The organism is Pseudomonas sp. Root329 (genome assembly GCF_001424925.1).
Taxonomy (GTDB): Bacteria; Pseudomonadota; Gammaproteobacteria; order Pseudomonadales; family Pseudomonadaceae; genus Aquipseudomonas; species Aquipseudomonas arabinosi.
Map to the genome: position 1 here is coordinate 1 of NZ_LMCV01000020.1, position 57,671 is coordinate 57,671.

Sequence of the window (57,671 nt, forward strand, 5' to 3'; positions counted from 1 at the left end):
GTGTATCAAGCTGAAGCTGAACGGACTGAGCCCTGTCGAATACAGGACTCAATTCGTTCAGGCCTAGATCGACAATCGTCCAACTTTTTGGGGTCAGTCCACTCTGCGTGGGAACGATCAGCGCCGATCAGCGTGCGAGGACGATGTAGTTCTCACCCACCTTCTTCGCATACCCGTCCAGCACCTGCTGACATAACGAAACAATCTCCTCGACCCACTCCACGCCAACCCGCCACGACACCACCACCTGCAAATTCGGTGGCCGTTGATCGATGGCCAGCAAGGTCAATTCCCCCCGCGCCAGTTCCTCGGCTACCAGCACCGGCGGCAGCGCGCCAATACCAAAACCGTCCCGCAGCAACCGGGTGATTGCCGACACCGAGTTCACGCAGTTCAGGCGTGGCGTCATGATGCCGTTGGCCTGCATCAGGGCGAGAATCTCCTGATGCGGATGGGAGTTTTTCGAATAGGTAATGATCCGTTCCCGCGCCAGGTCGGCAATGCCTGAATACTCGCGGTTATAGATCGAGTTTGTCGCCACAATCCAGCCCATCGGGTGACTGGCCAGTTCAAGGCTGCGCACGCTTTCCTGACGCAACAGGTCGGTTTGCAGGATCAGATCGAGAAAGCCTTTTTGCAGCTGATCGCAGAGGTTGAGCGCGGTATCGGCCACCAACTCGATTTCCACCAGCGGATAGTGATCCATCATTTGCGCCACCAACGGGCTCAACCAGGTATGGATGACCGTGTCCATCACGCCGATGCGAACCCGTCCGACCTTGCTCGAACGGGTTTCGATCGACTGCTTGAGGGATTGCATGGTGTCCATCATTTGCTCGGCGTACTCGAGCACTTTCAAGCCTTCGGGCGTCAGGCTCACACCACGTGAATCGCGCAGGAACAGCTTCACCCCGAGCTCGCCTTCGAGCACGGCAATGCGGCTGGATATCGACGCCTGGGTGGTGAAGAGCTTGTCTGCCGTCAGGCGAAAACTCTTGAGTCGGGCGACCCAGACAAAGGTCTCGAGAAACTTCAGGTTCATGGGGTCAGCTCTTGCGACAAAGTTTTCTTATGTCTAGGGCGGGTTTTTATTAGTTGGACGCAGCAGGGCAAGGAGCCCAAAAATCAGGCCATCCGGTTCCCACGATAGGCGTCGTCGGGGCTCAGAACAATACCAATAAAAATTAGCGCGGAGATTTGCCATGAGTGCGCCCGACACGCTCAACATCCCAAAAGCCACGGTTCGCCCGGGACCTTTCGACTGGTACCGCAACATCAACAAGCAGGAACGCCGCACCTTCTGGAGCTGCAAGATCGGCTATGGCCTGGACGGCATGGACACTCAGATGCTCAGCTTCGTGGTGCCGACCCTGATTGCGATGTGGGGCATCACCACCGGCGAGGCCGGGCTCATTCACACCAGCACCCTGATCGCCTCGGCCATCGGCGGTTGGGTGGCGGGAATTCTCTCCGACCGCATCGGTCGCGTACGCACCTTGCAACTCACCGTGCTGTGGTTCGCCTTTTTCACCTTCCTCTGCGGTTTCGCCCAGAACTACGAGCAACTGTTGATCAGCCGCACGCTGATGGGCTTCGGTTTCGGCGGCGAATGGACCGCCGGCGCGGTGCTGATGGGTGAAGTGATTCGCGCCAAGGACCGCGGCAAGGCGGTGGGCATGGTGCAATCCGGCTGGGCATTGGGTTGGGGACTAACGGCGATTTTGTATGCGCTGCTGTTCTCGGTGCTGCCACCGGAAGACGCCTGGCGCGCACTGTTCATCCTTGGCATCGTGCCGGCGATTTTTGTGATCTTCGTCCGTCGGCTGGTCAAGGACCCGGAAATCTATCGCGAAGCCAAGGCTAAGCAAGAACCCAGCAACCCGGCAAAGTTCTACGAGATCTTCGCTCCCGGCATCCTTTTCACCACGATTCGCGCCTCGGTGCTGACCACCGGTGCCCTGGGCGGTTACTACGCGATCACCTCCTGGTTGCCGACCTTTCTGAAGAACGAACGCGGTTTGAGCGTACTTGGTACGGGCGGTTATCTGGCGATGGTGATCGTCGGTTCCTACGTCGGTTATGTCATCAGCGCGTACTTGACTGACATCCTCGGGCGTAAAAAGAACTTCATTCTGTTCGCGGTCGGCTCGTTCACCATTGTTCTGCTCTACACCCAATTGCCGGTCAGCAATGGCGTGATGCTCTGGCTGGGCTTTCCTCTTGGCTTCTTCGCCTCGGGGATCTTCAGCGGCATGGGCGCGTTTTTGACCGAGCTGTTTCCAACGCGGATTCGCGGTTCGGGTCAGGGCTTTTGCTACAACATCGGCCGGGCGCTGGCGGCGTTGTTCCCACTGTTGATCGGCTTGATGAGCCAGAAGGTGCCATTGAGCGTGGGAATCGGTGCTTTTGCGGCGGTGTCCTACGGGGTGGTGATCCTTGCGGCCCTGAGCCTGCCGGAAACCCGTGGCAAGCAACTCGAAGCCGAGTAACTGATAATCTGCGGGCCTGCCGTTACAAAAACTGTCCCGCAGTTAAAAAGAATAAAGCTGAAAGGAGTGTTCACCGTGAGCCGCCTGCTATTGAACTGCGACATCGGCGAGAGTTTCGGCAACTGGACCATGGGTCTGGACGCCGAGGTCATGCCCTTCATCGATTGCGCCAACATCGCCTGCGGCTTCCATGCCGGCGACCCGAGCATCATGCGCAAGACGGTCAGCCTGGCCCTGAGCAACGGGGTGCAGATCGGCGCACATCCGGCGTATCAGGATCTGGTCGGTTTCGGCCGCCGTTCCATGGCCTACACCGCCCAGGAACTTCAGGACATTGTGCATTACCAGATCGGTGCCCTCGACGGCATTTGCCGGGCTCAGGGCGGGCGGGTGAGTTACGTCAAACCGCACGGCGCGATGTACAACGACATGATGGCCAACCCGGCGCAATTGCGCGCCGTGCTTCAGGCCGTGGCGTCCTATGATCGCCAGTTACCGCTGATGTTGATGGCCACTCGCGACAACAGCGCCGCCCAGCAGTTGGGCGATGAATACGGCGTGACCCTGTGGTTCGAAGCCTTCGCCGATCGCGCTTACGACAGCGCAGGAATGCTGGTCTCGCGGCAACTGCCGGGCGCAGTGCATCACGATCCCGAAACAATCATCGAACAGGCGCTGACCATTGCCCGCGGCGGCAACCTCACGGCCAGCGATGGCAGTGACTTGCACTTGCAAGCCAACACCCTCTGCGTACACGGCGACAATGCCAGTTCGGTAGCCGCCGTACGACGTATTCGCGAAGCACTTGATCAGCAGAGCGCGCCATGAAACTGCGGGTAGAAGTGGTGGCGCTGGATTGCCTGATGGTTCGCCTGTTCGATGAGATCAGCGAGGCCAACATGCCGTGGATGCTCGCCGCCAGTGAAAGTCTGCGTGCTGCGTTCGCCGGGCATCTGATCGATCTGGTGCCGTCCTATACGACGTTGATGGTGCATTACGATCTGACTGCGTTGAGTCCGGCCCAGGCTCGGGAACTGATCGCTGAGGCCTTGATCGATCTGTCGCCCAACGCCTGCACCCGTGGTAAATGTCATGTGTTGCCGGTCTGGTATGACTTGAGCGTTGGCCCGGAGTTGAGCCTGTTGTCCCAGCGCAGCGGATTGGCCGTGGATGAAGTGATCCGTCGCCACAGCGAGCGCGAATATCAGGTGTTCGCCTTGGGTTTTGCGCCGGGTTTCGCCTTCATGGGGCTGGTGGAAGAAGCGCTGGCCGCGCCGCGTCTGAACACTCCGCGTAAAAAAGTGGCTGCGGGAAGCGTCGGCATCGCCGAACGCCAAACCGCCGCTTACCCGGTGGTGTCCCCCGGTGGCTGGAATCTGATCGGCCGCACCCCGGCCAAATTGTTCGATCGTGAACGCGACGGCTACAGCCTGATGCAACCAGGCGACACGGTGCGCTTCGAAGCCGTCAGCCATGCCGAATTCATCAATCTGGGCGGTGATGACACGCCATTGGAGGCGCAGGCATGAGCCGTCTATCAATAGAAGCGAGTACACCGTTGTGCCTGTTGCAGGACGCTGGCCGTTTTGGCATGCGGCATCTGGGCGTGACCCAGGGCGGGGCGGCGGATTGGCGGTCGATGTCGTGGGCTAATTGGTTACTGGGTAATGGCCTGGATGCACCGGTGATTGAAATCACCCTCGGCGGGTTTACTGTCGTTGCCGAAGAGGATTGCGTGCTGGCGTTGGCCGGGGCGGATCTGGGGGCACAGGTGGATGGCGAGGCGTTGGCGCCGTGGCGCAGTTTCAGGCTGAACAAAGGTCAGCAATTGCAATTCACTCAGCCGCTGCTTGGCGCTCGGGCTTATTTGGCGGCTCCGGGCGGATTTGATGCGCCAAAGGTGTTGGGCAGTAGCGCAACCGTGGTCCGTGAGGAACTCGGCGGGCTGGATGGCATGGGCCGGGCGTTGGCCAAAGATGCGCAGTTGAGCTACTCGGGCAGCTCGCTGCTCCTGCTGCGGGAGTTGGCGCGCGAACAGGTGCCGGATTTCAAACTCAACGCGCCGCTGGACCTGGTGCTCGGTGCCCAGATCGGCGAGTTCAGTGGACAGAGTCTGTTTGAAGCGTTCAACAGCGTCTGGACCCTCGACAGCCGTGCCGACCGGATGGGCATCCGCTTGCTGGGAACGGCGTTGCAGTATCAGGGGAAGCCGATGATTTCCGAAGGCATCCCGCTGGGTGCGGTTCAGGTGCCGCCGGACGGGCAGCCGATTGTGCTGCTCAATGATCGGCAGACCATTGGCGGCTATCCGCGATTGGGGGCGTTGACGCCGCTGGCCCTGGCGCGACTGGCGCAGTGCCTGCCGGGGACGCAGGTACGGTTGAAACCGGTGGTGCAGGATGTCGCGCACCGGGAACAAGTCGAATATCTACGCCGGTTTTCAGACCGCTAAAAGCTTCGCGAGCAAGTCGAATCGTCGCACCGCCGCTCCCACACTGGACCTGTGTCGTACACAAAACCAATGTGGGAGCGGGCTTGCTCGCGAAGGGGGCATCACAGACAACAACAATCTTTATTTGGAGAGAAACCGCATCCCTTCTTCCAACCCCCGCAACGTCAACGGGTACATCTGGTCGTTAATCAAGTCCCGCACGATGTTGGTCGACGACGTATAGCCCCAGGTATCTTTCGGATACGGGTTGATCCAGATGACCTTCTTGTACTTCTCCATGAACCGCTGCATCCACACATAACCCGCTTCTTCGTTCCAGTGCTCGACGCTGCCGCCGGCCTGGGTGATTTCGTACGGCGCCATGGCGGCGTCGCCGATGAAGATCACTTTGTAGTCGGCGCCGTATTTGTGCAGCAGGTCCTGGGTCGACGTGCGCTCGGAGGTGCGGCGCATGTTGTTCTTCCACACCGATTCATAAATGAAGTTGTGGAAGTAGAAGTACTCCAAATGTTTGAACTCGGTCTTGCAGGCCGAGAACAGCTCTTCGCAGATTTTCACGTGGGCGTCCATCGAGCCGCCGATGTCGAACAGCAGCAACAATTTCACGGTGTTGCGCCGTTCGGGCCGCATCTGGATGTTCAGCAGCCCGGCATCGCGCGCGGTGTGGTCGATGGTGCCATCGATGTCCAGCTCTTCCGCCGCGCCCTGGCGTGCGAATTTGCGCAGCCGCCGCAGGGCGACCTTGATGTTGCGCGTGCCCAGCTCCACCGAATCGTCGAGGTTCTTGTACTCGCGCTGATCCCAGACCTTGACCGCTTTGCCCTGACGCTTGCCTGCATCGCCGACACGAATGCCTTCCGGGTTGAAGCCGCCGGAGCCAAACGGACTGGTACCGCCTGTGCCGATCCACTTGTTACCGCCGGCATGACGTTCTTTCTGTTCTTCGAGGCGTTTCTTGAACTCCTCGATCAGCTTGTCCAGGCCGCCGAGGGACTGGATCGCCGCCCGCTCTTCGTCGGTCAGCGAACGCTCGAATTCCTTGCGCAACCAGTCTTCCGGGATCAATGCCTGAAGGTGATCGTCGAGTTTTTCCAGGCCGTTGAAGTAGGCACCAAACGCCCGGTCGAATTTGTCGAAATGCTTTTCGTCCTTCACCAGAATCGCCCGGGACAGGTAATAAAACTCGTCCATGTCGGCGAAGGTCACGCGCTGCTTCAGCGCGTTGATCAGGTCCAGCAGCTCCCGTACCGAGACCGGTACTTTGGCTGCGCGCATTTCATTGAACAGGTTAAGCAGCATGGCTATCGCCCTCTATCTTGTTAAACAGAGGGATCAGCGAGTGCCGCGACGGCTCATGAACGCCAGACGTTCAAGCAACTGCACGTCCTGTTCGTTCTTCACCAAAGCGCCGGCCAGCGGCGGAATGGCCTTGGTCGGATCGCGCTCGCGCAGTACCGCTTCGCCGATGTTGTCGGCCATCAGCAGCTTCAGCCAGTCCACCAGTTCGGAGGTCGATGGCTTTTTCTTCAGGCCCGGCACCTTGCGCACGTCGAAGAACACGTCCAGCGCTTCGCTGACCAGGTCCTTCTTGATGTTCGGGTAGTGCACGTCGACGATTCTCTGCATCGTGATGCGATCCGGGAACGCGATGTAGTGGAAGAAGCAGCGGCGCAGGAAGGCGTCCGGCAGCTCTTTCTCGTTGTTGGAGGTAATGATGATGATCGGACGCTTCTTGGCCTTGATGGTCTCGTCGATCTCGTAAACGTAGAACTCCATCTTGTCGAGTTCTTGCAGCAAGTCGTTCGGGAACTCGATGTCGGCCTTGTCGATTTCGTCGATCAGCAGGATCACCCGCTCTTCGGACTCGAAGGCTTCCCAGAGCTTGCCCTTTTTCAGGTAATTGCGAACGTCGTGAACCTTTTCCGTGCCCAGTTGCGAGTCACGCAGACGGCTGACCGCGTCGTACTCGTACAGGCCTTGATGCGCCTTGGTGGTGGACTTGATGTGCCAGGTGATCAATTTGGCGCCGAAGGACTCGGCCAGTTGCTCGGCGAGCATGGTTTTACCGGTGCCCGGCTCGCCCTTGACCAGCAGCGGACGCTCCAGGGTGATGGCGGCGTTGACCGCCAGCTTCAGGTCATCGGTGGCGACGTAAGCCTGGGTGCCTTCGAACTTCATCTGCTAATCCTCGAACGGTAACGCCGACCTGAACGAAGCAGGGCGGGGCGCAATAATTGTAGTACCCGACTATAACGCGGTGCCCGGTCGACTGTGAACGCAGACGGCTTATTCAGTCTCTGAATGGGGCGTCACATCTTGACTCAGTCTCGGCCGCTAGCCAGTATTGAGCTATCGCCATTTTGGCGATAGCTTGCTGGGCATGTCTACTAAATATCGGTTTCGCGATACGTACCGCATTCAGTTGCGCGAGAAGGATCATCCGCCGCCCCATGTCCACCTGACCGGTGGCGGGCTGGACGTCATGCTCAGCCTGGAAACCGTCGAAGTGATGGTGGGCAAGGCGCCGCCGCTGATTATCAAGGAAGCGCTGAAGTGGGTCAGGGCCCATCAGGTGCAATTGCTGGAGGATTGGAAACGATGTTACCCATGAAGCGACCACGGCTGTCGGCCGTGCAGGCGTTGCCGGATCACCGCCTTGTGCTGACCTTTATCGACGGTCAGCAACTGAACCTCGATTTGAGTCGGGACCTGCGCGCCTATCCAGGGTTGCAGCCATTGCTGGAGGCTGGCGCTTTCGACGGTGCAACCCTGGGTGATGAAGGCTGGAGCGTTGAGTGGCCCGAACTGGACATCCAGATCGGCGCCGACACTCTGTATCTGGATGCGCTCGCGCAAAACGCATCGGACGAAAACACCCGGATCTTCATCGACTGGCGCGCTCGTACCGGGCTGCCGCTCAATCAGGCGGCCGAAGCGTTGGGGGTCAGTGCCCGCAGCATTACGCGTTACAGCAGTGGTCGTGAAGCCGTACCGCGATCGCTGGCACTGGCCTGCCTGGGCTGGGACTTCTTGCAGCAGCAATCGAGCCCGGCGCGGGCGGCCGAAGAAACCGGTCGCTATACCGTCACACGCAAGCCTTAACCGGCGTCCGGCTTGGGTCGTTCGTATTGGGCATTGAACGCCTGGATGAAGCCGTTGCGTAAAATCTGCAAAAAAGCCTCGAATGCGCTGATATCTCGCTGATGCACGCTGCCCCTGAGTTGGACGCGAGTGGCAAACTGATTCTTGCCCTGATTTTTCAGCACCGTTTCGGAGCCCCCGACGAGGGCCTCCCAAATAGAACGGAAAATCCCTTTGTCCTTGTTCTCGACATCCTGCTGCCAATTGAACACGTCGACGTCCTTCAGCAGCGGTTTGATGTAACCCGTCAATTGAGCTTTTTTAGCCTCGGCTTCAATGACCACATCACCGTGACCGGCATTGAAGTCGAACTTGCCATAGGCCGAGGCGAAGTCGTTCATGCGTTTGAGTTCGATGTCTTTGGCCCGCAGGCGGAACTCGAAATCTTCAAAGTTGCTAAAAGGGTCGAAGGTGGCGGTGGTTTCCAGTGGGGCGTGCCCGAGCAGCAGCGCCTTGCCTTCGAAGCGAGCGTCGCGTTTGCCTTTGGTGTCGACCACGTTGGTCAGGTTGTAAATGCTGGCGTTGACCTGAGTGGCGTTCATGTTCACGGGGGGCTTGGAGTTGAAGTTGCGGAAACTGATCTTGCCATCGTTGATCTGCACTTCGTTCAAGGTGATGGGGACCAGTTTGCTCAACTGCGCACGCCAGTCGGTGCCCTGACCGGTCTGGGAGTTTTGCTTGTTGGCGCCGCCGTCGACGAAGTTCACCTCGGGTTTGAAGAACTGCACCTCGGCCACGACGGCGTGGTCGTACCAGAGCGAGTGCCAGCTGACGGAAAGGTCGATCAGCGGCGCGTTGACGAAAGGCACCGGGACCTTGCCCTCGACCTTGACGATTTTCAACCCGTTGATTTTGTACGCACCGCGCCACAGGGCCAGGTCCACATCGGTGATCTGGCCACGGTAGTCGCCCATGTTCGCCAGCTTTTCATTCAGGTAGTCGCGCACCATGTAGGGCAGGGCGATGTGCAGGGCAATCAGCAGCACAACGAAGCCGGCGAGGGTCCACAGGGGCCAACTGTATCTGCGTTTCATGATGGCAAATCTCTGGCGTTGTAAAGCCATTGACTGCTGCGGTTGCGGGACGTTCGACTGACTGGACGACCAAGGGCAACAGGCATACCTTGGAGAGCTTATTTAACGCTGTATAAGGACCCAGCCATGAGCCGTATCTACGCTGACAACGCCCATTCCATCGGCAATACGCCGCTGGTGCAGATCAACCGTATCGCCCCGCGCGGCGTGACCATCCTGGCCAAGATCGAAGGGCGTAACCCCGGTTACTCGGTCAAGTGCCGGATCGGTGCAAGCATGATTTGGGACGCCGAAAGCACCGGCAAACTCAAGCCTGGCATGACCATCGTCGAACCGACCTCGGGTAATACCGGTATCGGCCTGGCATTCGTTGCTGCGGCCCGCGGTTACAAGCTGATGCTGACCATGCCGGCGTCCATGAGTATCGAACGACGCAAAGTGCTCAAGGCACTGGGGGCCGAACTGGTACTGACCGAACCGGCCAAGGGCATGAAAGGAGCGATCGAGAAGGCTGCTGAAATTGTCGCCAGCGACCCGGCTGCCTACTTCATGCCGTCGCAGTTTGAGAACCCGGCCAACCCCGCCATCCACGAAAAAACGACCGGTCCGGAAATCTGGAACGACACCGACGGTGCAGTCGACGTACTGGTGGCAGGCGTCGGAACGGGTGGAACCATTACCGGGGTTTCGCGGTATATCAAGAATACTCAGGGCAAACCGATTATTTCGGTGGCGGTGGAGCCAGTAGTGTCGCCAGTCATCACCCAGGCAATGGCTGGTGAAGAAATCAAGCCGAGCCCTCACAAGATCCAGGGTATTGGTGCCGGTTTTGTGCCAAAGAATCTTGATCTGTCGATGGTCGATCGGGTTGAGTTGGTCAGCGATGAAGAATCCAAGGCCATGGCCTTGCGCCTGATGCAGGAAGAAGGGATTTTGAGCGGCATTTCCTGCGGCGCCGCCATGGCGGTGGCCGTCCGCCTGGCGGAAACCCCGGAAATGCAGGGCAAGACCATTGTGGTGATCCTGCCGGACTCCGGTGAACGCTACCTGTCGAGCATGCTGTTCAGTGATCTGTTTACCGAGCAGGAGAATCAACAATAGACGTTGCGATTTTTTGATCCAGTGGGAGGGGGGTGATTCAGGTCAGCCCCCGTTCAGGAACCTTATGTTAAGAAGTGCTTTATTGCGTAATCCTTAACACTGAATGTTGGGATACACGGGTGTTTCCCGAGGCCGGTAGTGTTTATCATGGCCTGCTGCCACGTTGGGTAAATGGCGTTGTGCAGAGTTGTCTACTATCAAGGAGTTGTTGATGACCTTTTCCCTTGCCGCGAAAGCGTCGCTGTTGCTGCTGTTCCTCGGCAGCACTCTCTATGTGCATTTGCGCGGCAAGGCACGATTGCCGGTCCTGCGTCAGTTCGTCAACCATTCAGCTTTGTTCGCGCCCTATAACGCCTTGATGTACCTGTTCTCCGGTGTGCCGTCCAAACCCTATCTGGACCGCAGCAAGTTCCCGGAACTGGACGTGCTCAAGGACAACTGGGAAGTCATTCGCGACGAAGCGATGCACCTGTTCGACGAGGGTTACATTCGCGCCGCTGAAAAGAACAACGATGCCGGTTTCGGTTCGTTCTTCAAGAAAGGCTGGAAGCGTTTCTACCTCAAGTGGTACGACAAACCGCTTCCCTCAGCTGAAGCCTTGTGCCCGAAAACCGTGGCCTTGGTCAGCAGCATTCCCAACGTCAAAGGCGCCATGTTCGCGTTGCTGCCAGGCGGCAGCCACCTCAACCCGCATCGCGATCCGTTCGCCGGTTCCCTGCGTTATCACCTGGGGTTGTCGACGCCGAACTCCGACGATTGCCGGATCTTCGTCGACGGTCAGGTCTACGCCTGGCGTGATGGCGAAGACGTGATGTTCGACGAAACCTACGTGCATTGGGTCAAAAATGAAACCGACAAGACTCGGGTCATCCTGTTCTGCGACATCGAACGACCGCTGAGCAACCGCTTGATGACCCGCATCAACCGCTGGATCAGTGGCTTTTTGGGTCGCGCCACTGCACCGCAGAATCTTGATGATGAACGGGTTGGCGGGATCAATCAGGTCTATGCCTGGAGCAAGAACTCCAGTGACAAGTTCAGCGGTGTGGTCAAGCGGTGGAAGCGTCGTAATCCCAAGGCCTACCGTGTGCTGCGACCGGTGTTGGCGGTGGTGGTGCTGACATTGTTGGGGTATTGGTTGTTTGGTTGAGGCCGGTTCACATAAGAAAAAAACCGCTCTTTAAGAGCGGTTTTTTTTGAGTTGGAGAAAGCTAGGGACGTCCCGCGAGCAGGTCTGGTTCGTCGATGTGGGTACCCGTCAAGGCTACTTTGAGAAAGCGAAGCTGATTGTTGGAAAGCTTTGTCGGCATGGGTTTTGTTTCTGCCTTGGGCGATTCACCTTGGGCGGAAGACTTTTTAACGCGAGCTCGCATATTGCCTCCAGCGTTGATCTTAAATTGAACAGTTCTCACGATACTAGTCGCTCCCTATGGCCATCACAAGACGGTCTTCATTGTCGAACTCGAAACCGAGTTTTTGATAAATAGGGACCGCACCTTCTGCCGGTTCCTGAATTTCTATCAGCATACTGCCGATTATTCGTGCGTAATGTTCGACGGCGATCAACGCCAGTGGGGCTATACGGTTTTTGAGGAGACGAGGCCTGCCTGGTTTGCCTTCCAACCGGACAATCCTGATTCGAAGTCGGCTGTTGTTGGGATTGGCAAAGCACAGCCCACATAATTCGAGGCCAAACCAGATAGCCAGATCCAGTGCAATGGGCTCTTTCGCCTTCCAGGTAATGACCTCGTCCCATGAAAAGTGTGGTTCATCCCAGAGGCTGAAAGCAGTCAAAGCATCTGCATTGATCGCTTCGAATCGCACGCTCGCTAATACATTGTTTCGGGTGCTATTTGGCTCTAGCTCGTTGGTCGGCTGAGCTATAGAGAAATTGGCCAGTTGTCGAGCCCTTGACCTATACAACTGATACCGAAGATACGTCCGTTCCCTTGGCATTCGATCTCTTGCATTCCATGTCTCCCAAAGCGGGCGATTTCATTTCATCCAGAGTAAGCAGCGCTTCTTTTGCTATCTTTAGTGGCCCTTTGTCCAAGTCATTGCAATCCATGTCAGTCGCTGGTTATAGTCGGCGCTCGGTGGTTTTCTACCCACCGTCCAATCCATCAAAAAAGATCAGCCCATGCCAGCTTCCCTCATCAACGCGGTAGTCGATTCAGCGGTCAACGCTGGCGTCGTGCCGTGCGGGAATCAGCAGCCTGCGCAGATCAGTCATTACCCCCCACCTGTCAGTAGCACGCCGGTGTGCGCAGTCGTATCACCGCCAGGCGTTGGCTTCTCGGGCTGATCAGCTTCTTTTTGCTGTTTCCATGCCCGTCTGAAAAGTGCCCGCTTGAAAAAAACTACTGAATTTCAGCTTCGGCTGAGTTGGCTTTTAGCCTGACTACAGGTGGTATTCATGTTTGTCCTTTCGAAACAATCCGCGCTCGCGGCGGCGTCCACGAGCCTGTTCGTTCTGCTGTGGAGCAGCGGGGCGATCTTCTCCAAATGGGGCCTGGCCCACGCGTCACCCTTTGCCTTTCTGCTGTTTCGCTTCGCTATCGCAATCTGCGGATTGGTGCTGCTGGTGCCGTTGCTCAAGCTGAAGCTGCCCAAGGGCGGCAAGCCGATGGTGTATGCGATGGCCACGGGTGTGGTGTTGCTGGGGGCTTATCAGATTTTCTATCTGCTGGCCCTGGACCTGAAAGTCACTCCGGGCGTCATGGCAACGATCATGGGCGTGCAGCCGATTCTCACGGTGGTGATCATGGAGCGTCAGCGATCAGCCAGCAGAATGTTTGGTCTGACGCTGGGTTTGGCCGGGTTGATCATGGTGGTCTATCAGGGCATTGGTCTGGCCGGTATGTCATTGGCCGGTATGCTCTTCGGATTGCTGGCACTGGCGAGCATGACGTTCGGCTCGATCATGCAGAAGCGCATCACCGACAATCCACTCGGCACGCTGCCAGTGCAGTACCTGGCCGGGCTGTTGCTCTGCGGAGTCTTCGTGCCGTTCCAACCCTTTCATTTCGAACACAGCACCGGTTTTATCGTACCGGTGTTATGGATGGGATTGGTGGTGTCGGTGCTGGCGACCTTGCTGCTGTATCGGCTGATTGCACGGGGCAATCTGGTGAATGTCACCAGTCTGTTTTACCTGGTGCCGGCGGTGACGGCGGTGATGGACTACCTGATTTTCGGCAACCGGCTGGCGGCGTTGAGCATGCTCGGCATGTTGCTGATCATCATCGGTCTGGTGTTCGTATTCCGTAAAAACGCTTGAAACAAAACAAGGCCTGGGGCATGAGTTCCAGGCCTTTTTTATTTGGCTAGTGCTTGCTCGGCAGCACCACAAAACTACCTGGCAACCACCTCTTTCGACTTCACCACCGCCGACTTCAACACCAACCACAACGCCGCCGCAATCAACACCCCGCCATAGATGTGCGCCATCGACAACGGCTCATCCAGCAACAACGCCCCCCACAACACCCCGAACGGCGGGATCAGGAAGGTCGTGGTCATCGACTTCACCGGCCCGACCGAGCTGAGCAACCGGAAGTAAATAATGTACGCAAGCGCCGTACACACCAGCCCCAATCCCAGCAACGACAACCAGACACTCCAGCCGCCCCAGCTTTCCGGTGGCTGGCTGATCACGCTGTAACCGAACAGCGGCAACAGAAACAACGTCGCGCCCAGCATGCTGCCCACCGCCGATAGACGACTGTCGAGACCACCTGCCTGATCAAGCCAGCGTCGCGCGAGGAACCCGGCGAAACCGTAGCAGGTCGTGGCGAGCAGGCAGGCGAGGGCGCCCATCAGCAGTTCCATGTCGAACGCCACCGGACCGGCTCGGGTCAGGATGCCCACGCCCAACAGCCCGAGGAACACGCCGCCAAGTTTGGCGGCGGTGAGTTTTTCATGGAAGAACAGACCGCCGATCAGCACGCCCATCAGTGGCGTGGTGGCGTTGAAAATGGCCGAGTAACCGGCCGGCAGCACCTGGGCGGCTACCGAGTACAGGGTTGCCGGAATCCCGGAGTTGATCACTCCGAGCAGCATCACGGTTTTGAGCTTGCCTTTGAAATCCCAGCTGATGCGCATCAGCCCGAGAATCACCAACAGGCCGACCGCGGCAATCGACACGCGGAAAAAAGCAGTGGGGATTGTGCCAATCACCGGGGCGATGATGCGCATGAACAGAAAGCTCGCGCCCCAAATGGCGGCAAGCGACAACAAACGCAGAGTATCGACGGGGTTCACAGCGCTTTCCTTCCTTGATTGGCGCGCAAGTGTCGCGCCAGTCAGGGCGCAAGGCAATGGTTGCGTTGCGTAACAAAGGGCCACTAAGCTCAGGCCCCACGATAAGCATCAGCCGCCGAGGTTTTACCTATGCCGCAGCAATGGCCAGCCGCCGACATCGCCCGAATGATCCTCGATGGCTTTGACGATTATCGCGAGCATTTCCGCCAGATCACCGACGGCGCCCGGGCTCGCTTCGAGCAGGCCAAGTGGCAGGAGACGCAATCGGCGTCGGCCGCGCGGATCAATCTCTACGAAGAAAAAGTCAGCGAAACGGTGGCACGACTGCGCATCGCGTTTGACGCTGACACGCTGGACGTCAGTTGCTGGCCGCTGGTCAAAAGCGCTTACATCACGCTGATCGACCTGCGCTTCGACGATGAATTGTCCGAAACCTGGTACAACTCGATTTTCTGCGGGCTGTTCAGCCACGACCTGATCAGCGACGGCTGCATGTTCATCCACACCACCCGGCCGAGCCTGCGCCGGGCCCGCGCCGCGCAAACCCGCACGTACAAACCTCAGGGCCAGCTGTCCGGCATGCTCGCGAGCATTTTTGCCGACTACCGCTTCAGCGAGGATTACGCCAACCTGGCGGGCGATCTGAGTCGTCTCGAAGGACAATTGCGCGAGAACCTGCCGGACTGGGTCTGCAAGGACCCGGAGCTGAGCGTCGAGCTGTTTTCCTCGGTGCTTTACCGCAACAAAGGCGCGTACCTGGTCGGGCGCATCTATACCCAGGACGAACAGTGGCCGCTGGTGATTCCGCTGCTGCACCGCGAAGGTCGCGGGATTCAGATCGATGCGCTGATCACCGATGAAGCGGACGTGTCGATCATCTTCTCGTTCACCCGTTCGTATTTCATGGTCGACGTGCCGGTGCCGGCGGAGTTCATCGGTTTCCTCAAACGTATTTTGCCGGGCAAGCACATCGCCGAGCTGTACACCTCGATCGGCTTCTACAAACACGGCAAGTCCGAGTTCTACCGGGCGTTGATCAATCACCTGGCCAACACCGACGACCAGTTCATCATGGCCCCGGGCGTGCGTGGCATGGTGATGAGCGTGTTTACCCTGCCGGGTTTCAACACCGTATTCAAAATCATCAAGGACCGTTTCTCGCCGTCAAAGAACGTCGACCGCGCCACGGTGATCGAGAAGTACCGTCTGGTGAAAAGCGTCGACCGGGTCGGGCGCCTGGCCGACACCCAGGAATTCGCCGACTTCCGTTTCCCGTTGAGCAAGTTCGAACCGGCCTGTCTGCAAGAATTGCTCGAAGTGGCAGCGTCCACCGTGTCGGTAGAGGACGACACCGTGCTGATCCGCCACTGCTGGACCGAACGGCGGATGACGCCGTTGAACCTGTATCTGGAGAACGCCAACGACGCTCAGGTCCGCGAGGCGCTGGAAGATTACGGCCTGGCGATCAAGCAACTGGCGGCGGCGAACATCTTTCCCGGCGACATGCTGCTGAAGAATTTTGGCGTCACGCGTCACGGGCGGGTGGTGTTTTATGACTATGACGAGATCTGCTTCCTGACTGAAGCCAACTTCCGCCACATCCCGCAACCGCGCACGCCGGAAGATGAGATGGCGTCGGAGCCTTGGTATTCGATCGGACCGCTGGATGTGTTTCCTGAAGAGTTTCCGCCGTTTTTGTTTGCTGATTCGGGGCAAAGGAAGTTGTTTGATCAGTTGCATGGTGAGCTTTACAACGCCGATTACTGGAAAAGCCTTCAGGACGCCATCCGTGCCGGGAAGGTCATCGACGTGTTCCCATATCGCCGCAAATGTCTGGATAACGAATAACCCCCCGGTACAGATCGTTCCCACGCTCCGCGTGGGAACGCAGCCCGGGACGCTCCGCGTCCCAAAGCGGACGCAGAGCGCCCATTGAGGCATTCCCACGCAGAGCGTGGGAACGATCACATGGCGGCGCAAATCTGCGACAATCCGCCCCCTGCGCCACTAGACGACTTATTGCGTACCTGATGACTGACGAATCGCCTTCCATCGACAAACTGCTGAAAAACCTCGATCACGCCATGCTCGCCGACCGCCACCGGCTGCGGCGGCAGTTGCTTGAGCTGCGTAAAAAACCTGACGAGGCCAAACTTGCCCAGTGGGTAACGCGCACGCAGGCGTCCTGTGATCAGGTGCTGGCGCGGCGGGCCAGCCTGCCGGTGATTCGTTACGACGACAGCCTGCCGATCGCCGCCAAGCGCGACGAAATCAAGGCAGCGCTGCTCAAGCATCAGGTGCTGATCATTGCCGGTGAAACCGGTTCGGGTAAAACCACCCAGTTGCCGAAGATCTGCCTGGAAATCGGTCGCGGTCAGCATGGCCTGATCGGCCACACCCAGCCGCGTCGAATCGCCGCCCGCAGCGTGGCGAGCCGGGTTGCCGAAGAACTGGCGACGCCGTTGGGTGCGCTGGTTGGCTATCAGGTGCGGTTCGAGGATCAGAGCGATTCCAACACCCTGATCAAACTGATGACCGACGGCATCCTGCTGGCGGAAACCCAGAACGACCGCTACCTCGAACGCTACGACACGATCATCGTCGACGAAGCCCACGAACGCAGCCTCAACATCGACTTCCTGCTCGGTTACCTGAAAACCCTGCTGCCGCGTCGCCCGGACCTGAAAGTCATCATCACTTCGGCGACCATCGATCTGGAGCGTTTCTCCAAGCATTTCGACGATGCGCCGATTGTCGAAGTCTCTGGCCGCACCTTCCCCGTGGAAACCTGGTATCGCCCGCTGACCCTGGAGCAAGACGAAGAGGGCAACCGCGTCGAGGATGACTTGACCGTGGATCAGGCGATCCTCGCCACCCTCGACGAAATCGCCGCGTTCGAACGCAGCGAGCGCAAAAGCCCCGGCGACGTGCTGGTGTTCCTGCCCGGCGAGCGCGAGATTCGCGACGCGGCGGACATGTTGCGCAAGGCTCAGCTCAAGCACACCGAGATTCTGCCGCTCTACGCACGACTGTCGCCGGCCGAACAGCAGCGGATTTTCCAGTCGCACCCAGGCCGTCGCGTGGTCCTGGCGACCAACGTCGCGGAAACCTCGCTGACCGTGCCGGGCATTCGTTACGTGATCGACAGCGGTACCGCGCGCATCAGCCGTTACAGCTACCGCGCCAAGGTCCAGCGCCTGCCCATCGAAGCGATTTCCCAGGCCAGCGCCAACCAGCGTAAAGGTCGCTGCGGACGGGTCGAACCGGGCATTTGCATCCGTCTCTACGGCGAAGACGATTTCATCGGTCGCCCGGAATTTACCGACCCGGAAATCCTTCGGACCAACCTCGCGGCGGTGATTTTGCAGATGCTGCATCTGCGCCTCGGCGAGATCACCGATTTCCCGTTTATCGAGCCGCCGGATGGCAAAGCCATCAGCGACGGTTTCAACCTGCTGCAAGAACTCTCGGCGGTCGACCGCAACAGCCAGCTGACACCGCTCGGTCGTCAATTGGCGCGGTTGCCGGTGGACCCGCGAATGGGCCGCATGTTGCTGGAAGCGGCAAAACTCGGCAGCTTGCAGGAAGTGCTGATTGTCGCCAGCGCCATGTCGATTCAGGACCCGCGCGAGCGTCCGCCGGAACGTCAGCAAGCGGCGGATCAGGCGCACGCGCAATGGAAAGACGTGGACTCGGACTTCGCCGGGTTGGTCAATTTGTGGCGTGGTTTCGAAGAACAGCGCCAGGCGTTGACCGCCAGCCCGCTGCGCAATTGGTGCCGCAAGAATTTCCTGAATTACCTGCGTCTGCGCGAATGGCGCGACTCCCATCGGCAGCTGAGTCTGATCTGCCGCGACATGCAGTTGAGCCTCAATAAAGAGCCGGCGGATTACCCGAAACTGCACAAAGCCGTGCTCTCGGGGCTGCTCAGCCAGATTGGCCAGAAAACCGAAGACGGCGACTACCTCGGCGCCCGTCAGCGGCGCTTCTGGATTCACCCGTCATCGGGTCTCGGCAAGAAGCGCCCGCAATGGCTGATGGCCGCTGAACTGGTGGAAACCACCAAGCTCTACGCGCGCATGGTCGCCAAGATCGACGCCGACTGGATCGAGCCACTGGCCGGGCACCTGATCAAGAAAAACCACTTCGAACCCCATTGGGAGAAGAAGCGCGGTCAAGTTGTGGCGTTCGAGCAGATCACTTTGTTCGGGCTGATCGTGGTCGGTCGCCGGCCGGTTCATTACGGGCCGATCGACCCAGTGGTGTCTCGTGAGTTCTTCATTCGTGAAGGTCTGGTACGCGGCGAGATTCAATCCAAAGCCAAGTGCCTGACGGCCAATGCGCAACTGCTGGAACAGCTCGACGAACTGGAAGCCAAGGCTCGCCGCCGCGATATCCTGGCCGACGAAGAAACCCTGTTCGCCTTCTACGATGCGCGACTGCCGGCGGAGATCCACCAGACCGCGACCTTCGACAGCTGGTACCGGGTCAACAGTCAGAAAGACCCACAGCTGCTGATCATGCGCGAAGAAGACGTGCTGGCCCGGGAGGCGAGTGAAGTCACCGCGCTGCATTACCCGGACACCTTGCACATCGGTGATCTGGAGTTGGCGCTGAGTTACCACTTCGAACCGAACCATCCGCGTGACGGCGTAACCCTGCGTGTGCCGGCGCCGCTGTTGCCGATGCTGCCACCGGAACGCCTGGAGTGGTTGGTGCCGGGCGTCATCGAGGCCAAGTGCATCGCGCTGGTGCGCAACCTGCCCAAAGCCCTGCGCAAGAATTTCGTGCCGGTGCCGGACTTCGTCAAAGCGGCGTTGCAGCGCATGACCTTCGCCGAGGGCTCGTTGCCGCAGGCCTTGGGCCGTGAACTGCTGCGCATGACCGGTGCGCGGGTCAGCGATGAAGCCTGGGCCGAAGCGTCGCAGCAGGTCGACAGCCATTTGCGGATGAACCTGGAAATCGTTGACGGCCAGGGCAAGTTCCTTGGCGAAGGACGTGATCTGGCGGAACTGACCGCACGCTTTGCCGAAGCCAGTCAGGCCGCGTTGGCCGTGCCGCAAACTGCGAAAAACCAGCAACCGGTGGAGCCGAAAGTGTTTGCCGCCGTCGCCGAGAAAACCCAGCAGAAGATCGCCGGGCTATCGATGACGGTGTATCCGGCGCTGGTGGAAGAGAGTGGCACGGTCAAGGAAGGACGTTTCTCGACGCCGGCCGAAGCCGAGTTCCAGCATCGTCGGGCCTTGCAGCGTTTGCTGATGCAGCAACTGGCCGAACCGGCGAAGTTCCTGCGCAGCAAGTTGCCGGGGCTGACCGAATTGGGTCTGATGTACCGCGACATGGGGCGCATCGACAGTCTGGTCGAAGACATCCTGCTGGCCAGCCTCGACAGCTGCATTCTCGATGGCGAAGATCCGTTGCCTCGCGATGGCGCCGGGTTGGCCTCACTGGCCGAACGCAAGCGCGGCGGCTGGACCGAGCACGCCGAGCGCCTGGCCAAGCTGACGCTGGAAATCCTCAAGCTCTGGCACGGCCTGCAAAAACGCTTCAAGGGCAAGATCGACCTGGCGCAAGCCGTGGCCCTGAACGACATCAAGCAGCAGCTCAGTCATCTGGTGTATCCGGGGTTTGTCCGGGAAACCCCGATGCAGTGGCTCAAGGAGTTGCCGCGTTATCTGAAAGCGGTCGAGCAGCGCTTCGAGAAAATCGGCGCTCAGGTGCAGAGGGATCGGGTCTGGAGCGGTGAATTGTCTGGCCTGTGGACGCAATATCAAACCCGCGCCAACAAACATGCCCAGGAAGGCAAACGCGATCCGCAGCTGGAACTCTATCGCTGGTGGCTGGAGGAATACCGGGTTTCCCTGTTCGCCCAACAATTGGGGACCAAGGTGCCGATCTCCGACAAGCGCCTGAACAAGCTATGGACCCAAGTCGAGCCGTAGGCCCGAGGCTTGTGCAATACCTGTGGGTGGGAGTCATCCAGCCAATAGGCGCCAAAACCCAATGTTTATGGCAAACTTCGCGCCTATAAACGCCGGCCCCGCGGTTTTGAGCCTTCAAAGGTCTGGGCGGATCGGAATAAAGCGATGCCAGGTTTGCTCCCCCTGACGGGAGCAGATCCTTTGTGTGTTGGTACGTCGGTGCCAACACTTTCTGCCTGAACAGATTAGAGAAACGACCATGCATAACGTCGTCATCAGCGGCACCGGCCTGTACACCCCGGCCAACAGCATCTCCAACGAAGAGCTGGTGCAGTCTTTCAACGCTTACGTCGCGCTATTCAATGCCGACAATGCCGACGCCATCGCGCGCGGTGAAATCGAAGCGTTGACCGAGTCCAGCGCGGCGTTTATCGAAAAGGCCTCTGGCATCAAAAGCCGTTTTGTCATGGACAAGGACGGCATCCTCGACCCGCAACGCATGGCGCCACACCTGCCGGAACGCTCGAATGACGAGTGGTCGGTGCTTTGCCAAATGGCCATCGGCGCCGCCGAGCAAGCCTTGCAGCGTGCCGGCAAAACTGCCGCGGACATCGACGGCGTGATCGTCGCCTGTTCCAACCTGCAACGGGCCTACCCGGCGATCGCCATCGAAGTCCAGGAGGCCTTGGGCATCCAGGGTTTCGGTTACGACATGAACGTCGCCTGCTCCTCGGCGACCTTCGGCATTCAGGCGGCGACCAACAGCGTGCAATTGGGCCAGGCCCGGGCGATTTTGATGGTCAACCCGGAAGTCTGCACCGGTCACCTGAACTTCCGTGACCGTGACAGCCACTTCATCTTCGGCGACGCCGCTACCGCGGTGATCATCGAACGTGCTGACCTGGCGACGTCCAAGTACCAGTTCGACATCGTCAGCACCAAGCTGCTGACCAAGTTCTCCAACAACATCCGCAACAACTTCGGCTTCCTCAACCGCGCGGCGGAAGAGGGTATCGGTACCAAGGACAAACTGTTCGTGCAGGAAGGCCGCAAGGTGTTCCGCGATGTCTGCCCGATGGTCGCCGAGCTGATCGCTACGCACCTGGAAGAGAACACGCTCAACATCAGCGACGTGAAACGCTTCTGGCTGCATCAGGCCAACCTCAGCATGAACCACCTGATCGTCAAGAAGCTGCTGGGCCGCGAAGCCACCGAAGAAGAAGCCCCGGTGATTCTCGACACCTACGCCAACACCAGCTCCGCCGGTTCCGTGATCGCGTTTCACAAGAACCAGGACGATCTGGCCGCCGGTTCGCTGGCAGTGCTCAGCTCGTTCGGCGCCGGTTACTCGATTGGCAGCGTGATTCTGCGCAAGCGCTGAGTTCGCTTTAAAGAATCGTCCGATCGCAGGCTCTCGCCTGCGGTCGGACGATTTTTTTTGCACAAAAAAACTCGCGCTGCAGAATCGGACGGATGATGGGGACCGATACCACAACGCGAGTTTGTAAAAGCGCCTCGAGCTTCCTTGCCCGAGTCGTGTAGCGGGGAATCAGAACTTCGCTTCGGCATCCAGTTGCAGGGTGTTGATGTCGGAGTCTTTCTTGTTGAGGCTGGCGTTGGTTTGGTCAGAAGTAGCCATGAAGTACGTCGCGCCGAGGTTGAAGTTCTTGTCCAACTCGTAGCTCACTTTCAACTTGCTGCCGCGCGAACCGGTGTAACCGTTGGCAAAGTCGGAGTCGGTGAAGGCGCCGACCACCGCGTTACGCTGTACATCGCGGTAGTTGTAGTCCACTGCGAAGCCGTAGATCTTGGACTTCACACCGGCCAACCAACCAGTGTCCTGATCGTTGCTCGCGTCTTTGTTGTTGACGTACTGACCGTACAACGAGAGCGGTACTGGCAGGTTGCTGAAGTCGAGCTGACCAAAGCCTTCGTACAGTTTGAAGGTTTCGTTCGGGCTGTTGCCGTTGACGGCCAGGGCGCATGGCGCGGTGACGGTGCCGGTGGTAGGGCAGGCGCTGTTCTTGTCGTTGTCGTACGAGTAGATACTGCCGCCCAAGGTCATTTTCATGCTGTCGGTGATGGCGAAGCGCGCACCCAACTGGCCAGCGTACAGACGCAGGTCGTGTTTGAACTGCACACCCTCGCCATCGACGTTGTCCTTGAGGGTGTAGTGGCCGGCGCTACCGAACAGCTCGGTGCTGCCGCCCAGCGGGTACTTGTAAGTCGCCGCCAGGCCTTCCGGGTTGATGTCACTATCCCAGATGATGTCGCCCATGCTTACCCATGGCTGAGACATCTTGCCGCCAATGAGGTGCAGGTTCTTGATCGCGTCAGGGTGGTAGTCGACGTAGCCCTGGTCCAGCCAGATCGACTTCTTGTCGAAGTAGTTGTTCAGGTCCTGGTTGGTGGAGCGGGCGTCGTCGTTGCTGCCGGTGGCGATACGGATACCGGTGTCGACTTGCGGGTTGATTTCGCTGTAGGCACCCAGACGGGCACGAATGCGCTGACGATCCTGGTCTTTGTTGTTCGGTACGCCATCGTTGTGGACCGTTTCCTCACGGAAACGCACGTCACCCTTGAATTGGGTCTTGGCAGCCCACGCCAGTTTCTGGTCGAAGGTACTCAGTTCATTGGTTTTCTTCGCGGTCGCTGCGATCTGCTCGTTGGTCTCTTGTTGAGCCTGGCGGGCGATTTGCTGGTCTTTTTGATCCCTGGCCAGCTCGGATTGCAGTTCGGTGTACTGCGCAGGCGAAATCGAACCGTTAGCCTTGAGCATGTCGAGCAGTTTGGCGTCGACTGCGGCACTGGCCGGAACACTCATGGCCAGCAACAGCCCGCCACACAGGGCCGCCGCAGTTTTCGTGGAAGCAAGACGCATATCAATCTCCGAAGATGTAATGGGATGACTGAGCCATCCAGGACACAACCGACCGTTGACGGACGGAAAACAGTGGCCGGGTATAGAATCCGGCGCTCTAAAAACAGGCGCCAGTATCGCGATGGTTTATGACAGAGCAGTGGCAATGTGATGGCGTCTCGATGACGATACAAAGTCGTCGAGAACTATTGAGCTAGAGCGCTGTCGTCGAATTGCTCGTGTGGATTTTTTGGCGATGGGCGATACTCGCCGGGCTTTCACGCAAAGAAGTAGGGAAGAACTGATGCCGCTGCAACGTCTGGAAAGTCTGTCCGAAATCGCGTCGCAGACGTGGGATGCCCTGGTGCCCGAGAATCAGCCTTTTCTGCGCCACGCCTTTCTCAGCGCGCTGGAAGACAGCGGCAGCGTCGGCCCGCATTCCGGCTGGCAACCCGAGCATTTGTTGCACATCGAAGGCGATCGCCTGATTGCCGCGCTGCCCAGTTATCGCAAATGGCATTCCTACGGCGAGTACGTGTTCGATCACGCCTGGGCTGATGCCTGTGAGCGTGCCGGTATCGATTACTACCCCAAATTGCTGACGGCTGTGCCGTTCAGTCCGGTCAGTGGCCCGCGTTTGCTGGCGGCCACGCTCGAGGACGGTTTCGAACTGTTGAAAAGCCTGCCGGGCTACCTTGAAATCGAACAACTCTCCAGTGCCCACATCAACTTCACCGACCCGTTCACCGACGCGGCCCTGGCAGAGCAGCCAGGCTGGTTGCAGCGTATCGGCTGTCAGTACCACTGGCAGAATCGCGGCTATCGGGACTTTCAGGACTTCCTCGATGTCCTCAGTTCGCGCAAGCGCAAGCAGATGCGCAAGGAACGCGAACAAGTGGCGGGGCAGGGCATTGATTTCGAATGGCTTGAAGGCAGGCAACTCGATCAGGTGCAGTGGGATTTTGTCTATGCCTGCTACGCCAACACCTACGCAGTGCGTCGGCAAGCGCCCTATCTGACGCGGGAGTTTTTCAGTTTGCTGGCCGAGCGCATGCCAGAGTCGATCCGCGTGGTGTTGGCCAAGCAAGGCTCACGGCCGGTGGCCATGGCCTTCAGTCTGGTGGGGGGCGACAGTTTTTACGGTCGTTACTGGGGCTGTCTGGCGGAGTTTGATCGTCTGCACTTCGAGACCTGTTTCTACCAGGGCATGGACTACGCGATTGCCAACGGCTTCCAGCGTTTCGATGCTGGTGCCCAGGGCGAGCACAAGTTGATTCGCGGGTTCGAACCCGTGATCACTCATTCATGGCACTACTTGCGCCATCCCGGCCTGAAAGCCGCCGTCAAAGACTTCCTGCAGCAAGAGCGCGTTGGCGTGCTGGCGTATGCCGAGGAAGCGAGGACGGCCTTGCCTTACCGGCAAGACTGATGGGAACTATCAGGGAAGAAGGTTCAATCGATCCCGACAAATCCACCCGTCTGGTGCTGCCACAACCGCGCATACAACCCGCCATGGGCCAGCAGTTCGGCGTGGCTGCCGGTTTCGGCGATCTTGCCTTTTTCCAGCACCACCAGCCGGTCCATGCGGGCGATGGTCGAGAGCCGGTGAGCGATGGCGATTACGGTTTTGCCCTGCATCAGGGTTTCCAGGCTTTCCTGGATCGCCGCTTCGACTTCCGAGTCGAGCGCTGAGGTGGCCTCGTCCATGATCAGGATCGGCGCGTCCTTGAGCAGCACGCGAGCAATCGCAATGCGCTGACGCTGGCCGCCGGAGAGTTTCACCCCGCGTTCACCGACATGGGCATCGAAACCGGTGCGGCCTTCGGAGTCCGACAACAACGGGATGAACTCGTCGGCGCGGGCCTTGTGCACCGCTTCCCAGAGTTCGGCGTCGGTGGCGTCGGGTTTGCCGTACAGCAAATTGTCGCGGATCGAGCGATGCAGCAAGGACGTGTCCTGGGTGATCATGCCGATGCGCTCGCGCAGGCTTTCCTGGCCGACTTCGGCGATGTTCTGGCCGTCGATGAGGATGCGTCCGCCCTCCACGTCATAGAGGCGCAGCAGCAGGTTGACCAGGGTTGACTTGCCGGCACCGGACGGGCCGATCAGGCCGATTTTCTCGCCGGGCTTGATGGTCAGGTTGAGGTCGCCGATGATCCCGCTCTTCTTGCCATAGTGGAAATCCACGTGCTCGAAACGCACTTCGCCACGGGTGACCAGCAACGGTTTGGCCTGCTCGCGATCGGTGACGCTGACCGGTTGAGAAATGGTCTGCAAACCGTCCTGAACCATGCCGATGTTTTCGAAAATGCCGGTGACCACCCACATGATCCAGCCGGACATGTTGACGATGCGGATCACCAGACCGGTGGCCAGGGCAATCGCGCCTACGGTGATCAACGACTGCGTCCACAGCCACAGGGCCAGGCCGGTGGTGCCGACGATCAGCAAGCCGTTCATGCTGGTGATGACCACGTCCATGCTGGTGACCACCCGGCCGGCCAGTTGGGCTTTTTCGGTTTGTTCCTTGATCGCTTCGCGAGCGTATTGCTGCTCGAAGTTGGTGTGGGCGAACAGCTTCAGGGTGGTGATGTTGGTGTAGCCGTCGACGATCCGCCCCATGAGTTTGGAGCGCGCATCGGAGGACACCACCGAGCGTTCCTTCACCCGTGGCACGAAGTAGTAAAGGGCACTGATGAAAGCGACGATCCAGGTCAGCAGCGGGATCATCAGGTGCCAGTCGGCTTCGGCGAACAGCACCAGCGAACTGATCGCGTAGATCAACACGTGCCACAGCGCGTCCACCGCTTGCACGGCCGAATCGCGTAGCGAGTTGCCGGTTTGCATGATGCGTTGAGCGATGCGCCCGGCGAAGTCGTTCTGGAAGAAATTCAGGCTCTGTTTGAGCACATAACTGTGGTTCTGCCAGCGAATCAGGCTGGTCATGCTGGGGCTCAGGGTCTGGTGCACCAGCAGGTCATGCAGGCCAACAAAAATCGGCCGAAAAACCAGGGCTACCACCGCCATCCAGGCCAGCTCGATGCCGTGTTCCTTGAAGAAATCGACGTTAGGCGTGCCTTGGGTCAGGTCGATGATGCGACTCAGGTAACTGAACAGCGCCACTTCGATCAGCGCACCGATCAGACCGACGAACAGCAGAACAGCAAAACTCGGCCAGACCTGCTTCAAGTAATAGGTATAAAAAGGCAGAACCCGATCCGGCGGAGCGGCCGTCGGGGCATCGCGGAAAATGTCGATCAGTTTCTCGAAACGGCGATAAAGCATCAGTTCTCCGCCCGCGCACGGGCTCTCCTTTGAACAGTGTGAGCGGCGCACTCCGGCAGCCGCTCAATACTTCCTGTGTAGCTTAGTCGATGACTTTGGCCGACTTGATGAACACAGGGTCGGCTGGCACATCTTTCATGCCGCCACGGGTGGTGGTTTGCGAGTTGACGATGACGTCCACCACGTCCATGCCTTTCACGACTTTACCGAAGACCGCATAGCCGTCACCGCTGTCGAGGAAGTCGTTGTCCTTGACGTTGACGAAGAACTGGCTAGTGGCCGAATCAGGATTAGAGGTGCGGGCCATGGACAGCGTGCCACGGACGTTATGCAGACCGTTTTTCGACTCGTTCTTGATCGGTGCCTTGGTTTCTTTCTGCTGCATTTGTTGAGTGAAACCGCCGCCCTGGACCATGAACCCTGGAATCACACGGTGAAAAATCGTGTTGTTGTAGAAGCCGCTGTTGACGTAATCAAGGAAGTTCTTGGTACTGATCGGCGCTTTGACCGGGTCCAGTTCGATCTCGATCTGGCCGTTAGTGGTTTCCAGCAGCACGTGCGGCGCCTTGGCGGGCGTTGCGGCCATCAGGTTGGCGGCAAACAGAACGGAGCCAGCGACGAGGGCGATTTTTTTCAGCATGGGTCAGTGATCCTGAGTGAGGTGGTGTCGACTGCGGTGAGAAACTCGAGCAGCGTTTGGTTGAACATTTCGGGTTGATCCAGCGGGGTGGCGTGGCGCGAATCGGCGATCACCACCAGCCGCGCATCGGGCAGCAGTTTTACATAGGTTTCTTTCAGCGAGACCGGTGTGTAGTCACGGTCGGCGCTGACGATGAGGGTTGGACAGGAGACCCTTGAAAGTCGTTCCTGAACCCCCCAGCCAACGATCGCATCGAAGCTGGCGAGATAAGCATGTTTGTCGTTTTTTGCCCAGCGCTCGGCCATTTTTTGTCGCAGGTCACCCTGTTCGGGTTTGGGAAATAGCTTGCCGCCCAGGGCCGTGCCGATGGCGCCCAGACTGAGAACGCGCATCAGGCTCCAGCGCTTGAACCACTGCCAGTAATCGTCGCGGCTGCGCAGTTTGACCTCGGGCGCGCTGTTGACGATGCACAGGCTTTTGAGCAATTGCGGCTGATCCACGGCCAGTTGAAAACCGATCATGCCGCCCATGGACAGGCCCACGTAATGAGTGGGGCCGAGGTTCAGGTGTTCAATGAGGGCGATCAGGTCGGCGCTGAACCCGGCGATGCTGTAGCGCTCGCGGGGTTTGTCGGAGCGACCGTGGCCGCGTACATCCGGGACGATCACCCGGTAGCGGGCCGACAGCGCCGGGATCTGCTTTTCCCAGTCCAGGGTGCTGGAGCCCAGCCCGTGGACCAGCAGCAACGGCGTGCCGTGGCCATATTCCTCATAGTGCAGGTTGCAACCTTCGTGTTCGAAATAGGCCATGCGTACACTCCGTGTCAGGCTTGTTCAGGGGCGGCGAAAGGTGCATCCAGCGGTGCAGTGTCGAAAGTGCGCAGCAGTTCGATGAGAATCTGCGTGGCCGGACCCAAGGGTTTGTCCTTGTTCGAGTACAGGTAGAAGCTCGGGTTGCGGCTGCCACCCTGGTCCAACGGTAGCAGCTTGAGCAGACCTTCCTTAAGTTCCCGTTCGATCATGTGCCGAGGCAACCAGGCGAAACCCAGGCCGCTGCTGACAAAAGTTGCCGCGGTGGCCAGGCTGCCGACGGTCCAGCGCTGTTCCGCGCCGAGCCAGCCGACGTCCCGTGGCTGCTGGCGACCGGAGTCGCGAATCACCACTTGCATCTGGGATTCCAGATCCTGGAAGTTCAGTTCGCGGTTCAGACGATGCAGCGGGTGTTCAGGGTGAGCGACAGCCACAAACTCGACGTCGCTCAATTCCGCGCCCAGATACCCGGGAATGCTGAAGCCAGTAATGGCCAGATCGGCCACTCCTTCGAGCAAGACTTCCTCTACGCCGGATAGAACCTCCTCGCGCAGACGCACCCGGCAGCCACGGCTCTGCGGCATGAACGCGGTCAAGGCGCGGACGAGGCGGGCGCTCGGGTAGGCGGCGTCGACCACCAGCCGTACTTCCGCTTCCCAGCCTTGTTCCATGTGATGGGCCAGGTCTTCCAGCTGACTGGCCTGTTTCACCAGTTGCCGCGAACGGCGCAGCAGCACGCCGCCGGCTTCGGTCAGCACCGCTTTGCGGCCGTCGATGCGCAACAGCGGCACGCCGAGCTGGTCCTGCATGCGCGCCACGGTGTAGCTCACCGATGATTGCGAGCGGTGCAGCGCTTCGGCGGCCTGGGCGAAACCGCCGTGGTCGACCACGGCCTGTAACGTTCGCCATTGATCAAGGGTCACGCGGGGCGCTTTCATGAATAGCTCCTCTTGTCCTAAGCTGGCAGTCCATTTTGGAGACTGCTGAATGAAAAAGCTTTGTTGTGTGGTATCGGGTTGTGTGTTGCTGGCGATGCTGCCGCTGACGGCGTTTGCCTATCCGATCGACGTTGAAAAACAGCTGAACGGCTTGAGCATCGACTACAACGCGTATGACACGGATAGCGACATTGCCTCCATTCAGGTGAACAACTACGGCACCACCGATGCGGCCTGTAAGGTCGTTTTCAACAATGGCCCGGAAGCACCACGTACCCGCAATATCGAAGTGGCCGCGGGTAAACACAAAAATGCCACCGCCAAGTTCAACCGGAGCATCATCAAGATGCGTATCAAGCTGACCTGCACCCCGAAATAGCATCAAGCTACTGTGGGAGCGAGCCTGCTCGCTCCCACAAGGCATGCTCCGCTTATAAACGAATTTATTGATGGTTTATAGCAGTTATTTGCGCTTTTTCATCGATTTAACTCTGTTTAACCTTCACTCCATCGACTTACAACATTCTCAGATGGAGGCTACATCCCATGTCCCGCGTTCTGATCATCGAAAGCAGCGCTCGTCAGCAAGACTCGGTTTCGCGTCAACTGACCCAGACCTTCATCAGCCAGTGGCAAACCGCACACCCGAACGACCAGATCACCGTTCGTGACCTGGCCGTCAACCCGGTGCCGCATCTGGATATCAACCTGCTGGGCGGCTGGATGAAACCTGCCGAGCAGCGCAACGACATCGAACAGGTTTCCCTGGAACGCTCCAATCAGTTGACCGACGAACTGCTGGCCGCCGACGTACTGGTCATGGCCGCGCCGATGTACAACTTCGCCATCCCGAGCACCCTCAAAGCCTGGCTCGACCACGTGCTGCGTGCCGGCGTGACGTTCAAGTACACCGACACCGGCCCGCAAGGCTTGCTCAGCGGCAAGCGTGCCTACGTGCTGACCGCCCGCGGCGGGATCTACGCCGGCAGCACCGCGGATCACCAGGAACCGTACCTGCGTCAGGTCATGGGCTTCATCGGGATTCACGACGTAACGTTCATTCACGCCGAAGGCATGAACCTGGGCGGTGACTTCCAGGAGAAAGGCCTGAGCCAGGCCAACGCCAAGCTTTCCCTCGTCGCCTGAAGCTTTAATCGCCAGATAATCCCTTGATGTTCAAGTGGCCTGGCGCAACCCCTTCATGGCTTTACGCGTATCGAACCTCCCTTTGCACTTGTTGCTCCTGAGTGCTGTAGCCCGATTGAACGCTTTAGCGAGATCGGGCTTTTTTTTGCCTGCGATTTGATGGGCGGGCATAAAACCCTGTGGGACCTGACGGTTCGCGATAACAGGCAAAAACCGCTATCGTCGCCGCCATTCGAAATGAGGCGAACATGGGCTATCTACTTTTTGTCACGCTGATTCAGGCGTTTTCCTTCAGCTTGATCGGCGAATACCTGGCCGGTCATGTCGACAGTTACTTCGCGGTGCTGGTGCGAGTGGTACTGGCGGGGCTGGTGTTCATTCCGTTGACCCGCTGGCGTTCGGTTGAACCGGCGTTCATGCGCGGCATGCTGTTGATCGGCGCGTTGCAGTTCGGTGTGACCTACGTCTGCCTGTACCTGAGCTTTCGAGTTTTGACGGTGCCGGAGGTGTTGCTGTTCACCATCCTCACCCCGCTGCACGTGACCTTGATCGAAGACGCGCTGAGTCGGCGCTTCAATCCGTGGGCATTGATCGCGGCACTGGTGGCGGTGATGGGCGCGGCGGTGATTCGCTACGACCGGATCAACCCCGACTTCTTCATGGGCTTCCTGCTGCTGCAACTGGCCAACTTCACCTACGCCGCCGGGCAGGTGCTCTATAAGCATCTGGTGGCCCGCCATCCGAGTGATTTGCCGCATTACCGGCGCTTTGGCTACTTCTACCTGGGGGCATTGGCGGTGGCGTTGCCGGCGTTTCTGTTGTTTGGCAAACAGAACTTCCTGCCCGAAGCACCGCTGCAATGGGGCGTGCTGGTGTTCCTCGGCCTGGTCTCGACTGCGCTCGGGTTGTACTGGTGGAACAAGGGCGCGTGCCTGGTGAACGGCGGGACGCTGGCGGTGATGAACAACCTGCATGTGCCGGTGGGGTTGCTGATCAACTTGCTGATCTGGAATCAGCATGAAGCGCTGGGGCGGTTGTTCCTCGGTGGATCGGTGATTTTGATGGCAGTGTGGATCAGCCGGTTGGGTGTCAGGCGAGAAGTGCTGCCGTTGCGGGAGCGGCCATGACGGACCTGATCGCCGCCATCGAGCAGATCTACAAGCCCGCAGGTATGACGTTAACGGATGAAGCTCGGCGCGAGGAGGAGAGTGCCGAATACGGCGCCTGCCGCTTCGGCCTCGATGGCCAGGTGATTGTCTTCCGAGTGGCGAAAACCACGCCGACCAAGATTGGTCAGTTCGTCACGCTGTGGAAGCGGCCAACGCCGACCAGCGAGATTGCCCCGCTCGATAGCGGCGATGACGTCGCCTTTGTGGTGGTGAGCGTTGCTGATGAACCCCATCGCGGGCAGTTTGTGTTTGACCAGAAGATACTAGCCGCCAAAGGGGTCATGTCGATTGATGGTGAAGGTGGCAAGCGGGCGTTTCGTGTCTATCCGCCGTGGTCCAGGCCCGTCGCCAAACAAGCTGTGAAAACGCAGCAATGGCAGCTCAAATACTTCATTGCGCTTGACCAAAGGGGTAACGCCGATCCCGTTCAGGTGCGCCGGCTCTTTGGAAAATAGCCCTTAAACCCCTGCGGGAGCGAGGTGTTACATGACGTGTTTTTCATTCTCGGGAATATGGCTTGCGCCCAACACCACGCCAGTTCTTGAATGACTCGGACATCAGGCGCCAGGTCGGAATCGAAACGATGGTCTTGTCGACCCCATCAGCCCTTTGACTGGCGGGGCATACAGGCTGTGCTAGGGTTTCGGAACCAATTCTTCACCTCTGGGCCCCAGCCATGGACGAGACTATCGTTAACGTTACCACCGCGAAGTTCAACGCGTTAATCGCGCTGGTGCAACAGTATGGTGCCGCTTTCGCGGTGAAGATCCTCTCCGCCATCGCCTTCTGGATCGTCGGCCGCTGGCTGATAGGTTTTGCTGTCGGCATGGTGCAGCGGGCTCTGGGCAAACAGAAGGTCGACCCGACCGTGCTGCGCTATGTTGGCTCAGCCATTACCGTGACGCTGAACATCATTCTGGTGATCGGTATCCTCGGCTACCTGGGCATGCAGACGACCACCTTCGCCGCGCTGCTCGCTGCGGTCGGTCTTGCGATCGGTCTGGCCTGGTCGGGGTTGCTGGCCAATCTGGCGGCGGGCGCGTTTATTATTGTCCTGCGCCCATTCAAGGTCGGCGACTTCATCTGCGCGGGTGGGGTGACGGGTACGGTCACCGAGATCGGTCTGTTCGCTACCGCGATCAACACCCCGGATAACGTGCTGACGCTGGTCGGTAATAACAAGATTTTCAGCGACAACATCCAGAACTTCACCCACAACCCGTTCCGCCGTGTCGAACTGAAAGCACAGCTATCGGGCGCGGCCGACTGGAAAGCGGCGGCGGCCTTGCTGAAACAACACATTGCCACGATCCCCAATGTGCTTGCCGAGCCGGCAGTGGAGGTGGAGATTTTAGAGTTCAATCTGGTCGGTCCGGTGTTGGCGGTGCGTCCTTACTGCCACAACGAGCACTATTGGCAGGTTTATTTCGACACCAACCGCACCATCAAAGATTCCCTCGGTGAAGCCGGTTTCCCGGCCCCGATGCCGGCGCAGACGGTGATCATCCAACAGCATGCCGGGTGAGCCGAGGTGGTTACATGATGTGTTTTTCTGGCCCAGGGATGTGGCTTGCGCCCAGTATCGCCGGGAGCAGCCCGGCTCTTAAGTCACCTCCACTCGGCTGCTGATACAGGCTCAAGCCGAACTCCGGCAACACCGCCAGCAGGTAATCGAAAATATCCCCCTGAATCCGCTCGTAATCCGCCCACACGGTGGTGCGGGTGAAGCAGTAGATTTCCAACGGAATCCCCTGCGCAGTGGTTTGCATCTGGCGAACCATGCAGGTCATGTTCGGCTGAATTTCCGGGTGACTCTTCAAATACGCCAGTGCATAGGCGCGGAAGGTCCCGATATTGGTCATCCGCCGACGGTTGGCCGACATCGCCGCCACATTACCCTGGGCTTCGTTCCAGGCCTTGAGTTCAGCCTGCTTGCGACTGATGTAGTCGGTCAGCAGATGCACCTGGGAAAGCTTCTGCTCTTCGTCATCGCGGATGAACCGCACGCCACTGGCGTCGATGAACAGGCTGCGCTTGATCCGTCGCCCACCGGATTGCTGCATGCCACGCCAGTTCTTGAACGACTCGGACATCAGGCGCCAGGTCGGAATCGACACGATGGTCTTGTCGAAATTCTGCACCTTGACCGTGTGCAGCGTGATGTCGACCACATCACCGTCGGCACCGACTTGCGGCATCTCGATCCAGTCGCCGACCCGCAGCATGTCATTGCTGGTCAGCTGCACGCTGGCGACGAACGACAGCAGGGTGTCCTTGTAGACCAACAGAATCACCGCCGACATGGCGCCCAGCCCCGACAGCAGCAACAGCGGCGAACGGTCGATCAGCGTGGCGACGATGATGATCGCGCCAAAGACGTACAAGACCATTTTCGCCAGTTGTACGTAGCCTTTGATCGAGCGGGTACGGGCATGTTCGGTGCGCGCGTAGATGTCGAGCAGGGCGCTGAGCAGGGCACTGACCGCCAATAGCAAAAACAGAATGGTAAATGCCAGCGCGACGTTACCAAGGAAGATCAGACTGGTTTTGCCCAGCTCCGGCACCAGATACAGGCCGAACTGGATCACCAGCGACGGGGTCATCTGTGCCAGGCGATGAAACACTTTGTTGTGCCGCAAGTCGTTGACCCAATGCAACGCCGGCTGGCGACCGAGCATTTTGGTCGCATGCAGAATGAGGTAGCGCGCCACTCGTCCGAGGACCAGCGCAACCACCAGCAATACCACTAATGCCAGGCTGGAATGCAGGAGAGGGTGCTGATCAAGGGCACCCCAAAGATCTTGGACGTTGAGCCAGAGCTGTTTGATATCCATGGGCAAAAACGGTTCTTCTGTAGGACGCGACAGGGCGATTAGAGCATTTAAGACGCTTTGGATGACGTTTGAGGACAAAAGGCGCAACAAAAAAACCACTGTTTAGCGCCGTTTGTATAAAGAAACTCGGCCTGAGCGCTCGAAACCGTTACCCTATGCAGCTGTTTTTTTGTATTTCTTCGAGGTAGCACCCGTGTTTTCCCAATTCGCCCTGCACGAACGCCTGCTCAAAGCCGTGGCCGAGCTTAAATTTGTCGAGCCAACGCCAGTGCAAGCAGCGGCTATTCCGCTGGCGCTCCAAGGGCGTGACCTGCGGGTGACAGCGCAAACCGGTAGCGGCAAAACCGCTGCATTCGTTTTGCCGATCCTCAACCGTCTGATCGGCCCGGCTAAAGTCCGCGTCAGCATCAAGACCCTGATCCTGCTGCCGACCCGCGAGCTGGCCCAGCAGACCATCAAGGAAGTTGAGCGTTTCGCTCAGTTCACCTTCATCAAGTCCGGTCTGATCACCGGCGGTGAAGACTTCAAGGTCCAGGCCGCCATGCTGCGCAAGGTGCCGGACATCCTGATCGGTACGCCGGGCCGGATGATCGAGCAACTGAACGCCGGCAACCTCGACCTCAAGGAAGTCGAAGTACTGGTCCTCGACGAAGCCGACCGCATGCTCGACATGGGCTTTGCCGAAGACGTCCAGCGTCTGGTGGAAGAGTGCACCAACCGCCAGCAGACCATGCTGTTCTCCGCCACCACCGGTGGTTCGGGCCTGCGCGAGATGGTCGCCAAGGTGTTGAACAACCCTGAGCACCTGCAGCTGAACAACGTCAGCGATCTGAATGCGACCACCCGTCAGCAGATCATCACCGCTGACCACAACCAGCACAAAGAACAGATCGTGAACTGGCTGCTGGCCAACGAGACCTACCAGAAGGCCATCGTGTTCACCAACACCCGGGCCATGGCCGACCGTATCTACGGCCGCCTGGTAGCGCAGGAATACAAAGCGTTCGTCCTGCACGGTGACAAAGACCAGAAGGATCGCAAGCTGGCCATCGACCGTCTGAAGCAGGGCGGCGTGAAAATCCTCGTCGCCACTGACGTTGCCGCTCGCGGCCTCGACGTGGAAGGCCTGGACCTGGTGATCAACTTCGACATGCCGCGCAGCGGCGACGAATACGTTCACCGCATCGGTCGCACCGGTCGCGCCGGCAACGATGGCCTGGCCATCTCGCTGATCTGCCACGGCGACTGGAACCTGATGTCGAGCGTCGAGCGCTACCTCAAGCAGAGCTTCGAGCGCCGCACCATCAAGGAAGTCAAAGGCACCTACGGCGGACCGAAAAAGGTCAAGGCCTCAGGCAAAGCCGTTGGCGTGAAGAAGAAAAAAGTCGACGCCAAAGGCGACAAGAAGAAAACCGGCGCCAAGGCCCCGACCAAACGCAAAATCGCCAACCGCCCGAAGACCGACGCCCTGTCGCTGGTCAGCAAGGACGGCATGGCGCCGTTGAAGCGCCGCAAGCCGGAAGCGCCGGCTGCTGAATAAAGCGCGGTAGCGATCCAATAAAAAACCGGACATGTGTCCGGTTTTTTTATGCCTGAAATTCCTGAGTTTGATTAACTCTCGGTTTTCTTCTCTGCTGCCCCCAGCTCCTTCAATCGCTGATCAATCAACTGGCACTTGTCCGGCAGATCCTTGCTGGCCGTTCCCAAATCCATCTTCTGCAACTCGGCGTTGATCTCCTTGGCCTTGGCTGGGTTTTGTTCGGTGAGCTTGGCGACTTCCTTGGCCAGTTGTTCGCGCTTAATGGTGGCTTCTTCGGGCGTGCAGGCCCAGACGGGGAGGGCGCAGGCGAGGGTGGCGGCGAGGGTGAGTTTGAGCAGGGTTTTCATAGGTCAGGCCTCGGTTCCGTGTCGGGCGGTTAATCGGTTGAGGCCACGTGATTGTGAAAGTTCACTCATCATCCTTTAGCAGAACTGACATTACCGTTCGTCGGCTTTCTCGCTCCTTCTGATCTGTTATTTGACGTCAGAATGATGGCTCTTTAGTATCGCGCCACTATTGTGCTATCAGTCTCCATTTCGAGGGATCGAACATGTACCCACCCGCCCTCGTGGCGAGGTTGTGCCTGGCTTTGCTGTGCCTTTCTCCGCTAAATCTTGCTCACGCAGCCCCGACTCCAGGGGAAACCGACCTCATCCGCGAACGCCAGGATCGCCTGCTTGAAGAGCAACGTCGGCGTCTCGAAGAGCTTAAGGAATTACCCGGCAAGGAAGTCAAGCCGGCAGCACCGGCGGCGCCCGCTGATACCCGTTGTTTTCCGATCAAAGACATCGAACTCAAAGGCGCCGACAGTCTCTCCGAGAGCGAAAAAAGTCGTCTGCTCAAGCCGTACATCGGTCAGTGCCTGGGTGTCACCCAGCTCAACGAACTGCTGAAAGTCATCACCGACCACTACATCGAAAAAGGTCTGGTCACCAGTCGTGCCTACTTGCCGCAGCAGGATTTGTCCGGCGGGCATCTGAAGGTGCTGGTGGTCGAGGGCAAGCTCGAAGGCTTGAAAGGCGCGGAGGGCAGCAAGCTGTCGGACCGCGAGTTGGGCATGGCTTTTCCCGGCAAGACTGGCGAGTTGGTCAACCTGCGGGAAATCGAGCAACTGGTCGATCAGCTCAACCGCTTGCCATCGAATCAGGCGCAGATGGAGTTGGCGCCGGGCAAGAACGTCGGCGGCAGTGAAGTGCTGGTCAAGAACACCCCGCAAAAGCCGTGGCGTGCCGGGTTGTCCCGCAGTAATGACGGCCAGCGCAGCACCGGCGAGCAGCAGTGGGGCACGACATTTGATTGGGACAGCCCGCTGGGTTTGGCGGATCAGTTGATGTTGCGTGGCGGTCACGATGCGATGACCGATCACCAGCACACCTCCAACAACGCGATGCTCAATTACAACCTGCCGTGGGGCTGGTGGAACTTCAACTACACCTACAGCCAGAGTGAGTACCGCTCGCAGGCTCAAGCCAATGGCTTCAATTTCAAGCAAACCGGCGACAGCGAAAACCATCAGTTGCGCGCCGAGCGGGTGATCCATCGTGATGCCGTGAGCAAGACCTCCCTCAGCACCGGTCTCTCTTACCTGCGCACCAACAACTTCATCGAAGACAGCAAGCTCAAGCTGAGCAGCAACCGCATCAGCGAAGCGCAGTTCGGCATCAACCACGGTCGGCGAGTCGGCAGTGCGTTCGTCAACATTGACCTCGGTATGCAGCAAGGTATCGGCGCGTTTGATGCGCAGGGCAACGGTCACCCGGGCCCTGGCGAACCGAACGCGCGCTACCGCAAATACACCGCGACCGCGAGCTACCTGCAGCCGTTCAAGGTGTGGGGCGAGTCGTTCAGTTTCAGCAGCCTGATGACCGGCCAGCGCAGTGAAGACGTGCTGTTCAGCCCGCAACGCACCAGCCTTGGCGGGCAATCGTCGATTCGCGGTTACAAGGACCAATCCTTGTCCGGCGACAGCGGCGGCTACTGGCGCAATGACCTGCGCTGGACCCGTCCGGTGACCCTGGAATGGATGCGCCCGGTGTTCGCCGAATACGGCACCAGCCTCGGTTACGACCAGGGCGTGATTCGTGGCGATCGCTACAACGGTGACCAGCACGGACGCATGTCCAGCAACTCGGTGGAGTTGTTTGCCCGTGGTCAGCACCTGGCCGCCAGCGTGACTTTTGCCCATTCCCTCGAACGTCCGGACACCCTGGCCGAGCGCGAAGCGCCGATCTATTTCCGCGTGGATTTCTTTCTCTAATTTCGCCTCATCGAGACTTTTGACATGGACGCCCGCCAAATCGCCTTCCTGAGCCGTCAGCCCTCTGCTGCTGTGAAAACCCACGAGCACTTCTGGGGCATGCCCAAGCGCGGACTGGCGTTCCTTTTGGCCAACGTCATGTTCTGGCAACCGATGTGGGCGCAGGCCGAGGGGATCGTTGTGGCCACGCCGGGCACCAGTCTCGGTCAGGCGGGCAACGGGGTGCCGATCGTCAATATCGCCACGCCGAATGGCACCGGGCTGTCGCATAACCAGTTCCACGATTACAACGTCGGCACCCAGGGTGTGATCCTCAACAACGTCGCCGCGCAGACCGGCGCGACACAACTGGGCGGCATCATCGTCGGCAACCCCAACCTCACCAACCGGGTCGCCGCGCAGACCATCCTCAATGAAGTGATCGGCGGCAGCCCGAGCCAGTTGCGCGGTTACACCGAAGTGGCGGGGCAGTCAGCCCGCGTGATCGTCGCCAACCCTTACGGCATCAGCTGCAACGGTTGCGGCTTCATCAACACGCCGCGCGTGACCCTGACCACCGGCAAACCGGTGCTGGACAACGGTCGACTGGATCGCTTTCAGGTGGATCAGGGCAGCGTCTCCATCGACGGTGCCGGGTTGAATGCCAACAACGTCGACAGCTTCGAAATCATCACCCGCAGCGCGAAGATCAATGCCGAGATTCAGGCGAAGAACCTGACGATTGTCGCCGGTCGTAACGACGTCAATGCACAGAGCCTCAATGCCACCGCTCGCGCCGATGACGGCAGTGCCAAACCGCAATTGGCCATCGACTCTTCGGCCCTGGGCGGCATGTACGCCGGGGCGATCAAACTGGTGGGCACCGAGGCAGGTGTCGGGGTGAAACTTGACGGCAAACTGATCGCCAGTGGTGGCGATATTCAGCTCGATGCCAACGGCCACTTGAGCCTGGTCGACACCTCGGCGACTAACGGCGCGGTCAATGTCAAAGCCGCCAGTCTCGATGCTCGCGGTCCGGTCTACGCGGGCACGGCGCTAAACGTACAAACCCAAGGCAACCTGAGCAACCAGCAAACCCTCGCCGCCCGCGACAGCATCGTGCTGAGCGCCGGCGGTCAGTTGACCAACAGCGGCGTCATCGAGGCCGGGGTCAACGCCGACGGTAACCGCAACGCCAATGGCGATGTGAGCCTCAGTGCGCAGAATATCAACAACACCGGCAAAAGCCTGGTCGCCAGCCGAACTCTCACCATCAACACCGCACAGACCTTGAACAACCAGGGCGGCACGCTGAGCGGGCAAAGCACCCACATCACCGCCGCAACCCTGGACAATCAAAACAACGGGCGAGTGCTGAGCAACAGCACGTTGAACCTCAATGCCAATCAGGTGCTGAACTCGAAAGGCGTGATCAACAGCACCGGCAATCTCACTGGCAACGTCGGCCGATTGAGCAACAGCAGCGGCGAGCTGAGCAGCCTGGCTGATGTTGTCCTGAACGTAACCTCGCTGGATAACGTCGCCGGCCTTGTGACAGCCGGGCGCCTGCTGGACATCACCGCCAGTGGTGGCATTAACAACGTCAGCGGCACCCTGGGGGCGAAACAAGCGCTGACAGTCCGCGCACAAAACCTCGATAACAGCCAACACGGAAAGCTGAGTAGCGAAGGCCAACTGACCACCCGAGTCAGCGGTCTCCTGAACAACCAGAGCAAAGGGTTGATACAGGCCAACGGCGCGATGGATGTGCAGGCCACGCGCCTGGACAACCGTGAAGGCAAGATTTCCGGGATCAACACACTGACGGTCAGTAGCAACAACGCAGACAACCGCAACGGCGTGATTCGTGCCGATCAGGCGGTGAAGCTGCTGATCACTGACTTGGACAACCGTGACAAAGGCCGGCTCGAAAGCAAGGCTGCACTGAGCCTGGACGGCAATAAACTGGACAACCGCAACGGTGGCCTGCTGACGGCCAGCGGCCCGCTCACCCTCAAAGCCAAAGAAGTCGCCAACGATGGCGGCCGAATCTCCGGCAAGGGTGACATCGAAGCCAATATCGATACCTTGAGCCAGCAGGCTGGCGAATTGGTTGCCGAAGGCAATCTGAAGTTGACCGGCAAGACGCTGGACAACCGTAAAGAAGGTCTGGTCGCGTCGCTCAAATCGCTGACGGTCAACGTCGATCAGATCGACAACCGTGGCGGTTCACTGTCCAGCCAGGCCGACCTGCACATCAACGGTGCGAGCCTGAACAACAGCGACAGCGGCAAAGTGCTCTCTGACACGACGCTGGCACTCAAGGTCGATCAGATCATCAACCAGACCTCCGGGCTGATTTTCAGCAAAGGCGCGAACACGCTCAGTGGCGTCGGGCTCGACAACTCGGGCGGCAAGATCGTCAGCCAGAACAACCTCGCGTTGACGTTCGACGGCATCAAGAACAACCAGCAAGGTCTGATCAGCAGCGAAGGCACACTGGTGCTCAACGGCGGCAGCTTGGACAACGGACTGGGCAAACTCTCGAGCCTCGAAGCCATGTCGCTCAACTTAGCGGCAGCCCTGCAAAACCAGGGTGGTTTGATCGCTTCGCAAAAAGGTCTGACGCTGGCCAGCGCCAGTCTCGATAACAGCGATAAAGGCATCATCAGCGCCAAGGCGGCATCGACTGTCACTACGGGTGAATTCAACAACAGCAAGGGCGGCAGTCTGGCGACTGACGGCACTCTCGACCTGACCGCCAAACACCTGGATAACTCGGCCGGGCAAATAGGCAGTCAGCAGCAGTTGAACGTCTCAGTCACGAGCCTGGATCAAGATGGCGGTGAGCTGTTCAGCAACAGCGACCTGACCCTCGACCTGAACAACGGCCTGCTGAACAACCAGCGTGGCAACCTCCATACACCGGGCCTGTTGCTGTTGAAAAACCTCAAGGAGGTGAACAACAGCGGCGGCGAAATCTCCGGTGCCAAAGCCTACAGCCTCACTGCGCAAAGCCTGAACAACGACGGCGGCAAGCTGCTGAGCAACGAGAAACTCACCCTCGCCATCGACCGTGCACTGAGCAACGTCAAAGGGCTGATCGCCTCCGCCGGCCTCGACAGTCGCAGTGCCAGCCTGAACAACGCCAGTGGTGAAATCCGTGGCCGCGGCGAAGTGGATCTGACGGTTACCGACGCCTTCGATAACCAGGCCGGTGTGGTCATTGCCGATGACGGGCTGACTGTAAAAGCCGCCAGCCTCGATAACCGCCAGGAGGGTTTGGTAGGGGCCACAAAAGCGCTGAAACTGACCGTCGATGACATCGATAACCGTAACGGCGAACTGTCGAGCAAGGCTGATGTGACACTGATCGGCCAACTACTCGACAACAGCGACGCCGGTTACATCCTGGCCGGCGGCAACCTTGCACTGACCGTAGACAAGGTCATCAACCGCAATAAAGGGCTGCTGTCCGGAGATACCGGGCTGACGCTGACCGGGCAGATGCTGGAAAACAGCGGTCGACTGACCACGCTGAACAACCTCACGGTGAACCTCACTTCGGATCTGGACAACAGTCAGGGCAGCCTCGTCAGCGAAGGTAAATCGGCGATCAATGCCCAGAGCCTGAGCAACAACGGTGGCACGATTTCCAGCGCCAAGGCGCTCACAATCGATAGCAAAGGCGCGGTCAGCAACCAAGGCGGCAAACTGCTGACCGACACCACCCTGACCCTCACCAGCACCCGCCTGGATAACCAGCAAAAAGGTGCGATCAGCAGCAAAGGTGGAATGAGCATTACCACCGGCGCACTCAATAACAGCCAGGCCAGTATTTACGCGGGCGACCGCCTGGAACTGAGCGCCGGCCAGATCACCAACACCGGCGGCAGCATCGGCGCGGCCACCGCGCTGGTTGCCAACGTCAGTGCCCTGGATCAGCAAGGCGGCAAGCTCTTCAGCAAGGGCACCTTGAGCCTTGACCTGAACGGCGGGGCCTTGAACAACCAGGACGGCTTCATTAGCGCGCCCGGTCAACTGCTGCTGAAAAACCTCGCCGTTGTGAACAACCGCAATGGTGAAATCTCTAGCGAAGAGGCCTTCGAACTGGTCGCCAAACAGCTGAATAACAGCGATGGCCAGGTGCTCAGCAACCAAAAACTCACGCTGCGTATTGAGCAAGCGCTGACCTCGGTCAAAGGCAAAATTGCCGCCGCAGCATTGCAAGTTCACGCCGCCAGTCTGGATAACAGCGCCGGCACAATGCTCAGCGATGGCGATCTGCAAGTGACCGTCGACGGCCTACTGGTCAACCAGAACAAAGGCCTGATCAAAGCGGCCGGACAGCTCACCCTCAACAGCAACGGTCTGGATAATCAGGGCGGTACGTTGCTGGGCGGCACTGGCCTGAGCATCGATCTGGGTGCAGCACCTGCCGACCTGAATAACCAGAACGGCCTGATCAACACCAAGGGCGTGTTGAGCATTGCGCACCTGCGTGACCTGAGTAACCAGAAAGGCGAAATCTCCAGCGTCCACAGCTTCAGCCTGACCGGCAACACGCTGGATAACCGTGGCGGCAACCTGATCAGCAATGATCAATTGACCCTCAACGCCACCCGACTGAATAACCAGGGCGGCCTGGTTTCCGGCTGGAACAAACTCGCCGTTGCCGGCGGCAGCCTCGACAACAGCCAGGAAGGTACGCTCTCCAGCCTGCTCGGCAATCTGAACATCGACCTCAGCGGTGCGCTGATCAACAACGCGAAGGGCGGCCTGGCGGGCTTAGGCGACGTGACCATCACTGCCGCCAGCCTCGACAACAGCAACGGCATCTTCACCAGTGGCGGCAAGCAGACGCTGACAATGACTCAAGGTGCAATCAACAACGCATCGGGTGGCCTGATCGAAAGCGGCGGCACACTGGATATCAACGCGACCTCCTTGAACAACGCGTCGGGGAACATCACCGCGAACAAAGCGCTGACCTTCACCGGTACGAGCCTGGACAACAGCAACGGCAGCCTGGTGGGTGAAGACAGCGTCACCCTCGATCTGCTCGGTATGCTGACCAACACCAAAGGCGCGCTGGGCAGTACGGGGCCGCTGGTGATCAAGCGTTCCAGCAGCATCGATAACCAGGGCGGCCAACTGCTCAGTCAAGGTTTGTTGAGCCTGTTGACTGGAAACCTGAATAACAGCCAGGAGGGCACCGTGGCTGCCAATGGGCAGCTCGACCTCACCGCCACCGGCAGTGTTCGCAACGACGCCGGCGGCCTGATCTCCAGTCGCGATGCAGGCCTCAATGTCAAAGCCGCTTCCCTCAACAATGCCGGCGGCGCGCTGCAAAGCCAGGGCGCATTGACCCTGGACGTGAAGGGCGGCGCCATCGACAACCAGGGCGGCAAGGTCATCGCCCAGAACGGTGAGCTGAACATCACCGCCGCCAGTCTCGACAGCCGCGCCGGTGTGCTGTCGAGCCTCAAAGGTTTGCTGCAGACCCGCCTGACGGGCGTATTGCGCAACGGCCAGGGCGGCAAGATCGAAGGCAATCGCCTCGACCTTCAGGCCTTGGGCGGAATCTACAGCGACGGCGGACGCATCGCCGCCAATACCGGCAACATTCTGCTTAACGCTGGCAATGCTGTTATCGATAACAGCAATGGCGGGATTTACGCCAAAGGCCAGGTCAAGGTTATTGGGGGCACACTGAACAACAACGCCGGCAAGATCAGCGGCGATGGTATCGACGTCGTTCTCGATAGCAATCTCACCAACCGCGGCGGCCTGATTGAAAGCGCGGGCACCCTCGCAGTGCGTGCCGCCAGCCTCGATAACCAGACGGGCAAACTGCGTGCGCTGGGTATCAGCGGGAAAACCAACTTTCAGATCGGCAGCCTGTTCGATAACCGCAATGGCCTGGTGGAAACCGCCAACACCGACCTGACCCTCGCGACGCCGAGCTTCTTGAATGCGGGCGGTACCGTGACTCATGTGGGTGTGGGTGAGTTCGACATTTCGACAGCCAACGTCATGAATGCTGGCGGTTCGCTGGTGACGCGTGGTGGGCTGACGTTGAACGCGGATAGCTGGACTAACAGCAGTGTGATTCAGGCGGGGCGGTTGCGAGTTAACGTCAATAACTTGATACAAACCGCAGGCGGTGAGTTGCTGGGCGCCGACAGTTTCATCGGCAGCGGGGTTAATTGGTCCAACGAAGGCCTGCTGGCCAGTAACGGCACCTTCAGTCTCGACTTGAGCGGAGCGTACGGCGGAAACGGACGGGTCAGCAGTGTCGGGAATCTGGGGCTTACGGCCTCTCAGATTGACTTGACCGCTGCGGCCAGTATCACCGGCGCTTCGGCTTCCACGGTTACCAGTCGTGGCAGTCTGAACAACTTTGGTCGAATCACTTCGGCTGACAGCCTGACTGTCAATGCCGCCTCGCTGACTAACAACGGCACCCTCGGTGGTGCCGGCAAATTGCGCATCAGCAGCAACTCATTGCTCAACCAGAATGGACTGATTTTCAGTGGTGGAGACATGGCCCTGCGGGTGGGGACTCTCACCAACCGCTACGCGGACATCTATGGCTTGGGCAACATCAGCATCGCCCGGGATGACAGCAATGGCTGGAGTTCATCGATTAACAACATCTCGGCGACCATCGAAAGTGTCGGCGATATGACCCTGGCGGCCGATCACATCGAGAACCGCAAGGATGTGTTTCAGGTAACCGGTGGCGGGCTGGTTTCGGGTGCAATTGGGCTGCAGTGCTACTCATGTTCAACGTTTGATGTCTTTCAACCTCATTTTCCTGGATATCTGGTTTGGGTGGAAAACTACCAATCTCAGATCATTCAGGATTCGGCATCTGCCAGTTTGACAGCAGGTCGAAACTTTACGGGTAACGGTCGGGAGCTACTGAATAACGCCTCCACTATCAGTGCAGGAAACGACTTGTCGTTAAATCTGCAGAACTTCACTAACCAGGGGGCGGCGGTTGGCGATTACAGCATAAGACGCTCGCTTGGTGGGGCGAAGGATTCCTTGCATCAGTGGCGGGCGATCATGGATTACAACGCTGCCAATGACCCGTCTTATGATCCGGGTCCCTCCGGGTATAGGGATGGACTTTTGATCAGTCCAAACTTGCGTGTATGGAACAGCGAAGGCGTTGAGTCTCTCGAGCGCATAGGGGGGCGTTCCAGTGGTGGTGAGGCGATTCGTTACATTAGGTTTGGGTCAATATGGGTGGAATATGAAGGGCGCTACGAGTTTACACGTCCACATTACGGTGATGGAGTCAGGAGCGAAGCTCCTGACTTTGTCAAAAACGCCGCCTTCTCTGAAAACACCATTACTTACAACGGCCCGTCGAGCTACGCCAATGCTGTCGTCCAGGCCGGTGGCAAGGTTTACATCAACGCCACTCAGAACCTGACCAACAGTGTGGTTCGTGACGGTGTAGCCGCGGGTGCCGGCGTCTCTCGTCTGGGGTCTACGCAACTTGCCGGTCAAGTTACCCCGACCGTCATCAGCATCAATTCTCAGCTGCCACCGGATCTGGCCCAACAACAAGTCAACCCGCTGACGTTGCCTGGCTTCACCCTGCCAACGGGAGACAACGGCCTGTTCCGCCTTAGCGGTAAAGGCGGCACCGAGCAAACGATCGTACCCGGGCAGAGCTGGACTATTGGTTCCGTTACGGCCGGTACCACGCAGCGTTCGGACGGCATGCCTGTCAGGCAAGCCACCGAGTTCCAGTTCGACAAGAACGACCCGGTCTCGGTCAAAAATCGCGAGCTGGCCCTGGCCAGTCGCCCGTCGGTGAATCTCAACAACAAGGCCGCGCTGATCAACGTCAATGCCGCCGCCGGTGACGGTCCGGTCGGTGTGCTGTTGCCCAATCGCGGGAACATTTCTTTCAACGTGCCGCGTGTACAGGGACTGCCTGACACCAGCGTGCGTTCCAATCCGCACAAATATCTGATCGAAACCAACCCGGTACTGACCAACCTCAAGCAATTCATGAGTTCGGACTACCTGTTGGCGAACCTCGGCTACGATCCGGACACCAGCGCCAAACGCCTGGGCGATGGTTTGTTTGAGCAACGCCTGGTCCAACAATCGATCGTCGCACGCACCGGCCAGCGCTTCCTCGACGGTCAGACCTCCGACGAAGCGATGTTCAAGTACCTGATGAACAACGCCATCGCCAGCAAGGACCAACTGAACTTGTCCATGGGCGTAACCCTCACCGCACAGCAAGTTGCCGCGCTGACCCACGATATCGTCTGGCTCGAAGAGCACGTAGTGAACGGTGAAAAAGTCTTGGTACCGGTGCTTTACCTGGCCCAGGCGAACAATCGTCTGGCACCCAATGGCGCATTGATCCAGGGCGGCGACGTCAAGCTGATCGCCGGGCAGGACCTGAACAACGCCGGCACCCTGCGCGCCACCAACAACCTTTCGGCCGAGGCCGGCAACGACCTCACCAACACCGGCTTGATCGAGGCGGGTGATCGCCTGACGCTGAAGGCGGGCAATAACATCGTCAACAAATCGGGCGGGATCATTTCCGGTCGCGACGTCAGTCTGACGGCAACCAATGGCGATGTGATCAACCAGCGTGACGTGACCGGTGTTGATGTCCGTCGGGGTGGAAGCCTGCAGCATCGCGATTATCTCGATAACGCGGCACGGATCGAGGCGGCTAACGATCTGAGTATCAATGCGGGGCGTGACATCAACAACATTGGTGGCGTTTTGCAAAGCGGGCGTGATCTTGAGCTCACTGCCGATCGTGACGTCAACATCACCTCAGTCCAGGATCGCAGCACCAATGCGCGTGGCAGCCATTTCCTCAACCAGACCATTACCCAGCATGCTGCTGAGGTGACGTCTGGTCGGGATCTTACGATCAGTGCAGATCGAAACATCACTGCAGTCGCCAGTCGACTTGATGCCAAGCGTGATATTGACCTGGATGCCGGCAACGATATTTTGCTGACGTCCGCAGCGGATCAAAGCGACTACGTCGCCCGGGGCAAGAAAAGCGCTCAGGAGAGTCACAGCACCTCGCAGCAGGCCACTGTTCTGAATGCCGGACGTGATGTCGCAATCAGTGCCGGCAACGACCTGGGCATCATCGCAAGCCGGATCAAGGCCCAGGAAGACGTTAGCCTGGATGCGGTGCAGGACATCACCGTGGCCTCGGCAAAAGACGAGAGTTCCTCTTACTACTACAAGAAGAAAAACGGCTCGTTCGGGCGCAGCACCACCACTCAGAAGGAGAGCTACGAGAGTACTAACGTAGCCTCCGTTATTGAGGCCGGACACGACCTGACCGTCAACACCTCAAAGGACCAGTACGGAGGTGTCAGCCTCAATGGCGGGCAAAACGTCACCATTATCGGCAGCCAGTTCAAGGCTGGTAATGATTTGGTTGTGGGTGCCAAAAACGATGTCGCGGTGCTATCTGCTACCGAGGAAGCAGGCGACTACAGCAAGAAGACCAAAACCGGTCTGTTCGGTATGTCGAGTAGCGGCAAAAGCCAGCTCCAGACGACCGTCACTCAGGTCGGTAGTGAGTTGAGTGCGGGCCACGACACCGTGGTGCTCGCTGGACGCGATGTGCGATTGAACGCGAGTGCAATCAATGCCGGCAACGATGCCGAATTGCATGCTGGACTGGTGGATAAAACGGGGGATATCACGCTTTCATCCGCCGATGATCTGGCTTACAGCCGTGCCGAGGAATACAAGAAAAAGCTTGGCCTGACGCTCAAGGATGCAATGGGGTGGGCGGTCGGTACACCAAGTTTCGGAGGTGACATTACCTTCAATGCGTCACACAAGGAGGGACGCGAAGTCGTCAGTTCCAACAGTGTTGGTAGTCAGGTCAATGCAGGGCATGACGCGATTTTGAATGCCGCCCGTGACATCAATATCATTGGCAGCGGCATCAGTGCCGATAACAGCGCAAAGCTTGATGCTGGCCGCGATGTCAACGTGGTCGCCTCTACCGACCGGCAGCGCAGCAACAGTTGGGAAACCGACAAAAGCTTCGGCCTCAAGCAAACCGTCGATAACAACGGGTACACCACGTTTGTTGGTAATGAAATCATCAAGCATGGTGTCGACAGCAGCGGTTACACCGCCGCGGGCAGCTCTATCAATGCTGGATTGAACCTCAATGTCACTGCCGGCCGTGATATCAACCAGCAAGGGTCCGACCTTGAAGCCGAAAACAACATAAATCTCAAAGCCGGTCGCAATATCAATATTGATGCGGCGGAAGAAGCCAGCATCGTCACCACCCGTGACAGCGTGAAACGTACGGGCAGTACCACGACTGTCGCTTACAACTTTGGCAACACCGTTGATAGTCTCAAAGGCACTGGCGAAGGTGAGGATGGGGTCAGCAAGGGCTCGAGCGTCCTGAAGTCGGTCGATGCGCTGGATAATTTTTTCAGCGGGCCGAAGTTCGACGGGCATATCGGTAGCTCAAACACCAGCCAGACCCAGACCCAGACCTCGCTGACACATCGTCCATCCAGCCTGTCTGCCGGTGGTGACATCACGCTTGAGGCTGAAAATGATGTGAACGTGAAAGGTAGCCAATTCAATGCAGGGCGTGACATCAATGTCACAGGGCGCAACATCACGTTTGATGTGGCGCACGGTGCAGAAAACAGTGAGGACAATCAGACCCAAAGCAAGGGCGGCATCAAGGGTGGCACCACCGGCGGTTTCAAACTGGGTGTTGGTATCAGTAATGCCGGCAACAAGGGAGAGTCGAGTCAAGGCACCTCTACGGCGACGCAACTTAATGCCGGTGGCAGCGTCAACCTGGACGCAAAAAACGATCTGACGCTCATCGGCACACAGGCGACCGCCGAAAGGGACATCAAACTCAAGGCCGGCAACGACCTGAACATCCTGTCGGCACAAAACGCCTACAGCAGCGAAAACACTCGTCGCAGCTGGGGAGCAGAAGGCGGCATCATTGCCGGCCAGGACGGTTTTGGGGTCTATGGCTCTGCCAACGTCGGTATAGGCGATCTTGACCGCCAAGGCGTCAAGCAGCAGGAAGCCTATCTGTACGCAGGTAATAGTCTGAGTTTCGAAAGTGGCCGTGATACCACGATCGCGGGTGCCACATTACGTGGTGACGAAGTGATTGGTGATGTCGGGCGCAACCTCACCGTGACATCGGTGCCTAACACCGGCAAGGTCGAAGGCAAAGAGTTCGATGCCAGCCTCACCGTGGCAGTCAGCTTCGGGGTAACGGCCAGCGGCTCACTGGGTTACGGCCAAACCAATGGCAAAACCAACTGGGTCGAAAACCAGACCGTCATCAGCGGCAAAAATAAAGTCGATATCCGTACAGAAAACCACACCCAACTCGATGGTGCGGTGATTTCCGCTGATAACGGCAATCTTAAACTCGACACAGACACTTTGGGTTTCCGCAATATTACTGGCAAGGACAACGAGCACGGTTACTACCTCAATGTCAGCGGTAGCTACGGCAGTAGCGGCGGGGCTCAGGCGGACAAGCCCAATAAAGGCATGGAAGGAGGGGATAAAAACAGTTGGGCGGTGGAGGGTTACAACTACACAAAGGATCGCGAGCAGACCCTTAACGCTACCGTCGGAGCGGGGCAGGTTGTCGTGCGTCATGACAAGGTGACGGGCGAGGACTCCACGACCGGGCTCAATCGTGACGTGAATAAAGCGTACGAAGTGACTCGGGATGAGGAGCATCGCACCGATCTGTATGTCAGTAGTTCGTCGATTGACTCCGTCAGCCATCCACTCGATACGTTGAACCGTTGGAAAGAAAGTGTCGTCAATCTCAGAGAGAACCAAACGCGAAAGGCCCTCGAAGTTGTTCAATCGCTGAAGACTGTCAACGCGCAAATCCAGGCTGTTCGACTTGATATATCGCAAGTGTCAGAAAAAGCCATAAAGGGGCTTGGTAAAGAGCAAGCGCTGGCGGTCAGTAAGAACTTGGTCCGTCTTGGTCTCGACCCTTCTGAAGTAGAGCGGTTGGGGCCAGAGACCATGATCGCAATGGTGAAGTGGTCTAAGGCCATGGCTGATTACAACCTCATGATGGACGGATGTGAAAGCCTGGGGACCTGTAACCAGACCGTGCAAGCTCCACCAAAATCCCCTACTCCGCCTACACAGGGAGGACAGCCGGGCGCGATTGAGTTGGCTTCAACAACGGTAGAGCCTCGCATTACCATGGGGGAAGCTGCCCTCATTCGAACCGGCACATTCAAGGCCTTCATTGATTCTCTTGCGCCTGCGGAAGCCAGAATTGCCCTGATCGGTGCACAGGCACTCATGGGGCCAGGGAAGGCGCTGGTCAGCGTCGCGGGTAATGTACTGCTGCGCTTTTTCTTCGGGGATGACATTGATGCGTACAAGGAAAGTGTCGCCATCACAGCCACTTCGACGCTGACCGACATACCCCGTGATGAAGTTGCACAGAGCCATGCCGAAAAGAAGGAGGATGGCAGTCCGCTGAAGGGCGATGCGTATGTGCTGACCGCCGAATGGCTGATCGATCTGGCGATGGGCAGCGTCAAGTCCCTCGCAGGCAAGGCTTATTCCGTTGCGGCAACGTCGAATAAGGGGAAGGCTACTACAGGCTCCAGAGCGGGTGATATAAAGGCCAGTGAGACGATTGGCAGGCCAGTAGAAGCAGTGATCAACGGGAAGAAATCTCTTTTGAGGGTCGATATCGAACCGAACGGAAAGCTGCAAATTCAGTCGGGTGGCGGTAAGGACTCCATTGTTGACTTCAGACCCGACCTTAATTTGCCACTGGCTCCGCAAATAAACCAGGAATTCAAGCGGCTGCCCCAATCTGCAAGAGATCAGTTAATTAAAAATGCTGAGAAAGGGCTTAAACGACTCATCGAAACAGGAAATATGTGATGGAGAGAAAGTTTGTTGTCGCTTTTGATCGGAATGATCAACTCCCGGAAAGGCGGGAGTGGTTAAGTGAGGCGTGGGGCGATGTCCCGACAACTCATTTTCAAAGTGACGAAAGTATGCTTGATTCAATATTTATTGATCTCAAGATTAACAAGTGGGAGTTGAATGCTGCTTGGAGCTCTCGGCAGGGGCTTGCACCGATTATTAGGATCGAGATTTTACGGGATGAAAGTTTGGTGGAGTTTGTCAATAATCATGCTTCGCTGATCTGTGATGAGGTGGATGCAAAGGTTCTCATGGTTTTTGAGTTGGAAGGAGAGAGTATGGATGTCGACTTTATAATATTAATGCGATTAGTCGCTGCTCTATGTGGAAGGGGGCGTTGTTATCAGTGGGCAGAGAAGCTGGAGTTTCTCGACGAGAAAGCGTTAGCTGATTTACCGTCTTCGGTTGAATTAAAAGATATGCTCATCACTTGTCAGTGATTTTTCTCGGGTGTTTAAGATGTGTTGGTCAAGTTGCTTGGCAACGAAAAAGTTAATGGGTGTCCCCTTTGTGCTCTTTATGCTCAATAACACCCCGGGAGATGTTTGATGGCACGGGAGCAGGATTTGTTGCAAGAAATCGGGCAAATGTTGGTTGACACAGGCCCGGAAAGCGCCAATGTAATTGTCGTAAGAATCGAGTTGTATCCACAAGGTGATGCCTGTAAGTACGAGTTCGATTATGTCGATAGTAGCGACAAGACAGAATGGTTCAGGCCGTCCGCTCGTGCGGTAGGCGATTTGACCGAGCTTTTGGTTAAGTTAAGAAATAGATCGCTTTTAAGTGGAAAGACTGTTTGGACGAAGTGTGAAATAAATTTCGATGTTCTGCGTAACAAGCTGAAGATCAATTATGGATATGACGAGATTGTTTGAAAAACGGGGAAACCCATTAGCCGGTCCTACGTCAAGATCAAACCTCTGCGTCTGTATTTGAAATACAAAGCGCCCAATACAATGCATCGGGCGTTGGGGTGAAACAGGTGTATTTCAGGACTAGACACCCTTTCATTCACTCCGCAGCCTGCGCCCGCAACCGCCGACCAATCACATCCATCAAATCACAACCGTCACGCAACGGTATGGCCAGCAATTTTGAGAAGTCGGACAGCACGCCCGTGTCGCAACCAATCTCGGCACGAAAGGCGATGTTTTCCAGAACTTGGGTGACGGTGCGAATGCGGTAATTCGCCATCGCGTGCAGGACGTCGAGTGGCGCTTGGGTATCAATAAGCAGAGACGCTGGGATCAGGTCGATTCCGGTGAGGGGTATGTACCTATCCATAGGTGGAGTCTCTCGTAATTAAAAAGGACTCTCTATGATCAGGTCGTCAAACCCGGTCGTCTTTTGGACGACGGTTTGACTATAAGGATCAGCCGCCCAGCGGTACAGAGCCTCAGTTCTGAACTTGATGTAGGGGAAATGTCCTAGTGCGGTCGGACAGTCGCCTGGCAAATTGCTGATGACTGAGCACTGCCGACACCTGTGTGGGAGCTTGCTCCGGGCGGCGATCCGACGATAGCGGTGTATCAGTCGATATCAGTGTTGAATGTTTGTCAGTCATCGCGAGCAAGCTCGCTCCCACAGTAGATTGGCGATGTTTGGAGATAGTGTTTCCGACACAATCCAAGTGTGGGAGCGAGCCTGCTCGCGATTGGAAGCGACTTGGTTTTAAGGTCTAGCCCCCATGACAGCAACTGGCCGGCGCCTTGTCCTCATACCGGTCGTGATACCTCACCCACTCCATGATCTCCTCTTCATTACGCCCCTTGGGCGTCAGGTCGAGGTAGTTGTAAGCCCCGACCAACATATCCAGGCCTCGGGCATAAGTGGAATAGGTGTGGAAAATCTCTCCAGCTTCATTGCGATAAAACACGCTGAGGCCGGGGAGTTCTTCTTCCGCGCCGTCGGATTTTTCGTAGTTGTAGGTGGCTTTACCGGCGGTGACGTCTTCTGCTCGGGCCGAAACACCAAAGTCATAGTTGAAGTCGCAACCTTCGGACGACACCCAATCGAATTTCCAGCCCATGCGTCGTTTGAAGGTCTGGAATTCGGCGTACGGTGCGTGGGAAACCGCCACCACTGCGACGTCATGATGGGCCAGGTGTTGGTTGGCACCGTCGATGTGATCGGACAGGAACGAGCAGCCGGAACAGCCTTCGTCCCAGCCTTTGCCAAACATGAAGTGGTAGATGACCAACTGGCTACGGCCACCGAACAGGTCAGCCAATTTCAGTTCGCCGTTCGGGCCCTGAAAGCGGTAGTCCTTGTCGATTTTCACCCAGGGCAGGGCGCGGCGTTCGGCGCTGAGTTTGTCTCGTTCTTTGGTGAAGGCTTTTTCGTGGGCCAGGTGTTGCTTGCGGGCGGCGAGCCATTCTTCTCGGGAGACGACGGGATGATTCTGAATGTTCATTGGGTTTCTCCTGCGAGGTGCTGGGAGGTGACTTACACAACCTAGTCGTTCGACCTACGCCCAATTCGACATACCGCCGGTCGGTGCTGTTCAAAACCTCAGCTGAACGGCTACGAACCGCGCCGGTCACAATCTATGAAGGCCATCTCACTCGCGGGCACCGGAGGTTGAATCAGGATGACGACTTATAACTGGGATTTGATTGAACGCTTGCTGCATGAGGTGCAGAACGGCGCTGGCCACATTTTCACCCCACGGCCCTACGCCGAGCAGTATGCGGCGGAGAAAGCGTCGAAAGGTGAGCCGTTTGAGAACCTGGATCACCTGAAAGCGGTAGCTGGCGAGTACGAAAAGTTACTGTTGATTCGGGGCTATATCGAGCCTCGGCCAGAAGATCAGGGTGGCAATGGCGAGAACTATATTTTGACGCCTCGGGGCTCGAGTTTATTGAGCTTGATCGACAGCAGTATTCCGGGCAATGACCATCCGCGGCAGGTGTTGGATGAGCAGGAAGATGCGTTGGATGAGGTAAGGTTTGATGAGATCGCATCGAGGGCACAGATTGCCTGACGATCACCCCATAACCCATTGTGGGAGTGAGCCTGCTCGCGATTGCGGTACACCAGTAACATCATTGTTTACTGATACACCGCAATCGCGAGCAGGCTCGCTCCCACATTGGATTTGTGTTGTGCTTAGCTCTGTTTTGCTGCCTTCAGGCACTTCAAATCACTGAAATCCTTCCTCACTCCCTCGATCTTCTTCAGCAATCGCTGGCGCTGTTCCGGCGTGCTTTCGGCCATCAAGTCCACAAATAACGCCCGTGCCTGGGCTTCGGTGCTGGCGTAGGCCTGGCGATAGGCGGGCGTCCACAAACTCTCGCGATTGACCAGAAGCGTCTCGATGCGCTGTGGGAATTCTGGACTCTGGCGCTGCGCAACCGCCGCACTGAACTGCTTCTGCCAATGGACGCGATTGGCGATCCATTGCGTATTCTGGTCCCCCAAGGCGTTGGACCACGCGACAACGCGTAGCTGCTGGGTTGCGCTGAGCGGGCCGAGCCAGTCATTCAGGCGTTTTTCCATACGCTGGCTGCGCGCCTTGATCTGTTGATCGAGAGACGGTTTGACGTATTGCGCCTGGCGTTTGCGCTGGTCCTTGGCGAAGGCCTCGTTCATTTCCGCAACTTGCTGGTCATTCAGCCCTTGCAACAGCTCAATGGCTGACGGGGTAATTTCCCGTGCGGTCTGGGCGATGGCCTGCTTGGCTTCCTGGACGCGGGTTTGCAACGCAGCGTCGGTGACCTGGTTGGTCTCGACCATGACCTGCAAGCGATCCAGCCAGTCGAGGTAGCCCGGCAGTTGCGTGGTGCAGTGCCAGCTCAGGTGTTCCTTGAGGCGCTCATTGAGCCAGCCTTTCTGCTCGCCGTTCATGTCCAGGTAGTCGCTGAGCGTCCACGGAATGATCACGTCGAGGTTGCGGTAGGCCAGGCCCACGCGGCTGCACGCACCGAGGGCGAGACTGAGGGTGATAACGACGGCGAGACACTTCAACCAGCGCGACATGGGCGAATCCTTTGCGAAGGCCTGGCTTTTTTAATGGGCTTCTTTATGTGAACGCAGGATGAGCCTCGCAGTTCAGCCGATCAATAAAAGGCGCGTTCGGCCTTGAGGGTGACCAGCCCATCGCATTGGCTGTTGTGCCCGGAATAGGCGGAGCAACTGTTGCCGCTCAAACTGGAATCACTGTAGATCAGGTCCAGATCGACGCCCATGAACGGGCGGGAAAGTTTCACTGACCAGTCGGTGAAATTGCCTACGTATCCACCGTCGACGGACACCGGCGTATTGAGCTGGTGGGTGGTGTATTTCATGCTGATCCCGATGCCAAACGGCTGATTGCCGCCGAGGTCGGCGAACACGGTGCTGTTCTGTTTGTCCGGGTCGTTGCTGAAGGCTGCGCCGAAACGGCTGCCCAGAAAGGTCAGGCCACCGAAAAGCTCCTGGCTGTCGAGGGTGTCCACTTTCGGGTAGCTGTAACGGATCATGCCGACTTCGTACCCGAGGGTGTTATCGAAAGGCTGTTTAAAGCCCATATAGGAGTCGACTTCAAGGTTGGCCCCAGGCGTTAAACCCATGCTCGGTGCCCATTGGCCCACGTAAAAACCGCTGTCGTGACTCAGGTCGAGACCACCGTGGAACGAGCCGGTGCTGGAAGGTTTGACCAGCCCCTGGGCCATGCTGCGGCTGGGGGTAGTGCCGAGTTTGAGATCGAAGTCGCCCAGTTCACGCTGAAAGATTTGCGCATTGGCGACCGAACACGACAGCAGGGTGCCGAGCAATAAATAGGAGGGTTTGAGCATGCGTCACTCCATGACAGCGAGGTGCAGGCACTAAAAACCTACTGAAACGCTTGATCTAGACGTGTGCAAGCATACCGGCGAATGCTCGGCATCGAGGGCCGTTCGTCGATTTTTGAAATATTGGTGTGTTTGCGGGGGTGTTGCGAGGAGGGTTCCAGTCCAAGCGCTTCGAAGCTCAAAGCGCTTAGGGACCAGGTGACGCGGCGGATCTTGGGGAAGAGTTACTTCTTGCCCAGGGTGATCTGCTTGGACGGGCCGAACGTCTGGCCGCTGACGCCTTTGGCAATTTGCTGGATCTCTCCGCCGGACTTGAGGAACGCAGCAATCTGGTTGTTGATCGATTCGCTGGTTTCAACGGCTGGAGCTGGCTTTGCTTTGCTGTTGGATGCTTTTACACGCATGGCGGCCATTAACCTATAGAAAATTAACTTGGCCAGGCATCGTACAGGAAATACTTGACAATTGCTTGGTAAATATCCCCCCGAAATACACGGGGCAGATGAAGAATTAATCACAAGTTATTATTCTGAATAGGCCTCTAAGCTGCTGTTTTAACTAAGAACGGTCGTGAAAAATTACAGTTTTCCGCCTGGCGGACAGGTGAGAGAATCGCCAGAACGGCCTGACGAGCGGCCTGGCGCGTGCGGTAAAGCCCAGGAAAATTAAGCCCTTCAGAGGATTTTCTTGCGCCACCGGGCTGGCCAGCGAACGCGGCCCGCAAAACCGGGTAGAATGCCGCCCACGCAATGAGGGTATTGGAAATGGCTTTAGTCGGGCGCTACAACAGTTTGCAAGTGGTTAAACACACTAACTTCGGTTTATATCTGGACGGTGGTGCGGATGGCGAAATCCTCCTGCCTAATCGTTATATTCCCAAAGATATTCCCAGCGAAGATGAAGACTGGCTCAACGTTTTTATTTATCTGGACAGCGATGACAAACTCATCGCAACTACCGAAAAGCCGAAAGTTCAAGTCGGTGAATTCGCCAGTTTAAAAGTCGTTGAAGTCAACAGCATCGGTGTTTTCCTGGATTGGGGCTTGCCGAAGGATCTGTTGCTGCCGTACTCCGAAGAAAAGCGTCAGATGACCGCCGGCGAGTATGTCGTGGTACACGTCTACCTCGACAAGCACACCCGCCGCATCACCGCGACGGCGCGTCTGGACCGCTACCTCGACAAGACCCCGGCCAACTACACCCCTGGCCAGGAAGTTGATTTGCTGGTTGCCGAAGCCACCGATATGGGCTTCAAGGCGATCATCAACAACAAGCACTGGGGTCTGATTCACAAGAACGAAATCTTCAAGTTCATGCGCGCCGGTAAAGAAGAGAAGGGCTTTATCAAAGAAGTCCGTGCCGACGGCAAGATCAGCCTGAGCCTGCAACCGATCGGCGAAGAAGCCGCCACCAGCCTGAACTCGAAGATTCTCGCCAAGTTGCGCGACAACAATGGCAGCCTGCCGGTCAGCGACAAGAGCGACCCGACGGTGATCAGCAGTATGTTTGGCGTGAGCAAGGGCAACTTCAAAAAGGCCATCGGTGCGTTGTACAAGAACGGCCAGATCGTTATTCACGCCGATCGCATTGAACTGAGCTGACCTCGCGCCCGCCCTCATGTGACGCGATTGCATAGGGTTGGACTGTGATGAAAAAGTCCCGGCCCTGTGTCGGGGCTTTGCTTTTTACTGTCGAGTGACTGCCATGTTTTGTGTTGTCGAGGTGTTCCGGTGAGCGCCACCCGGCGCAGTGCCGATGGGTTTGCCCTGCAAGTGATGATTGGGTTGTGCCTGATCTGGGGTGTTCAGCAGGTGATGATCAAGTGGGCGGCGCCAGACATCGCGCCGGTCATGCAAGCCGCCGGGCGTTCGGGTATTTCCGCGTTGCTCGTAGGACTGTTGATCTGCTGGAAAGGCGGCTGGGATCAAGTGGGCAACACCTGGCGCGGTGGACTACTGGCTGGCGCGCTTTTTGGCCTGGAGTTCTTCTTCATTTCCGAAGGCTTGCAACTGACCACGGCCGCGCACATGTCGGTG

At 58.0% G+C, this 57,671-nt stretch carries 43 protein-coding genes and 2 pseudogenes (1 of these 45 running past the window's edge); 26 read left to right on the plus strand and 19 right to left on the minus strand.

Annotated elements, in window-relative coordinates; translation table 11 throughout:
* Positions 1-127: 127 nt before the first annotated feature.
* Positions 128-1,042: a LysR family transcriptional regulator gene (locus ASC74_RS16950; protein WP_056742610.1), complete on the minus strand. Its 915-nt coding sequence runs from the start codon at positions 1,040-1,042 to the stop codon at positions 128-130.
* Positions 1,043-1,202: 160 nt separating this feature from the next.
* Between ASC74_RS16950 and ASC74_RS16955 the strand changes: the two genes are divergently transcribed.
* The 4 genes from ASC74_RS16955 to ASC74_RS16970 all read left to right on the plus strand — a co-directional run bounded on the left by ASC74_RS16955 (position 1,203) and on the right by ASC74_RS16970 (position 4,941).
* Entirely contained in the window at positions 1,203-2,489 is a 1,287-nt protein-coding gene (locus tag ASC74_RS16955) for an MFS transporter (protein WP_056742617.1), read from the plus strand.
* Positions 2,490-2,564: 75 nt separating this feature from the next.
* Positions 2,565-3,317 carry a 5-oxoprolinase subunit PxpA gene (locus ASC74_RS16960; protein WP_056742618.1) on the plus strand — a complete coding sequence of 251 codons (753 nt, stop codon included), beginning with the start codon at positions 2,565-2,567 and terminating at the stop codon, positions 3,315-3,317.
* Entirely contained in the window at positions 3,314-4,018 is a 705-nt protein-coding gene (locus ASC74_RS16965) for a 5-oxoprolinase subunit B family protein (RefSeq protein WP_056742619.1), read from the plus strand. The genes ASC74_RS16960 and ASC74_RS16965 overlap by 4 nt, the downstream gene beginning before the upstream one ends.
* Entirely contained in the window at positions 4,015-4,941 is a 927-nt protein-coding gene (locus ASC74_RS16970; protein WP_056742620.1) for a biotin-dependent carboxyltransferase family protein, read from the plus strand. The genes ASC74_RS16965 and ASC74_RS16970 overlap by 4 nt, the downstream gene beginning before the upstream one ends.
* Before the next feature lie 120 nt (positions 4,942-5,061).
* Here ASC74_RS16970 and ASC74_RS16975 read toward each other — a convergent pair whose 3' ends face one another.
* Together ASC74_RS16975 and ASC74_RS16980 are read right to left on the minus strand one after the other, a co-directional pair.
* Positions 5,062-6,240 (minus strand): vWA domain-containing protein, encoded by a 1,179-nt coding sequence (locus ASC74_RS16975; RefSeq protein ID WP_046046088.1) that lies wholly within the window; start codon positions 6,238-6,240, stop codon positions 5,062-5,064.
* 33 nt (positions 6,241-6,273) lie between these two features.
* Positions 6,274-7,119 (minus strand): AAA family ATPase, encoded by an 846-nt coding sequence (locus tag ASC74_RS16980; protein WP_008067574.1) that lies wholly within the window; start codon positions 7,117-7,119, stop codon positions 6,274-6,276.
* A 202-nt stretch (positions 7,120-7,321) separates the two neighbouring features.
* Between ASC74_RS16980 and ASC74_RS16985 the strand changes: the two genes are divergently transcribed.
* Positions 7,322-7,552, plus strand: coding sequence for a DUF4160 domain-containing protein (locus ASC74_RS16985; protein WP_056742622.1), 231 nt, complete (start codon positions 7,322-7,324; stop codon positions 7,550-7,552).
* Positions 7,540-8,043: a DUF2442 domain-containing protein gene (locus ASC74_RS16990; protein ID WP_056742623.1), complete on the plus strand. Its 504-nt coding sequence runs from the start codon at positions 7,540-7,542 to the stop codon at positions 8,041-8,043. Before ASC74_RS16985 ends, ASC74_RS16990 begins: the two co-directional genes overlap by 13 nt.
* Here ASC74_RS16990 and ASC74_RS16995 read toward each other — a convergent pair.
* Positions 8,040-9,146, minus strand: coding sequence for a DUF748 domain-containing protein (locus ASC74_RS16995; protein WP_442965793.1), 1,107 nt, complete (start codon positions 9,144-9,146; stop codon positions 8,040-8,042). The genes ASC74_RS16990 and ASC74_RS16995 overlap by 4 nt on opposite strands.
* A gap of 96 nt (positions 9,147-9,242) precedes the next feature.
* Here ASC74_RS16995 and cysK point away from each other — a divergent pair, with 96 nt between their 5' ends.
* Together cysK and ASC74_RS17005 are read left to right on the plus strand one after the other, a co-directional pair.
* Complete coding sequence (cysK, locus tag ASC74_RS17000) at positions 9,243-10,217, plus strand: cysteine synthase A (RefSeq protein WP_056742628.1); 975 nt, start codon at positions 9,243-9,245, stop codon at positions 10,215-10,217.
* A 211-nt stretch (positions 10,218-10,428) separates the two neighbouring features.
* A complete protein-coding gene (locus ASC74_RS17005; RefSeq protein ID WP_056742630.1) occupies positions 10,429-11,367 on the plus strand; it encodes an aspartyl/asparaginyl beta-hydroxylase domain-containing protein in 939 nt (312 codons plus the stop codon).
* A 266-nt stretch (positions 11,368-11,633) separates the two neighbouring features.
* On the opposite strand, the gene ASC74_RS17010 is transcribed toward ASC74_RS17005, so the two are convergent.
* The gene (locus ASC74_RS17010; RefSeq protein WP_330219784.1) at positions 11,634-12,041 is read right to left on the minus strand and encodes a hypothetical protein; all 408 of its coding nucleotides are present in this window, start codon (positions 12,039-12,041) and stop codon (positions 11,634-11,636) included.
* A gap of 592 nt (positions 12,042-12,633) precedes the next feature.
* Here ASC74_RS17010 and ASC74_RS17015 point away from each other — a divergent pair.
* On the plus strand, positions 12,634-13,497 hold the full coding sequence (locus ASC74_RS17015; protein ID WP_056742634.1) for a DMT family transporter: 864 nt from the start codon (positions 12,634-12,636) through the stop codon (positions 13,495-13,497).
* A gap of 74 nt (positions 13,498-13,571) precedes the next feature.
* On the opposite strand, the gene ASC74_RS17020 is transcribed toward ASC74_RS17015, so the two are convergent.
* Positions 13,572-14,480 carry a DMT family transporter gene (locus tag ASC74_RS17020; RefSeq protein ID WP_056742635.1) on the minus strand — a complete coding sequence of 303 codons (909 nt, stop codon included), beginning with the start codon at positions 14,478-14,480 and terminating at the stop codon, positions 13,572-13,574.
* Positions 14,481-14,609: 129 nt separating this feature from the next.
* Between ASC74_RS17020 and aceK the strand changes: the two genes are divergently transcribed.
* The 3 genes from aceK (at position 14,610) to ASC74_RS17035 (ending at position 21,782) form a co-directional block, all read left to right on the plus strand.
* A complete protein-coding gene (aceK, locus tag ASC74_RS17025; protein ID WP_056742645.1) occupies positions 14,610-16,328 on the plus strand; it encodes a bifunctional isocitrate dehydrogenase kinase/phosphatase in 1,719 nt (572 codons plus the stop codon).
* Positions 16,329-16,510: 182 nt separating this feature from the next.
* Entirely contained in the window at positions 16,511-20,422 is a 3,912-nt protein-coding gene (gene hrpA / locus ASC74_RS17030) for an ATP-dependent RNA helicase HrpA (protein WP_056742647.1), read from the plus strand.
* A 238-nt stretch (positions 20,423-20,660) separates the two neighbouring features.
* Positions 20,661-21,782 (plus strand): beta-ketoacyl-ACP synthase III, encoded by a 1,122-nt coding sequence (locus tag ASC74_RS17035; protein ID WP_056742649.1) that lies wholly within the window; start codon positions 20,661-20,663, stop codon positions 21,780-21,782.
* 168 nt (positions 21,783-21,950) lie between these two features.
* Here ASC74_RS17035 and ASC74_RS17040 read toward each other — a convergent pair whose 3' ends face one another.
* Positions 21,951-23,282, minus strand: coding sequence for a putative porin (locus ASC74_RS17040; protein ID WP_056742651.1), 1,332 nt, complete (start codon positions 23,280-23,282; stop codon positions 21,951-21,953).
* 283 nt (positions 23,283-23,565) lie between these two features.
* On the opposite strand from ASC74_RS17040, the gene ASC74_RS17045 reads away from it, so the two are divergent.
* Complete coding sequence (locus ASC74_RS17045; RefSeq protein ID WP_056742653.1) at positions 23,566-24,690, plus strand: GNAT family N-acetyltransferase; 1,125 nt, start codon at positions 23,566-23,568, stop codon at positions 24,688-24,690.
* A 23-nt stretch (positions 24,691-24,713) separates the two neighbouring features.
* Here the strand turns inward: ASC74_RS17045 and ASC74_RS17050 are convergent, their stop codons facing one another.
* From ASC74_RS17050 to ASC74_RS17065, 4 genes and pseudogenes are all read right to left on the minus strand, one after another.
* Positions 24,714-26,546 (minus strand): ABC transporter ATP-binding protein, encoded by a 1,833-nt coding sequence (locus ASC74_RS17050; RefSeq protein ID WP_056742655.1) that lies wholly within the window; start codon positions 26,544-26,546, stop codon positions 24,714-24,716.
* Between the two features lie 82 nt (positions 26,547-26,628).
* Complete coding sequence (locus tag ASC74_RS17055; RefSeq protein WP_046048081.1) at positions 26,629-27,186, minus strand: peptidylprolyl isomerase; 558 nt, start codon at positions 27,184-27,186, stop codon at positions 26,629-26,631.
* 3 nt (positions 27,187-27,189) lie between these two features.
* Positions 27,190-27,995: pseudogene (locus tag ASC74_RS17060) on the minus strand (alpha/beta fold hydrolase).
* Positions 27,996-28,009: 14 nt separating this feature from the next.
* Positions 28,010-28,933, minus strand: a complete 924-nt coding sequence (locus ASC74_RS17065) for a LysR family transcriptional regulator (RefSeq protein WP_056742659.1) — start codon at positions 28,931-28,933, stop codon at positions 28,010-28,012.
* 49 nt (positions 28,934-28,982) lie between these two features.
* On the opposite strand from ASC74_RS17065, the gene ASC74_RS17070 reads away from it, so the two are divergent.
* The 4 genes from ASC74_RS17070 (at position 28,983) to ASC74_RS17085 (ending at position 31,703) form a co-directional block, all read left to right on the plus strand.
* The gene (locus ASC74_RS17070) at positions 28,983-29,312 is read left to right on the plus strand and encodes a hypothetical protein (protein ID WP_056742660.1); all 330 of its coding nucleotides are present in this window, start codon (positions 28,983-28,985) and stop codon (positions 29,310-29,312) included.
* Positions 29,313-29,479: 167 nt separating this feature from the next.
* Entirely contained in the window at positions 29,480-30,079 is a 600-nt protein-coding gene (locus ASC74_RS17075) for an FMN-dependent NADH-azoreductase (protein ID WP_056742661.1), read from the plus strand.
* A 248-nt stretch (positions 30,080-30,327) separates the two neighbouring features.
* Entirely contained in the window at positions 30,328-31,206 is an 879-nt protein-coding gene (locus ASC74_RS17080) for a carboxylate/amino acid/amine transporter (RefSeq protein ID WP_056742662.1), read from the plus strand.
* Positions 31,203-31,703, plus strand: coding sequence for a MepB family protein (locus tag ASC74_RS17085; protein ID WP_056742663.1), 501 nt, complete (start codon positions 31,203-31,205; stop codon positions 31,701-31,703). Before ASC74_RS17080 ends, ASC74_RS17085 begins: the two co-directional genes overlap by 4 nt.
* Before the next feature lie 70 nt (positions 31,704-31,773).
* Here the strand turns inward: ASC74_RS17085 and ASC74_RS32695 are convergent.
* Positions 31,774-31,845: pseudogene (locus ASC74_RS32695) on the minus strand (hypothetical protein); the annotation flags it as partial.
* Positions 31,846-31,924: 79 nt separating this feature from the next.
* Between ASC74_RS32695 and ASC74_RS17090 the strand changes: the two are divergent.
* The gene (locus ASC74_RS17090) at positions 31,925-32,773 is read left to right on the plus strand and encodes a mechanosensitive ion channel family protein (protein ID WP_056742665.1); all 849 of its coding nucleotides are present in this window, start codon (positions 31,925-31,927) and stop codon (positions 32,771-32,773) included.
* 10 nt (positions 32,774-32,783) lie between these two features.
* Here the strand turns inward: ASC74_RS17090 and ASC74_RS17095 are convergent, their stop codons facing one another.
* Complete coding sequence (locus tag ASC74_RS17095) at positions 32,784-34,082, minus strand: mechanosensitive ion channel family protein (RefSeq protein WP_056742667.1); 1,299 nt, start codon at positions 34,080-34,082, stop codon at positions 32,784-32,786.
* Between the two features lie 193 nt (positions 34,083-34,275).
* Between ASC74_RS17095 and ASC74_RS17100 the strand changes: the two genes are divergently transcribed.
* Positions 34,276-35,622 carry a DEAD/DEAH box helicase gene (locus ASC74_RS17100; RefSeq protein ID WP_008153197.1) on the plus strand — a complete coding sequence of 449 codons (1,347 nt, stop codon included), beginning with the start codon at positions 34,276-34,278 and terminating at the stop codon, positions 35,620-35,622.
* 71 nt (positions 35,623-35,693) lie between these two features.
* Here the strand turns inward: ASC74_RS17100 and ASC74_RS17105 are convergent, their stop codons facing one another.
* Positions 35,694-35,969 carry a hypothetical protein gene (locus ASC74_RS17105; protein WP_056742670.1) on the minus strand — a complete coding sequence of 92 codons (276 nt, stop codon included), beginning with the start codon at positions 35,967-35,969 and terminating at the stop codon, positions 35,694-35,696.
* 203 nt (positions 35,970-36,172) lie between these two features.
* Between ASC74_RS17105 and ASC74_RS17110 the strand changes: the two genes are divergently transcribed.
* The 4 genes from ASC74_RS17110 to ASC74_RS17125 all read left to right on the plus strand — a co-directional run bounded on the left by ASC74_RS17110 (position 36,173) and on the right by ASC74_RS17125 (position 51,738).
* On the plus strand, positions 36,173-37,879 hold the full coding sequence (locus ASC74_RS17110; protein WP_056742672.1) for a ShlB/FhaC/HecB family hemolysin secretion/activation protein: 1,707 nt from the start codon (positions 36,173-36,175) through the stop codon (positions 37,877-37,879).
* A 24-nt stretch (positions 37,880-37,903) separates the two neighbouring features.
* A complete protein-coding gene (locus tag ASC74_RS17115; protein ID WP_082555842.1) occupies positions 37,904-50,818 on the plus strand; it encodes a hemagglutinin repeat-containing protein in 12,915 nt (4,304 codons plus the stop codon).
* On the plus strand, positions 50,818-51,303 hold the full coding sequence (locus ASC74_RS17120; RefSeq protein WP_056742674.1) for a hypothetical protein: 486 nt from the start codon (positions 50,818-50,820) through the stop codon (positions 51,301-51,303). The genes ASC74_RS17115 and ASC74_RS17120 overlap by 1 nt, the downstream gene beginning before the upstream one ends.
* 108 nt (positions 51,304-51,411) lie before the next feature.
* The gene (locus ASC74_RS17125; protein WP_201784094.1) at positions 51,412-51,738 is read left to right on the plus strand and encodes a hypothetical protein; all 327 of its coding nucleotides are present in this window, start codon (positions 51,412-51,414) and stop codon (positions 51,736-51,738) included.
* A 136-nt stretch (positions 51,739-51,874) separates the two neighbouring features.
* Here the strand turns inward: ASC74_RS17125 and ASC74_RS17130 are convergent, their stop codons facing one another.
* Both ASC74_RS17130 and ASC74_RS17135 read right to left on the minus strand, forming a co-directional pair.
* The gene (locus ASC74_RS17130; RefSeq protein ID WP_056742675.1) at positions 51,875-52,147 is read right to left on the minus strand and encodes a hypothetical protein; all 273 of its coding nucleotides are present in this window, start codon (positions 52,145-52,147) and stop codon (positions 51,875-51,877) included.
* Positions 52,148-52,541: 394 nt separating this feature from the next.
* Positions 52,542-53,276, minus strand: a complete 735-nt coding sequence (locus tag ASC74_RS17135; RefSeq protein ID WP_056742677.1) for a DUF899 domain-containing protein — start codon at positions 53,274-53,276, stop codon at positions 52,542-52,544.
* A gap of 177 nt (positions 53,277-53,453) precedes the next feature.
* On the opposite strand from ASC74_RS17135, the gene ASC74_RS17140 reads away from it, so the two are divergent.
* On the plus strand, positions 53,454-53,846 hold the full coding sequence (locus tag ASC74_RS17140; RefSeq protein ID WP_056742679.1) for a hypothetical protein: 393 nt from the start codon (positions 53,454-53,456) through the stop codon (positions 53,844-53,846).
* A gap of 125 nt (positions 53,847-53,971) precedes the next feature.
* On the opposite strand, the gene ASC74_RS17145 is transcribed toward ASC74_RS17140, so the two are convergent.
* The 3 genes from ASC74_RS17145 to ASC74_RS17155 form a co-directional block, all read right to left on the minus strand.
* The gene (locus tag ASC74_RS17145; protein WP_056742681.1) at positions 53,972-54,841 is read right to left on the minus strand and encodes a DUF6279 family lipoprotein; all 870 of its coding nucleotides are present in this window, start codon (positions 54,839-54,841) and stop codon (positions 53,972-53,974) included.
* Positions 54,842-54,921: 80 nt separating this feature from the next.
* A complete protein-coding gene (locus ASC74_RS17150; RefSeq protein WP_056742683.1) occupies positions 54,922-55,638 on the minus strand; it encodes a TorF family putative porin in 717 nt (238 codons plus the stop codon).
* Between the two features lie 221 nt (positions 55,639-55,859).
* The gene (locus ASC74_RS17155) at positions 55,860-56,048 is read right to left on the minus strand and encodes a hypothetical protein (RefSeq protein WP_017337097.1); all 189 of its coding nucleotides are present in this window, start codon (positions 56,046-56,048) and stop codon (positions 55,860-55,862) included.
* A 351-nt stretch (positions 56,049-56,399) separates the two neighbouring features.
* Between ASC74_RS17155 and ASC74_RS17160 the strand changes: the two genes are divergently transcribed.
* Together ASC74_RS17160 and ASC74_RS17165 are read left to right on the plus strand one after the other, a co-directional pair.
* Positions 56,400-57,236, plus strand: coding sequence for a CvfB family protein (locus ASC74_RS17160; protein WP_056742685.1), 837 nt, complete (start codon positions 56,400-56,402; stop codon positions 57,234-57,236).
* Between the two features lie 129 nt (positions 57,237-57,365).
* A protein-coding gene (locus ASC74_RS17165) for a DMT family transporter (RefSeq protein WP_056742687.1) crosses the window boundary here: on the plus strand, positions 57,366-57,671 show its 5' portion. The gene runs 627 nt beyond the window's last position; only the first 306 of its 933 coding nucleotides appear in the window; the start codon lies at positions 57,366-57,368; its stop codon lies beyond the right edge, outside the window.

Excerpts from the sequence above, each read along its gene's own strand:
- ASC74_RS16990 (WP_056742623.1), top strand. The coding sequence starts at position 7,540 with ATGTTACCCATGAAGCGACCACGGCTGTCGGCCGTGCAGGCGTTGCCG.
- ASC74_RS17110 (WP_056742672.1), top strand. The coding sequence starts at position 36,173 with ATGTACCCACCCGCCCTCGTGGCGAGGTTGTGCCTGGCTTTGCTGTGC.
- ASC74_RS17090 (WP_056742665.1), top strand. The coding sequence starts at position 31,925 with ATGGACGAGACTATCGTTAACGTTACCACCGCGAAGTTCAACGCGTTA.
- hrpA (WP_056742647.1), top strand. The coding sequence starts at position 16,511 with ATGACTGACGAATCGCCTTCCATCGACAAACTGCTGAAAAACCTCGAT.
- ASC74_RS17095 (WP_056742667.1), bottom strand. The coding sequence starts at position 34,082 with ATGGATATCAAACAGCTCTGGCTCAACGTCCAAGATCTTTGGGGTGCC.
- ASC74_RS17135 (WP_056742677.1), bottom strand. The coding sequence starts at position 53,276 with ATGAACATTCAGAATCATCCCGTCGTCTCCCGAGAAGAATGGCTCGCC.
- ASC74_RS17140 (WP_056742679.1), top strand. The coding sequence starts at position 53,454 with ATGACGACTTATAACTGGGATTTGATTGAACGCTTGCTGCATGAGGTG.
- aceK (WP_056742645.1), top strand. The coding sequence starts at position 14,610 with ATGCCGCAGCAATGGCCAGCCGCCGACATCGCCCGAATGATCCTCGAT.
- ASC74_RS17120 (WP_056742674.1), top strand. The coding sequence starts at position 50,818 with ATGGAGAGAAAGTTTGTTGTCGCTTTTGATCGGAATGATCAACTCCCG.
- ASC74_RS17125 (WP_201784094.1), top strand. The coding sequence starts at position 51,412 with ATGGCACGGGAGCAGGATTTGTTGCAAGAAATCGGGCAAATGTTGGTT.
- ASC74_RS17015 (WP_056742634.1), top strand. The coding sequence starts at position 12,634 with ATGTTTGTCCTTTCGAAACAATCCGCGCTCGCGGCGGCGTCCACGAGC.
- ASC74_RS16970 (WP_056742620.1), top strand. The coding sequence starts at position 4,015 with ATGAGCCGTCTATCAATAGAAGCGAGTACACCGTTGTGCCTGTTGCAG.
- ASC74_RS17055 (WP_046048081.1), bottom strand. The coding sequence starts at position 27,186 with ATGCTGAAAAAAATCGCCCTCGTCGCTGGCTCCGTTCTGTTTGCCGCC.
- ASC74_RS16985 (WP_056742622.1), top strand. The coding sequence starts at position 7,322 with ATGTCTACTAAATATCGGTTTCGCGATACGTACCGCATTCAGTTGCGC.
- ASC74_RS17150 (WP_056742683.1), bottom strand. The coding sequence starts at position 55,638 with ATGCTCAAACCCTCCTATTTATTGCTCGGCACCCTGCTGTCGTGTTCG.
- ASC74_RS17005 (WP_056742630.1), top strand. The coding sequence starts at position 10,429 with ATGACCTTTTCCCTTGCCGCGAAAGCGTCGCTGTTGCTGCTGTTCCTC.
- ASC74_RS17040 (WP_056742651.1), bottom strand. The coding sequence starts at position 23,282 with ATGCGTCTTGCTTCCACGAAAACTGCGGCGGCCCTGTGTGGCGGGCTG.
- ASC74_RS17065 (WP_056742659.1), bottom strand. The coding sequence starts at position 28,933 with ATGAAAGCGCCCCGCGTGACCCTTGATCAATGGCGAACGTTACAGGCC.
- ASC74_RS17105 (WP_056742670.1), bottom strand. The coding sequence starts at position 35,969 with ATGAAAACCCTGCTCAAACTCACCCTCGCCGCCACCCTCGCCTGCGCC.
- ASC74_RS17050 (WP_056742655.1), bottom strand. The coding sequence starts at position 26,546 with ATGCTTTATCGCCGTTTCGAGAAACTGATCGACATTTTCCGCGATGCC.
- ASC74_RS17070 (WP_056742660.1), top strand. The coding sequence starts at position 28,983 with ATGAAAAAGCTTTGTTGTGTGGTATCGGGTTGTGTGTTGCTGGCGATG.
- ASC74_RS17035 (WP_056742649.1), top strand. The coding sequence starts at position 20,661 with ATGCATAACGTCGTCATCAGCGGCACCGGCCTGTACACCCCGGCCAAC.
- ASC74_RS16975 (WP_046046088.1), bottom strand. The coding sequence starts at position 6,240 with ATGCTGCTTAACCTGTTCAATGAAATGCGCGCAGCCAAAGTACCGGTC.
- ASC74_RS16955 (WP_056742617.1), top strand. The coding sequence starts at position 1,203 with ATGAGTGCGCCCGACACGCTCAACATCCCAAAAGCCACGGTTCGCCCG.
- ASC74_RS17115 (WP_082555842.1), top strand. The coding sequence starts at position 37,904 with ATGGACGCCCGCCAAATCGCCTTCCTGAGCCGTCAGCCCTCTGCTGCT.
- ASC74_RS16965 (WP_056742619.1), top strand. The coding sequence starts at position 3,314 with ATGAAACTGCGGGTAGAAGTGGTGGCGCTGGATTGCCTGATGGTTCGC.
- ASC74_RS16980 (WP_008067574.1), bottom strand. The coding sequence starts at position 7,119 with ATGAAGTTCGAAGGCACCCAGGCTTACGTCGCCACCGATGACCTGAAG.
- ASC74_RS17075 (WP_056742661.1), top strand. The coding sequence starts at position 29,480 with ATGTCCCGCGTTCTGATCATCGAAAGCAGCGCTCGTCAGCAAGACTCG.
- ASC74_RS17045 (WP_056742653.1), top strand. The coding sequence starts at position 23,566 with ATGCCGCTGCAACGTCTGGAAAGTCTGTCCGAAATCGCGTCGCAGACG.
- ASC74_RS17085 (WP_056742663.1), top strand. The coding sequence starts at position 31,203 with ATGACGGACCTGATCGCCGCCATCGAGCAGATCTACAAGCCCGCAGGT.
- ASC74_RS17130 (WP_056742675.1), bottom strand. The coding sequence starts at position 52,147 with ATGGATAGGTACATACCCCTCACCGGAATCGACCTGATCCCAGCGTCT.
- ASC74_RS16950 (WP_056742610.1), bottom strand. The coding sequence starts at position 1,042 with ATGAACCTGAAGTTTCTCGAGACCTTTGTCTGGGTCGCCCGACTCAAG.
- ASC74_RS17145 (WP_056742681.1), bottom strand. The coding sequence starts at position 54,841 with ATGTCGCGCTGGTTGAAGTGTCTCGCCGTCGTTATCACCCTCAGTCTC.
- ASC74_RS16995 (WP_442965793.1), bottom strand. The coding sequence starts at position 9,146 with ATGGCTTTACAACGCCAGAGATTTGCCATCATGAAACGCAGATACAGT.
- ASC74_RS17160 (WP_056742685.1), top strand. The coding sequence starts at position 56,400 with ATGGCTTTAGTCGGGCGCTACAACAGTTTGCAAGTGGTTAAACACACT.
- ASC74_RS17080 (WP_056742662.1), top strand. The coding sequence starts at position 30,328 with ATGGGCTATCTACTTTTTGTCACGCTGATTCAGGCGTTTTCCTTCAGC.
- cysK (WP_056742628.1), top strand. The coding sequence starts at position 9,243 with ATGAGCCGTATCTACGCTGACAACGCCCATTCCATCGGCAATACGCCG.
- ASC74_RS17155 (WP_017337097.1), bottom strand. The coding sequence starts at position 56,048 with ATGGCCGCCATGCGTGTAAAAGCATCCAACAGCAAAGCAAAGCCAGCT.